Annotated in this window: 55 protein-coding genes (2 of these 55 cut by a window edge); 22 read left to right on the top strand and 33 right to left on the bottom strand. The window is 43.0% G+C overall.

Features of this window, described 5'->3' with window-relative positions:
* From G7092_RS18190 to G7092_RS18145, 10 genes are all read right to left on the bottom strand, one after another.
* Positions 1-257, bottom strand: the 5' portion of a protein-coding gene (locus tag G7092_RS18190) for a COX15/CtaA family protein (protein ID WP_166091281.1). Its footprint begins 805 nt before the window's first position; 257 of the gene's 1,062 nt are visible here — the first part of the coding sequence; it begins with the start codon at positions 255-257; the stop codon falls past the left edge of the window.
* 99 nt (positions 258-356) lie between these two features.
* The gene (locus G7092_RS18185) at positions 357-2,246 is read right to left on the bottom strand and encodes a cytochrome c oxidase subunit I (RefSeq protein WP_202985351.1); all 1,890 of its coding nucleotides are present in this window, start codon (positions 2,244-2,246) and stop codon (positions 357-359) included.
* A gap of 18 nt (positions 2,247-2,264) precedes the next feature.
* A complete protein-coding gene (locus G7092_RS18180; protein ID WP_235953889.1) occupies positions 2,265-3,395 on the bottom strand; it encodes a cytochrome c oxidase subunit II in 1,131 nt (376 codons plus the stop codon).
* 105 nt (positions 3,396-3,500) lie between these two features.
* Complete coding sequence (locus tag G7092_RS18175) at positions 3,501-4,754, bottom strand: quinol:cytochrome C oxidoreductase (RefSeq protein WP_166091279.1); 1,254 nt, start codon at positions 4,752-4,754, stop codon at positions 3,501-3,503.
* Positions 4,755-4,767: 13 nt separating this feature from the next.
* The gene (locus G7092_RS18170) at positions 4,768-5,352 is read right to left on the bottom strand and encodes a c-type cytochrome (protein WP_166091278.1); all 585 of its coding nucleotides are present in this window, start codon (positions 5,350-5,352) and stop codon (positions 4,768-4,770) included.
* The gene (locus tag G7092_RS18165; protein ID WP_166091277.1) at positions 5,336-5,872 is read right to left on the bottom strand and encodes a DUF3341 domain-containing protein; all 537 of its coding nucleotides are present in this window, start codon (positions 5,870-5,872) and stop codon (positions 5,336-5,338) included. Before G7092_RS18165 ends, G7092_RS18170 begins: the two co-directional genes overlap by 17 nt.
* A 5-nt stretch (positions 5,873-5,877) precedes the next feature.
* Entirely contained in the window at positions 5,878-7,350 is a 1,473-nt protein-coding gene (nrfD, locus tag G7092_RS18160) for an NrfD/PsrC family molybdoenzyme membrane anchor subunit (protein WP_166091276.1), read from the bottom strand.
* A 27-nt stretch (positions 7,351-7,377) separates the two neighbouring features.
* Positions 7,378-10,440: a TAT-variant-translocated molybdopterin oxidoreductase gene (locus tag G7092_RS18155; RefSeq protein WP_166091275.1), complete on the bottom strand. Its 3,063-nt coding sequence runs from the start codon at positions 10,438-10,440 to the stop codon at positions 7,378-7,380.
* A gap of 38 nt (positions 10,441-10,478) precedes the next feature.
* A complete protein-coding gene (locus G7092_RS18150) occupies positions 10,479-11,762 on the bottom strand; it encodes a c-type cytochrome (protein WP_166091274.1) in 1,284 nt (427 codons plus the stop codon).
* Positions 11,763-12,016: 254 nt separating this feature from the next.
* The gene (locus G7092_RS18145; RefSeq protein WP_166091273.1) at positions 12,017-12,997 is read right to left on the bottom strand and encodes a deoxyhypusine synthase family protein; all 981 of its coding nucleotides are present in this window, start codon (positions 12,995-12,997) and stop codon (positions 12,017-12,019) included.
* A gap of 177 nt (positions 12,998-13,174) precedes the next feature.
* Between G7092_RS18145 and G7092_RS18140 the strand changes: the two genes are divergently transcribed.
* From G7092_RS18140 to G7092_RS18130, 3 genes are all read left to right on the top strand, one after another.
* Positions 13,175-13,999, top strand: coding sequence for a porin family protein (locus tag G7092_RS18140; RefSeq protein ID WP_166091272.1), 825 nt, complete (start codon positions 13,175-13,177; stop codon positions 13,997-13,999).
* Positions 14,000-14,053: 54 nt separating this feature from the next.
* Complete coding sequence (locus tag G7092_RS18135) at positions 14,054-15,481, top strand: hypothetical protein (RefSeq protein WP_166091270.1); 1,428 nt, start codon at positions 14,054-14,056, stop codon at positions 15,479-15,481.
* Between the two features lie 300 nt (positions 15,482-15,781).
* Positions 15,782-16,915, top strand: coding sequence for a BamA/TamA family outer membrane protein (locus tag G7092_RS18130; RefSeq protein ID WP_166091269.1), 1,134 nt, complete (start codon positions 15,782-15,784; stop codon positions 16,913-16,915).
* Positions 16,916-17,026: 111 nt separating this feature from the next.
* On the opposite strand, the gene G7092_RS18125 is transcribed toward G7092_RS18130, so the two are convergent.
* Positions 17,027-17,815, bottom strand: coding sequence for an O-methyltransferase (locus tag G7092_RS18125; protein WP_166091268.1), 789 nt, complete (start codon positions 17,813-17,815; stop codon positions 17,027-17,029).
* A gap of 45 nt (positions 17,816-17,860) precedes the next feature.
* Between G7092_RS18125 and G7092_RS18120 the strand changes: the two genes are divergently transcribed.
* Both G7092_RS18120 and G7092_RS18115 read left to right on the top strand, forming a co-directional pair.
* Positions 17,861-18,718 carry a transglutaminase-like domain-containing protein gene (locus G7092_RS18120; RefSeq protein WP_202985350.1) on the top strand — a complete coding sequence of 286 codons (858 nt, stop codon included), beginning with the start codon at positions 17,861-17,863 and terminating at the stop codon, positions 18,716-18,718.
* Between the two features lie 21 nt (positions 18,719-18,739).
* The gene (locus tag G7092_RS18115) at positions 18,740-19,294 is read left to right on the top strand and encodes a GNAT family N-acetyltransferase (protein ID WP_235953907.1); all 555 of its coding nucleotides are present in this window, start codon (positions 18,740-18,742) and stop codon (positions 19,292-19,294) included.
* 60 nt (positions 19,295-19,354) lie between these two features.
* Here G7092_RS18115 and G7092_RS18110 read toward each other — a convergent pair whose 3' ends face one another.
* The 4 genes from G7092_RS18110 to G7092_RS18095 form a co-directional block, all read right to left on the bottom strand.
* On the bottom strand, positions 19,355-19,675 hold the full coding sequence (locus G7092_RS18110) for an EF-Tu C-terminal domain-related protein (RefSeq protein WP_166091265.1): 321 nt from the start codon (positions 19,673-19,675) through the stop codon (positions 19,355-19,357).
* 21 nt (positions 19,676-19,696) lie between these two features.
* Positions 19,697-20,602, bottom strand: a complete 906-nt coding sequence (locus tag G7092_RS18105) for an alpha/beta hydrolase (RefSeq protein ID WP_166091263.1) — start codon at positions 20,600-20,602, stop codon at positions 19,697-19,699.
* Positions 20,603-20,701: 99 nt separating this feature from the next.
* Positions 20,702-21,794, bottom strand: a protein-coding gene (prfB, locus tag G7092_RS18100; RefSeq protein ID WP_166091262.1) for a peptide chain release factor 2 whose coding sequence is annotated in 2 segments (ribosomal slippage) — positions 20,702-21,733 and positions 21,735-21,794 — 1,092 coding nt in all. Because the reading frame shifts where the segments join, the coding sequence is not laid out codon by codon here.
* A 563-nt stretch (positions 21,795-22,357) separates the two neighbouring features.
* Entirely contained in the window at positions 22,358-22,795 is a 438-nt protein-coding gene (locus tag G7092_RS18095; RefSeq protein WP_166091260.1) for a hypothetical protein, read from the bottom strand.
* 254 nt (positions 22,796-23,049) lie between these two features.
* On the opposite strand from G7092_RS18095, the gene pgi reads away from it, so the two are divergent.
* On the top strand, positions 23,050-24,696 hold the full coding sequence (gene pgi / locus G7092_RS18090; protein ID WP_166091258.1) for a glucose-6-phosphate isomerase: 1,647 nt from the start codon (positions 23,050-23,052) through the stop codon (positions 24,694-24,696).
* A gap of 567 nt (positions 24,697-25,263) precedes the next feature.
* Positions 25,264-25,695: an IS200/IS605 family transposase gene (gene tnpA, locus G7092_RS18085; RefSeq protein WP_166091257.1), complete on the top strand. Its 432-nt coding sequence runs from the start codon at positions 25,264-25,266 to the stop codon at positions 25,693-25,695.
* 71 nt (positions 25,696-25,766) lie between these two features.
* Here the strand turns inward: tnpA and G7092_RS18080 are convergent, their stop codons facing one another.
* The 4 genes from G7092_RS18080 to G7092_RS18065 all read right to left on the bottom strand — a co-directional run bounded on the left by G7092_RS18080 (position 25,767) and on the right by G7092_RS18065 (position 30,258).
* Positions 25,767-26,837 carry a glutaminyl-peptide cyclotransferase gene (locus G7092_RS18080; protein ID WP_166091256.1) on the bottom strand — a complete coding sequence of 357 codons (1,071 nt, stop codon included), beginning with the start codon at positions 26,835-26,837 and terminating at the stop codon, positions 25,767-25,769.
* Between the two features lie 7 nt (positions 26,838-26,844).
* Positions 26,845-27,213, bottom strand: a complete 369-nt coding sequence (locus G7092_RS18075; protein WP_166091255.1) for a YraN family protein — start codon at positions 27,211-27,213, stop codon at positions 26,845-26,847.
* 134 nt (positions 27,214-27,347) lie between these two features.
* Positions 27,348-29,282, bottom strand: coding sequence for a DNA primase (dnaG, locus tag G7092_RS18070; protein WP_166091253.1), 1,935 nt, complete (start codon positions 29,280-29,282; stop codon positions 27,348-27,350).
* 115 nt (positions 29,283-29,397) lie between these two features.
* Entirely contained in the window at positions 29,398-30,258 is an 861-nt protein-coding gene (locus tag G7092_RS18065; RefSeq protein WP_166091252.1) for a DMT family transporter, read from the bottom strand.
* 115 nt (positions 30,259-30,373) lie between these two features.
* Here G7092_RS18065 and G7092_RS18060 point away from each other — a divergent pair, with 115 nt between their 5' ends.
* From G7092_RS18060 to G7092_RS18040, 5 genes are all read left to right on the top strand, one after another.
* Complete coding sequence (locus tag G7092_RS18060) at positions 30,374-30,865, top strand: hypothetical protein (RefSeq protein ID WP_166091251.1); 492 nt, start codon at positions 30,374-30,376, stop codon at positions 30,863-30,865.
* A 65-nt stretch (positions 30,866-30,930) separates the two neighbouring features.
* Positions 30,931-32,367, top strand: coding sequence for an asparagine--tRNA ligase (gene asnS / locus G7092_RS18055; RefSeq protein ID WP_166091249.1), 1,437 nt, complete (start codon positions 30,931-30,933; stop codon positions 32,365-32,367).
* Between the two features lie 50 nt (positions 32,368-32,417).
* A complete protein-coding gene (locus G7092_RS18050; RefSeq protein WP_166091248.1) occupies positions 32,418-32,870 on the top strand; it encodes an SRPBCC family protein in 453 nt (150 codons plus the stop codon).
* Between the two features lie 111 nt (positions 32,871-32,981).
* Positions 32,982-33,518: an RBBP9/YdeN family alpha/beta hydrolase gene (locus G7092_RS18045; protein ID WP_166091247.1), complete on the top strand. Its 537-nt coding sequence runs from the start codon at positions 32,982-32,984 to the stop codon at positions 33,516-33,518.
* A 187-nt stretch (positions 33,519-33,705) separates the two neighbouring features.
* Positions 33,706-34,788, top strand: coding sequence for an Ldh family oxidoreductase (locus G7092_RS18040; protein WP_166091246.1), 1,083 nt, complete (start codon positions 33,706-33,708; stop codon positions 34,786-34,788).
* 400 nt (positions 34,789-35,188) lie between these two features.
* On the opposite strand, the gene lepB (G7092_RS18035) is transcribed toward G7092_RS18040, so the two are convergent.
* From lepB (G7092_RS18035) to G7092_RS18005, 7 genes are all read right to left on the bottom strand, one after another.
* A complete protein-coding gene (gene lepB / locus G7092_RS18035) occupies positions 35,189-36,661 on the bottom strand; it encodes a signal peptidase I (protein ID WP_317170005.1) in 1,473 nt (490 codons plus the stop codon).
* A gap of 142 nt (positions 36,662-36,803) precedes the next feature.
* Positions 36,804-37,949 (bottom strand): signal peptidase I, encoded by a 1,146-nt coding sequence (gene lepB / locus G7092_RS18030; protein WP_166091245.1) that lies wholly within the window; start codon positions 37,947-37,949, stop codon positions 36,804-36,806.
* Between the two features lie 265 nt (positions 37,950-38,214).
* Positions 38,215-39,657: a signal peptidase I gene (lepB, locus tag G7092_RS18025; protein WP_166091244.1), complete on the bottom strand. Its 1,443-nt coding sequence runs from the start codon at positions 39,655-39,657 to the stop codon at positions 38,215-38,217.
* A 15-nt stretch (positions 39,658-39,672) separates the two neighbouring features.
* On the bottom strand, positions 39,673-40,419 hold the full coding sequence (gene dapB / locus G7092_RS18020; protein ID WP_166091243.1) for a 4-hydroxy-tetrahydrodipicolinate reductase: 747 nt from the start codon (positions 40,417-40,419) through the stop codon (positions 39,673-39,675).
* A 112-nt stretch (positions 40,420-40,531) separates the two neighbouring features.
* Complete coding sequence (locus tag G7092_RS18015) at positions 40,532-41,212, bottom strand: DUF5683 domain-containing protein (RefSeq protein ID WP_166091242.1); 681 nt, start codon at positions 41,210-41,212, stop codon at positions 40,532-40,534.
* A gap of 119 nt (positions 41,213-41,331) precedes the next feature.
* Positions 41,332-42,255, bottom strand: coding sequence for a ParB/RepB/Spo0J family partition protein (locus G7092_RS18010; protein WP_166091241.1), 924 nt, complete (start codon positions 42,253-42,255; stop codon positions 41,332-41,334).
* A 3-nt stretch (positions 42,256-42,258) separates the two neighbouring features.
* A complete protein-coding gene (locus G7092_RS18005) occupies positions 42,259-43,062 on the bottom strand; it encodes a ParA family protein (protein WP_076376030.1) in 804 nt (267 codons plus the stop codon).
* A gap of 311 nt (positions 43,063-43,373) precedes the next feature.
* On the opposite strand from G7092_RS18005, the gene G7092_RS18000 reads away from it, so the two are divergent.
* Both G7092_RS18000 and G7092_RS17995 read left to right on the top strand, forming a co-directional pair.
* Complete coding sequence (locus G7092_RS18000) at positions 43,374-43,895, top strand: NADPH-dependent FMN reductase (RefSeq protein WP_166091239.1); 522 nt, start codon at positions 43,374-43,376, stop codon at positions 43,893-43,895.
* A 36-nt stretch (positions 43,896-43,931) separates the two neighbouring features.
* A complete protein-coding gene (locus tag G7092_RS17995; protein WP_166091238.1) occupies positions 43,932-44,150 on the top strand; it encodes a hypothetical protein in 219 nt (72 codons plus the stop codon).
* Positions 44,151-44,158: 8 nt separating this feature from the next.
* Here the strand turns inward: G7092_RS17995 and G7092_RS17990 are convergent, their stop codons facing one another.
* The 5 genes from G7092_RS17990 to G7092_RS17970 all read right to left on the bottom strand — a co-directional run bounded on the left by G7092_RS17990 (position 44,159) and on the right by G7092_RS17970 (position 48,000).
* Complete coding sequence (locus tag G7092_RS17990) at positions 44,159-44,845, bottom strand: VIT1/CCC1 transporter family protein (RefSeq protein ID WP_202985349.1); 687 nt, start codon at positions 44,843-44,845, stop codon at positions 44,159-44,161.
* A gap of 71 nt (positions 44,846-44,916) precedes the next feature.
* Entirely contained in the window at positions 44,917-45,528 is a 612-nt protein-coding gene (locus G7092_RS17985) for a class I SAM-dependent methyltransferase (RefSeq protein ID WP_166091237.1), read from the bottom strand.
* Between the two features lie 104 nt (positions 45,529-45,632).
* Positions 45,633-46,367, bottom strand: a complete 735-nt coding sequence (locus G7092_RS17980; protein WP_166091236.1) for a YEATS-associated helix-containing protein — start codon at positions 46,365-46,367, stop codon at positions 45,633-45,635.
* A gap of 208 nt (positions 46,368-46,575) precedes the next feature.
* On the bottom strand, positions 46,576-47,679 hold the full coding sequence (locus tag G7092_RS17975; protein WP_166091235.1) for an NADH:flavin oxidoreductase: 1,104 nt from the start codon (positions 47,677-47,679) through the stop codon (positions 46,576-46,578).
* 27 nt (positions 47,680-47,706) lie between these two features.
* On the bottom strand, positions 47,707-48,000 hold the full coding sequence (locus G7092_RS17970) for an ArsR/SmtB family transcription factor (RefSeq protein WP_166091234.1): 294 nt from the start codon (positions 47,998-48,000) through the stop codon (positions 47,707-47,709).
* Between the two features lie 253 nt (positions 48,001-48,253).
* Here G7092_RS17970 and G7092_RS17965 point away from each other — a divergent pair, with 253 nt between their 5' ends.
* From G7092_RS17965 to G7092_RS17935, 7 genes are all read left to right on the top strand, one after another.
* A complete protein-coding gene (locus G7092_RS17965; protein ID WP_202985348.1) occupies positions 48,254-49,153 on the top strand; it encodes a LysR substrate-binding domain-containing protein in 900 nt (299 codons plus the stop codon).
* Positions 49,154-49,227: 74 nt separating this feature from the next.
* Positions 49,228-50,238, top strand: a complete 1,011-nt coding sequence (locus G7092_RS17960; RefSeq protein ID WP_166091233.1) for an NAD(P)/FAD-dependent oxidoreductase — start codon at positions 49,228-49,230, stop codon at positions 50,236-50,238.
* A 2-nt stretch (positions 50,239-50,240) separates the two neighbouring features.
* Complete coding sequence (locus tag G7092_RS17955) at positions 50,241-50,549, top strand: 2Fe-2S iron-sulfur cluster-binding protein (RefSeq protein WP_076376012.1); 309 nt, start codon at positions 50,241-50,243, stop codon at positions 50,547-50,549.
* Positions 50,550-51,216: 667 nt separating this feature from the next.
* Positions 51,217-51,564: an antibiotic biosynthesis monooxygenase family protein gene (locus G7092_RS17950; protein ID WP_166091231.1), complete on the top strand. Its 348-nt coding sequence runs from the start codon at positions 51,217-51,219 to the stop codon at positions 51,562-51,564.
* Between the two features lie 511 nt (positions 51,565-52,075).
* A complete protein-coding gene (locus G7092_RS17945) occupies positions 52,076-52,768 on the top strand; it encodes a flavin reductase family protein (protein ID WP_166091230.1) in 693 nt (230 codons plus the stop codon).
* A gap of 416 nt (positions 52,769-53,184) precedes the next feature.
* Positions 53,185-53,751, top strand: coding sequence for a Crp/Fnr family transcriptional regulator (locus G7092_RS17940; RefSeq protein WP_166091229.1), 567 nt, complete (start codon positions 53,185-53,187; stop codon positions 53,749-53,751).
* Positions 53,752-53,811: 60 nt separating this feature from the next.
* A complete protein-coding gene (locus G7092_RS17935) occupies positions 53,812-54,258 on the top strand; it encodes a DoxX family protein (RefSeq protein WP_166091228.1) in 447 nt (148 codons plus the stop codon).
* On the opposite strand, the gene G7092_RS17930 is transcribed toward G7092_RS17935, so the two are convergent.
* Positions 54,259-54,846 carry a hypothetical protein gene (locus G7092_RS17930; RefSeq protein WP_166091227.1) on the bottom strand — a complete coding sequence of 196 codons (588 nt, stop codon included), beginning with the start codon at positions 54,844-54,846 and terminating at the stop codon, positions 54,259-54,261. It abuts the gene before it with no gap.
* A 386-nt stretch (positions 54,847-55,232) separates the two neighbouring features.
* Positions 55,233-57,134 (bottom strand): acetate--CoA ligase, encoded by a 1,902-nt coding sequence (gene acs, locus G7092_RS17925; RefSeq protein WP_166091226.1) that lies wholly within the window; start codon positions 57,132-57,134, stop codon positions 55,233-55,235.
* A 137-nt stretch (positions 57,135-57,271) separates the two neighbouring features.
* Here acs and G7092_RS17920 point away from each other — a divergent pair, with 137 nt between their 5' ends.
* A protein-coding gene (locus tag G7092_RS17920; RefSeq protein ID WP_166091225.1) for a hypothetical protein crosses the window boundary here: on the top strand, positions 57,272-57,671 show its 5' portion. It continues 287 nt past the right edge of the window; 400 of the gene's 687 nt are visible here — the first part of the coding sequence; it begins with the start codon at positions 57,272-57,274; its stop codon lies beyond the right edge, outside the window.

Here is a 57,671-nt window from a genome sequence, read left to right as displayed (position 1 = left end):
CCAAATACATCGAGGGTTTTGGCAAAGCGTTGATTTTTAGCCAAACGCTTATCTACATACTTCTGCTTGTAATCTTTTGGCAAGTCAGCACTGCTGGTGGGTGGTATGTACCTTCCAAAGCATTTTGGCCAATCGGGGCAACCCATTCCAGAACCTGAGCTACGCACAACTCCACCGGCCAGTATCAAAACAAAAAGGATAATTATTGTTAAGAGAGTGACTTTCTGGAACCGGATTTTTGATGCAGATATGCCCATGAATGGAGAGTAGATAACAGTGAGTGGTGAGTAGTGAGTGGTGAGTTTCCGATTAAAAACTCATAACTCAAACTCACCACTCACTACTTACCACTAAAATTATTTTACTTGTTCGTTTGCTTTCAGCGTACTGTTAAACTTGTTCAGTTCTTCTAAACCTTTAGGGTTATCTTCAAAGTCATGAGGTAAGTTTGAGCTCATGGTTTGAGAGAAAGGAACTGTTTGAGGGATATAATCTTCTTCGGCACCAGGCTTGCTGTAATCATATGGCCAACGGTACACAGTTGGTATTTCGCCAGGCCAGTTACCGTGTAAGTGTTCAACAGGAGTTGTCCATTCCAGGGTATTTGATTCCCATGGATTCTGAGTAGCTTTTTTACCAATGAATATAGAAGAGATGAAGTTATACAAGAATGCTACCTGTGCACAAGCTGCCATAATAGCCGCCCATGTAATAAAGGTATTTACAGTTAACCAGCGCTGCATGCTTACAAACTCGGTAAAGGCATAGTAACGGCGTGGCACACCATCAAGACCCATAAAGTGCATTGGGAAAAACACCAGGTAAGCACCAATAAAGGTTAACCAGAAGTGCAGATAGCCCAATTTCTCGTCCATCATTTTTCCGAACATTTTAGGGAACCAGTGGTAAACACCGGCAAGCATACCAAATATAGCTGCCGACCCCATTACCAGGTGGAAGTGAGCTACCACAAAGTAAGTATCGTGCAGGTTAATATCCAATGCAGCATTACCCAGGAATATACCTGTTAAACCACCTGAGATAAAGAATGACACCATACCGATAGCGAACAGCATAGCAGGCGTAAACCTGATATTACCGCGCCATAAAGTAGCCAGCCAGTTAAATGTTTTTACTGCAGATGGTACCGCGATGATCAGGGTAGTGATCATGAACACACCGCCCAGGAACGGATTCATACCCGTAACAAACATGTGGTGACCCCATACGATAAATGATAGTACGGTAATACCTATTAAAGAGTAAACCATCGCGTGGTAACCGAAGATCGGTTTACGTGAGTTTACAGACATTACTTCTGAAGAGATACCCATCGCCGGCATAATTACGATATACACCTCTGGGTGACCCAGGAACCAGAACAAGTGCTGGAACAAGATTGGGCTACCACCCTCGTATGGTTGTTGTACACCGTTCAGCACAATGTCTGACAGGTAGAAGCTGGTACCAAAGCTACGGTCAAATATCAATAACACAACACCTGCTACTAACACAGGGAATGCCAGGATACCTAATATAGCGGTAAGGAATAAAGCCCAGATGGTTAAAGGCATTTTCCAAAGGTCCATACCTTTTGTACGCATATTTAATACAGTACTTACGTAGTTGATACCACCCATTAAAGAGGATGCTACGAACATTACCATACTGATTAACCAAAGGGTCATACCCTCACCCGAACCCGGCATCGCTTTTGGCAATGCAGATAGGGGTGGATAGATTGTCCAACCACCGCTGGCAGGCCCCTTTTGAACTAGGAATGATGATAACATCACCACACTGGCTAAAAAGAAGAACCAGTACGATAACATGTTCATAAACGGAGATGCCATATCACGTGCACCAACCTGAAGAGGTATCAGCAAGTTGGCAAAAGTACCGCTCAAGCCGGCTGTTAACACAAAGAATACCATGATGGTACCGTGGATGGTAACCAGTGACAGATAAAAATCGGCACTTATACGACCGTTAGGTGCAAAACGACCTAACAATGTGGTTAACAATGGAAAAGTTTTATCAGGATAAGCTAACTGGATCCTGAACAAAATAGACAATATCATTGCAATAACTGCCATGGTAATCCCTGTGATCAGGAATTGCTTGGCAATCATTTTATGATCCATACTAAATACGTATTTAGACAGGAACGATTGGTTATGATGATGTTCGTGACCGTGATCGTCGTGATGTGCTACTCCGTGGTCGTGAACTGCTAATGTTGACATATCGCTTCTCTTTCTATATTAATTATTTAACGCTAACCTATTTTGTGACTCTGTTTTTGGCTGATCCGCAGCGGCAAAATGTAATTCTTTTCTTAAAGCATCGCTCAAGTAAGGTTTTTGCCTTGACAGCCAGGCCTGGTATTCAGCTTCGGTAACTACACGTACAACTTTTTGCATGTTATAGTGACCGCCACCGCATATTTTATTGCAATAAACCAGGTATTCAAATTTAGGATCGTCAAGCTGGGTGCGCATTTGCGCGGTAGTAATGGTTGGGGTAAACTTAAAGAAGGTTGGTAACCCCGGAACCGCATTAAGCTGTACCCTGAAGTGAGGCATGTAAACAGAGTGAATCACGTCTAATGCCTGGATGTTTAACCTGATTGATTTGTTTACCGGCAGGTACATGGTATCAACCTGTAAATCATCAAAGCTGCTGCGTTTTTTGAAGTTAACACCTAGTTTATTAGCCGCAGATACCATTCTGAAATCTTTAGGCCCCAATACCCCATCTTTACCAGGGTAGCGAAGCTCCCATGCAAACTGATGACCGGTAATATCAATGTTGATATCGCCTTTGGTATCGGTAGTATTCATTATTTTTTGCCAGGTAAAAAAGCCAAACACCACCAATACAGTTAAAACGATAGCCGGAGCAATTGTCCAAACTTTTTCAATGGTATTGTTGTGCGGTAAGAAGTGTGCACGGCGTTTGTCTGAATGCCTGTAGTTAAACAAGAATGTAAACAACAATATCTGGGTAATAAAAAACACAATCATGGTTAAAACTGTAGTGACGGTAAACATCTCATCAATTTTAACACCATGTTCAGATGCAGCCTCAGGCAGGGTCATGCTACCCTGTACCGTGAACGACCAGTAAGCGCCGTATAAGCCTGCTATCAGGAACACCAGGCAAATTACTGCCATTACTGTGTTCCATTTCATTCCCTTTTTGCCTTGTATTTTAAGCGTAAGATCGTATATCTTCAGAATTTTGCCTATTACAGCTACGCCAAGGCATACCAGGAAAAATAATAGCAAATAGTACGCAACACCAGTCCAATCAACCTGGGGAGCATCAGCTTGCCCACCGGTAGTTGCTGCTGCCTCTGTTTGCGCCATCAACAGGTTTGTGCCCAAAAGCATAAACGCTGTGATAAACGATAGTAATGTTTTAGAATTTATAAGTTTTCTGAATCCCATTTTAATGTCAGTTTGGTATTCTGTATTTTGTTGCAAAAATAACAATTATTATATGTGATGATGAAGGCTCTCCTGCAGGAACGGATGTTTTTTAGGAATAAGCGATTTGAATTTACTTAAAGCATTCAGCATCAAATAAGTAAACAATCCGGCAAATCCTACGGCTACACCTACTTCGATATAGAAAAATCCAACTTTATCACCAACAGTACCTGGCATAATCATAATAAAGTAATCTAACCAGTGACCTACAATCAGGATGATACAGGTTGCTTTCAATACGCTTGTGGTACGTTTTGAATCGCGAGACATGATGATCAGCAAAGGCGATAAAAAGTTGATCACGATATTTAACCAGAACCATGGCTTAAATTCAGGCTCCCATCTTTTCAGGAAGTAAACACTTTCTTCAGGAATGTTAGCGTAATAGATCAGTAAGAACTGCGCAAACCATACATAAGTCCAGAATATAGAGAAGCCGAACATTAACTGGCCCAGGTTGTGCAGGTGATCCTGTGTAACCCATTGCATATATCCAGCAGACCTTAATAATATAATGGTTAAGGTAATCACTGATAAACAGCTTACCCACATGGCCGCGAAATTGTACCAACCAAACATGGTAGAGAACCAGTGCGCCTCTAATGACATGATTACATCAAAAGAAAATACGGGTTGAGTAAATCCGAAGATTACCAGGAACGCAGCCGAAATGGTGAAGCTCTTTTTATAGTAGAATAGGCCACCCAGTTCATCTTCGGTTTCAGAGTATTTAGCCAGTAACCAGCCAAATGTCATATAAGCACCTAAAAATACAAAGATGCGGATCAGGAAGAAAGGCATATTCAAAAATCCCGATTTTCCTGCTAAAACAGGATCGTAATTTTCGCTGCCGGGTGTGGTAACACCGGCCTGGTGCCATATTTTGTATAAGTACGGGGCTACTACATCTTTACCTTCAATTTCGGTATGATGTGTTAAATTTAAACCAGCTATAATAATAACCAGTAATATAAGAGCAGCTATAGGCAATACCCTGGCAAATGCCTGAGGCACGCGCAGCAATGAAGCCGACCAGCCCGCCTGAGCTACATACTGCAAAGCGCAGAAAAATACACCAGCCGTACAAACACAGGTAAAATAATAACCCATGAGCAATAAATTGGCAAATGTACGCTCACCCTGATTAGTTAAAAAACCAAGGGCTATGGCCAGAACTCCCAGGGCTATGGCAGCTAAACTCCATGTTTTTGCCTTTCCGGTAAAAACAAATTGCTCGTCTAAACTATTATGAGTATTCATTCAGTTCTAATTCTTATAAAGTTTGTAAATGGTGAACATACATGATCACTTTCCAGCGTTCTTCAGGGGCCAGCTGTGAAGCGTATGAACCCATTGCATTTACACCGTAAGTAATGGTATGATATATTTTACCGTCTGTTAAGTCTTTCATGGCACCACCACGTGATGACTGGCCTTTTGAATATGATGGCGGCGGCGGATAACCATGTTGGGTTACCAAACCATCACCCTGACCATTAACACCATGACATGGAGAGCAAAAGTGTTCAAACAATATTTTGCCATCGGCAAAGTTTTGCTGGGTCTGAGCCAGTACACTTTTTACTTCAACGCTTGCCAGTTCGTATCCATCTTTTGTATTAGGATAATCAAACTTGGTAAAGCCTACCGGTATAGTTCCGGCTGGCGGTACCTGTGCGGTTTTGCCATCCTTAAAATTCGGGTTCTTTTGATCCGGATCGTATGCGATATGCTCATACATATTAGGGGCGTACTCCCATCCGGTACTCCTTTTATCTTTGCACGACGTTACTACAATCGAAGCAGCGATAATGATAACTATTGTTCCTAATATTCTAAATTTATTCATAGCTAACATATTTTCTGTCGTTATGCTTAACTTCACTTGCCCCTGCTTCTTTTAATATTGTGTTGATATCCTCGTGTGGTATATTTCCTTTGGCGTCAATAGCTATCACAAACTTATCGTTGGTAGCTCTCAGGTCCATTACTCTTGGCGCACGACCCGGGAAAAGGTGCGTAGCGAAAAAGAAGGTAAATGCCATACCGTATGATGCGAATAATACCGTCCACTCAAAAGTTACCGGGATAAAATCGGGGATGGCAAAAAAGTTTTTACCACCGATGTCCATTGGCCAGTCATGTACCAGGAAGTAATAAACCAAAGTAAAAATGGTTGTACCACCCATACAGCCGAACATGAAGGCCGCGTAACCTAGTCTGGAATCCTTGATACCCAGTTTAGCGTCGATACCGTGGATAGGCATTGGCGTGTAAACATCGTAAATAGGAACACTATTTTTTTGTAGTTTGTCAATCCCGTGCATCAGATCATCGGGATCATCAAAAATGCCTAATATATATTTGGTATTACTCATCTTTATTATGCTTTTTCGTATTCAGAATGGTCAACACTATCAAACTTGATCAAATTATCCGTGTAGAATTCTACGTGAGCCGGATCAAGGTGGCCTTCGGCAATTTGTTTTTTCTTAGCCTGCTCACTCGCGCTCTTCAATAGTAATTTTACTTCGGCAATAGCTACAGAAGGCATTACCCTGATGAACAACAGGAACATGGTAAAGAATATACCGATAGATCCAACAAACACACCTACGTCAACCCAGGTTGGGTAAAACATGGCCCAGCTTGAAGGAATGTAATCGCGGTGTAAGGATACAACGATGATCACAAAACGCTCAAACCACATACCTATATTTACAATGATAGATAGTACCCATGAAATTGGGATATTGGTTCTAACTTTTTTCGACCACATCATCTGGGTCATCAATACGTTACAGCCGTACATCATACAGGCAGCCCACCAGTACGGACCGATAAACCTGTTTAAGAAGGTGTATTGCTCGTACTCGCCACCAGAATAGTAGGCGATAAAGAACTCAGTGATATACGCCACGCCTACTACCGAACCTGTTACCAGGATGATTTTGTTCATCGATTCGATGTGGAACATGGTGATGTAGTTTTCCAGACCTAATACTTTACGGGTTACCAGTAACAGTGTTTGCACCATGGCAAAACCTGAGAAGATAGCTCCCGCAACGAAGTAAGGAGGGAAAATGGTAGTGTGCCATCCCGGTTCAAGCGAGGTTGCAAAGTCCATGGATACAATGGTGTGTACCGAAAGTACCAGTGGCGTTGATAAACCTGCTAATATTAAGGATACGGTTTCAAAACGCTGCCAGGTTTTAACTGAACCTGTCCAGCCGAATGAAGCTACCGAATAAATACGGCGGCGTAAGCCTGTTGCACGGTCACGGATAGAGGCCATATCTGGCAATAAACCAGTATACCAGAACACCAATGAAACCGAAAAGTAAGTTGATATCGCGAATACGTCCCAGATCAGCGGTGAGTTAAAGTTAACCCATAATGAGCCGTACTGGTTTGGTAAAGGCAATGAATAAACAGCCATCCACGGGCGACCCATGTGAGCACCGATATAGGTGGCTGCGCAAATTACTGCGAAGATGGTCATCGCCTCAGCCGAGCGGTTAATGGAGTTACGCCAGTTTTGACGGAACAGTAACAATACGGCTGAAATCAGTGTACCGGCGTGACCGATACCTACCCACCATACGAAACCGGTGATATCCCAGGCCCATCCTACTGTTTTGTTTAGTCCCCATGATCCAATTCCGTACCAGAAGGTGTAGCTGATAGAAACAACCCAAAGTAATGCTCCGAGCGAGGCTACCGTAAAACCGATCCACCAGGCTTTCCCCGGCATATTTTCTACGGGACGTAATATATCGTCAGTGATCTGACCATAGGTAATGTCTTTACCCGTTATTAACGGTTCCCTTATTATTGATTCACTATGAGATGCCATATATTTTAATCTCTGTATATAAAAATTTTAAGCCTCTAATTCAACTGCGTTTCTAACTTTTACCTGGTAACCGATACCTGGCTGTACGTTTAATTCTTCCAGCACGTAGTAAGTTCTTTCGCTCTTCAGTGCTTTTGAAACTTCTGAATTAGGATCGTTTCTGTTACCAAAAACAATAGCGTTTGCAGAACATGTTTGCTGACAAGCCATTTTGATTTCGCCATCTTTAAGCGGACGTTTTTCAATTTTGGCTTTCAATTTACCAGCTTGTATACGTTGTACGCACATAGAGCATTTTTCCATTACACCGCGGAAACGGGTAACTACATCCGGATTTAACACCAGTTGAGTATGCTCATTGTTCAGGTAGTTATCAAAACGTGAATCGTTCCAGTAGTTAAACCAGTTAAAGCGGCGCACTTTGTATGGGCAGTTATTTGCGCAATAACGGGTACCTACACAACGGTTGTAAGCCATCTGGTTTAAACCTTCTGATGAGTGTACGGTTGCTAATACCGGGCAAACTGTTTCGCAAGGTGCGTGGTCACAGTGCTGGCAAAGCATCGGCTGATGCACAACAGTTACGTTGTCAAAAGCATCATCCTTTAATTTATCAATCTCGTATTCTTCGGTAATGCTTTCGCCTTTTTCTTCGTAGCTATAGTAACGATCGATACGGATCCAGTGCATTTCGCGACGGCGGCGTACCTCGTCTTTACCAACTACAGGAATGTTATTTTCTGCGTTACAAGCTACCACGCAGGCACCGCAACCGGTACAAGCGTTTAAGTCGATAGCCATAACCCAGTCATAAACCGGACGATCGTGGCTTGGTACATCCCATAAGCTTTCCTCGTCGTAGTTCTTATGGCCTTTTTCATTACCGCTGTGTACAGCCGGATTCTTTTTATATTCGGTAAATTTAGCTTCGCGAATAACACTACGTCCCTCGTAAGAGTGGTGCGTTTGTGTTTGCGCAAGCGGCGATTTAATACCTGTTGGTGTAAATTCGGTAACAACAGCTGTAGTCTGGAAAGTTCCGTTACGGAAGCTGTAAAAAGGGAACGCGTTTTTACCTACGTTATCTCCCACCGGACCGGCATTTGTACGACCATAACCAACTGCTATTGATATAGTGCCTTGTGCCTGACCCGGCTGTGCCAGTACTGGTAACTCAACTGTGTAACCATTAGCAGTTACTTTGATCACGTCACCTTCGCTCAGTTTCAATTTCTTGATATCGGCAACAGAAACAGCCACAAAGTTATCCCAGGTAACTTTCGAAACCGGATCTGGCAATTCCTGTAACCATGGATTGTTAGCACGTTTACCATCGCCTATTGCAGGTGATTGATAAACTTGTAATTCAAACTTGCCGTCACCAGCTGCAATTGAGCTGCTGTGGGTAAGAATGGTTTGTGCTACAGCGTTCAGATCACGGTTAAAGGTGTAAGTACCTGCAGTGTTTGGTGTAGCTTTGATCATACCGGTCTGCAGCAGGGTTTCCCAGCCTTTTTGGCCAGATAAACCGCCTTTAGCAAGCAGGCTTTCGTTCCAGGTGTTACGAACAAAGGTATAGTAATCTTTTACCGGGTTTTGTGCCCATACCAGTAAGCTGTGCTCAGCCTGACGGGTGTTATATACCGGGTTGATAGTTGGCTGTATAACTGTATAGTAACCTTCAGCTGCGTTAGCATCGCCCCATGACTCCAGGTAATGGTGATTTGGCGCTATTACATTGGATACTAAAGCTGTTTCATCATCATGATCTGCGAAAGATACTCTCAGGCGTGCTTTAGCCAGCGCGTCTTTAAATTCTTTTGCTTTGAAGTAATCGTAAGCTGGGTTAACATTCAGGAATAACACACCTGCAACTTCACCACGACCTAATTCATTCACAAACTCAACAAACTCCGCATCGTTGCCAGTGTATTGTTTTGATGGGTTGTCCAGATCGATAGTAGTACCATAGCTGCCCAATAATGAGTTGATGGCATTTACTAAAACCTGAGTAGCTACATCATTTGAACCTGCTACTACTAAAGCTTTTCCTTTAGCTGCAACCAATTCTTTAGCGGCAATAGTGATAGCGTTTTCTGCTGCTTTGCTGCTTAGTTTTTTAGAGCCCGGTAACGTAGTACCGGCAATAGCATTGTATAAGTTGATGATAGCGATGCCTTCTTCTGAAGGTTTAATCGCTAAACGGTTATCAGCATTGGTACCGGTAAGGCTCATTCCGCTTTCAAACTGGATGTGACGTGACATCTTTTTGCTTTCCAGCGATTTGTTGTTACGGTTTGATACGTATTGACGGGTAAACTCTTCGCCAGAGATCCAGGTTCCCAGGAAATCTGCACCGAAGCTTACAATAACATCAGCCTTATCAAAGTTATAATGTGGAATTACGGCTTTACCGAAGCTGTTTTGGTTAGCTTGTATAATACCGGTATAAGATACGGCATCATAAGTAACATGTTTAGCGGTTGGGTATTGCTTGATAAAGTCGGCAATGACAGCTAAAGTAGAAGGGCTATTGATGCTTGATGTAACCAAACGGATATTTTTACCAGCAGCTTTAATAGCGGCCAATTCTTTAATCACAAAAGCATCAATCTCAGACCAGCCGGCTTCAGAGCCATTTAGTCTTGGATCTTTTAAACGGTTTACGTCATACAGATCCAGAACTGATGCCTGGGCCTGCGCGCTTAAGCCGCCTTTTGAAAAAATATCATTTGGGTTACCTTCTACTTTAATAGGGCGACCTTCACGTGTTTTAACCAAAATGGCCTGTCCTTCGTAACTTGAAGAGTAGTAGTTAGCTACACCAGGTGTAACCTCTTCAGGTTTTATAAGGTAAGGAATTGATTTATGCACAGGTACACGCTGACAAGCTGCCAGGGTAACCGCGCCTACACCAAACCCAAGCGCCTTTAAAAAGTCGCGACGTGGGGTTTTAGCAGATAAACCATTTCCGCTGAGTATTTCCTCAATTGGAATAGGCTCGGCAAATTCGTTTTTATTTTTCTCAACAAATTCTGGTGTTCTGTTTAGTTCTTCTAAACCTTTCCAGTATTTTTTATTGCTGTCCATTTAAGTTATATAAACTGTAATGCTAAAATTCTTATTTATTAATAGTGGCACTTGCCGCACTCGATACCGCCTAACACTGCGGCTGTAACTTTCTCGCCCTTCTTGATCTTATCGTGAGCAGCAAGTATGCTATCGTAGTAAGCGTTTCCTTTACCGTTAACTTCGGTACGTTTGTGGCACTGGATACACCATTTCATAGTTAATGGTGAATACTGATAAACCTCTTTCATAGTCTGAACCGGACCGTGACAGGTTTGGCATTTGATGCCGCCAACTTTTACGTGCTGAGAGTGGTTAAAGTAAGCCAGATCCGGCAGGTTGTGAACACGTATCCATTGGATAGGTTTAGCTGCAGTGCTGTCATACTTTTGAGTTTTTGGATCATAACCCAAAGCATCGTATATTTTATGTATCTCCGGCGACTCGGTTTTAACAACCTTGTGGCAGTTCATACAAACGTTTAGTGAAGGAATAGAAGCGTTCTTTGATTTATAAGCGCCTGAGTGGCAATACTGACAATCAATTTTCATGGTACCAGCGTGTAACTCATGTGAGTATTTGATAGGCTGTACCGGCTGGTAACCTGTGTGTACGTTAGTATTCCATAAGGTAACCCATCCCCAGCTGCCCATAGCAAGCGTACCGCAAAGGATAATAAAGAATACCAGCTTCTTATTTTTCAGGATCCTTTTGATCAGATCTTTTTTCTTAGCCTCGGCTACTTCTTCGGCAGTTGGCTCAGCTTCTTCATCAATTACAACACCTTTACCTTTTAATAATAGGCGCTCTAAAGTAGCTACAACCCTGTTTAATACCAATATTACAATAAATGCAATAATGATAACAGCTACCAAGCCCCAGATAACCATACTGCTTGGACCGGTTTCAGCAGCGGCAGTTTTACCATCACCGGCACCTGGCTTAGGAGCAGACTGCATGGTTTTCCATTCAGTACGCACGTAGTCTATAACGTTAGTTACATCAGCGTCAGAAAGCTCGGTAAATACCGTCATACCTGCCTGGTTAAACTTGTTATAGATAGCTAAAGCCTTAGGATTTTTGGCAGTGATCAAAGCCTGATTGTTCTGGATCCATTTAATCAGATACTTGTCGTCCGTTTCTTCAGTAAGCTGCGGACCCAACGCCGGGCCAATTAATTGCTGATCGATCTTATGACAGGCAGTACATTTGGATTTAAAGATGGCTTCGCCTTTAGCCGCGTCGGCCTGAGCATAAGCATTTGAAAAACCCCAAAAAGCAAACCCGGCAATTAGAAGAACCGACCTTGAGAATTGTTTAAAAATCAATGAGAAATTTCTCATAAAGTGTATTTATGCTAAATAATTTTATATTAATGTTTGAAACCGCTGTAAAAGATGTACGCTCCATCTCATTATTTCAGGCACAAAAGTAAAATTTATTACAGTATCGCTGACACATAAATGACAGTAACCTATAATTTATAATCGTTCTAAATAATTACAAAAAGCCATTTAAACAACGTAGGGAGGCTTTTTGGCCAACAATGCAGTTTTTTAAATGCCAAACCACATTGCCGGCTTATTTGAAATTTAAATTATTGTTTTAATATCCAGGCAAATATCAATGGTGCAACAATGGTTGCATCGCTTTCAACAATAAACTTGGGGGTATGTATATCCAGTTTGCCCCAGGTTATTTTTTCGTTTGGCACGGCGCCCGAGTAAGAGCCATACGAGGTAGTTGAATCTGATATCTGGCAGAAGTAGCTCCAGAACGGAACATCATGCATCTCCATATCCTGGTAAAGCATAGGCACTACACATATCGGGAAGTCGCCGGCAATACCACCACCTATCTGGAAAAATCCTATTCCTTTGCCCGATGAGTTTTTGGTATACCAGTCGGCAAGCCAGGCCATGTACTCAATACCGCTCTTCATGGTTGATGCTTTGATCTCGCCTTTGATTACATAGGAGGCGAAAATGTTACCCATAGTACTGTCTTCCCATCCAGGAACAACAATTGGCAGGTTTTTTTCGGCAGCGGCCAGCATCCAGGAGTTTTTAGGATCAATTTCATAGTATTGCTCCAATTCGCCGCTTAATAATATTTTGTACATGTACTCATGCGGAAAATATCGCTCACCGCTATTATCTGCATCTTTCCATATTTTGTGGATATGTTTTTGCAAACGACGGAATGCTTCTTCCTCCGGGATACAAGTATCGGTAACACGGTTATAATGGTTTTCGAGCAGATCCCACTCTTCCTGCGGACTCAAATCGCGGTAGTTTGGCACCCTTTTGTAATGTGAGTGCGCTACCAGGTTCATGATATCCTCTTCCAGGTTGGCACCGGTGCAGGAAATAATGGCGATTTTATCCTGACGGATCATTTCGGCCAGCGAAATACCCAGCTCGGCGGTACTCATGGCACCGGCAAGGGTAACCATCATTTTGCCGCCTTCGGCAAGGTGTGTTTCATATCCCTTTGCTGCATCCATTAATGCTGCCGCGTTAAAATGCAGATAGTTTTTTTCAATAAACTGCGAAATAGGTCCTCTTGTGATGCTCATAGTATATCAATAAAATTCGGCACAAAAGTAGACATTTTTATAATGTGCAGATTATTAGATGTGCATATTTCAGAGTTTGAATCTGTCGAATCAAAATAATTCGATTCAATTTATCAACAATTCAAATTATGTATTACCTTCGCCCAATTTTTAAAATCAACCTTATTACACGTTTTAATGCACTCCTTCGTAAAGTACCGCACTATACCCATTCGGTATATCAATACTACTGCTGTTTATTTTTTAACTATTATAGCTTTATCTTTTTTAACCCATGTTTCAGCAGCGCAAAATCGCAATGAAAAAAAAGATGTCTATAAATATAAAATCATCGATACCCTTAAAACCAGGTATGAGATTGGTGTATCAGGCGGCTTTAATTTAAACAGATTTACCAAAGAACAACCACAAACAGGCTTCAATACGGGCTATAATGCTGGTGTCTCTTTAAATTATCACCTATATAAACAACTAAGCCTGCAATTGGAGGCCAATTACCTGCAACAGGGAGGCCAAATGATTACCTTTAAAGATGACACCAGACTTGGTTTGCCTGAAAGCTTCTCTACTAAAAATGTAAAAAACAGTTCTTATACATTAAATAGTATTGAGGTTCCGCTTTTGGTTAATTATACCATTAATATCAAACCATCCTGGAAACCATCATTTTATATTGGCGCTAGTTACGCGTACACTTTTAATGTGACCGAAAACTATCAAAAAACAGGAAATTTACTTCCGGGAGAAGACATTATAGCCACTGTTAGTAATAAACAGACCGTCTCCAACATATTTAATAATACCCGATACAATCTTATTACGGGTACTAATGTAAAACTACCATTAACGTCAAGGTTTAAATTACTGCTTGACTTTAGATATTTAACAGGATTAACCACAGCCAGAGCAAACTATTCATATATGGAAAAAATAGGCTTTGGCAGTAACATCCGGACTAATTCTTTTGTATCAAGAATTGGTATAGTAATGCCTCTCAAGTAGAATACCCTATCTACAGGTTCGCTTAAAACTTAAATCGATAAAATAAAACCCACAATGAATTCAAAACTTACTTTACTTTTTATAGTATTTGTTACGCTTTTTGCAGGATGCTCTAAAAACAGCTTTAATGAAAGTGATGCTATTGCTGCACAAAAAGACTTACTCCAGTTACAATATCAGCATGAGCTTGATTTGGAAACACTTAAACAGAAAGGCGCTACGGCTTTGCAAGATCTGATTAACACGGCAATGCTTAATCAGCTTAAATTAAATGACAGCCTGGCTCAGCAGAAGGCTATAGCCGCAAATACCAAAGACTACAGTGTTACCGTAGTTGATGTTGTATCAAATAGCCCGATAGCTGATGCAGATGTTGCAGTATCATCAAACGGGAAAGTAATTACTACAAAAACCAATGCACAAGGTATAGCAACGTTTAGCGCAGTAAACCTTTACCCTACATCTGCTTTTCTGATATCAAAAACCGGCTATGCCGCATCACAGATATTACAGCAGAATATAACATCTGGACCTGTAAAACTTTGGAATACAACAGATCTTACAAACGAGATTACAGGAAGTCTGTATATTGAAACAGATTTAACCAACCTTACTCCAGAAAAAGTAGGCGCTAACGTTTTGGTTACGGCTTCGGCAAGTATACCTGCTAGCCCATCTGGCACTTACACGGTTTACTTTCCAACTTTTACTGATGCAACAGGTACTTACGATATAAAGCTACCTGCTGCGCCAAACGGCTATAGCCTGTCTTTCCAACAAATTACAGCCGATCAGAAACTTTACGTGAATGCTACCGAGGATGACCAGATTCGCACATTTCCGGCTAGTTTGCCAAGACAAACAACTGTAAAAACCTATTTTAATGTTAACCAGTTTAATGCACCGGTTCCTAATGTTAATATTTATTATTACTTCAAAGTAGCAGCAGATACAAGAGGTAAAGTATTATACATTCCTGGCAATAATGGATATTACCCGTATAACCAGGTACTTGTATCAGCTATCGGCAGCAAATATCAGGTAGAGCAACTTGCTGTAAATAACAATTACTATAATGGCGCCAGTGTAGATTGGAATGCATATACCTATACACCAAACACTAAAATTGATGTCCAAATGGTTGATGTAGTCGGAAATATTATAGAGTCGGCTCCAAAACTATCAGCCTCTGCCGACGCAAATGGTAAGTTAGTTGGCTTTTACTCTTCACAAGGTCAATATAGTTATGTAAATCTAAAAACAGATAATGGTGTATTAGTACCCAATGCTAAAGGAGTTATACTAAAGGCATTGCCATATGATACCTATTCAAACCTATATTCTTTAAACTTTTCCGCCAACTTAAATACAGTAAGTAATTTCACAACATCCTCTACTTTCCTGAGTTTGAATAAGGGGGATAAAAAAGTAATCAACTTTTATTACGGCACAGGCGATAGCCGGGTAAAACAAGTATTTTAACCGCAGTAATTAAATATAAAAAAGAGCCCCTAGTTTGTTAATTAGGGGCTCTTTTTTTAATATATGGATTACCATAATACATCTAAATTTATTAAAAAGTGTCTTACACGGTTAAGGTCTCCTTTCTATTTTTGCAGGAAAAGTTTCTCCAAAGCAAAAGTCCTGTTATTGCCTTTAATCAGCATTCTAAATTTAGATACTGCTGCCCTACCGATGCAGAAAGTGGATTTGGCTCAAGCTATCCGGATAAAACATGAACTATTCTTTCGCTTTTTGCTATCTTCGTACCATCTACGTTACATGAAGAAATTTCTCACTCTCATCATACTGGTGCTTGGTTGCCAGTCAGCATTCTCTCAAACACATCTCCTGCCCAAGTTTATCAGGAAAATGTATTTTGATAAAGACACCACTAAAAAAAGCAGCTTTGTTATTTTACCGGTATTAAGTTCCGCTCCCGAAACCGGGGTTGAAGCTGGCGGCGCTGGCCTATATTCTTTTTATACCGATACCGCAAGCAAGAATACCCGGGTATCCAACATTTTTGCATATGCTACCCTAACTACCAAGGGACAAAACAGGCTCAGTCTGAGCACCAGTTACTGGACCCCACAAAACAAATATCATTTTACTGGAGGCATCGGTTATATCAATTTTCCGTTTGATTTTTATGGCATTGGCAATAACACCCTCAAAGCCAATACCGACCGTATTGGCCAGAAAAGACTTAAACTAAGTTTTGCCGCAGAAAGAAAGGTAGCAGACAACTTTTATGTAGGTTTAGTTGCCGGTGGCGATCATTACAGTTTTAGCGACGGACAGCCCAACAGTATTTTTTATACGGATCCGCGCGTACAGTTCAGAAAAGGTGGTACCAGTATTTATGTAGGGCCAAGCCTTATTTTTGACAGCCGTAACAATAACACCTATACTACCCATGGTGCAATTATTACTACTTCGCTGCAATTAACCAAAGGTTTATCCGATTTTGATTATAAAGGAGGCTTTTTCAATATTGAGTATAGCCAGTTCTTCTCGCTAAGTAAAAAACTGGTATTAGGTATTGATATACAGGACCAGAGTCTGATAGGCGGTCAATCACCATTTTTTATGATGCCGACTCTGGGTAATGACGAAATTATGCGAGGCTATTACAACGGCCGTTACCGCGACCGCAATCTTACTGTTGGCCAAACTGAGCTGCGCTACCGCCTCACTGAGCGGATTGGGGTAGTAGGCTTTGTAGGAACAGGTGAGGTATTTAACAAAGATTTTAGCTTTAGCGAGCTAAAACCAAATTACGGAGGCGGTCTCCGTTACTTCTTCGATATAGAAAAGGGCCTGAGCATACGTGCAGATTATGGTATAGGCCAAAAAGTTGCCGGCGAAGCCCGCCAAAGTGGCTTTTATGTGGGCCTGGGGCAGTCGTTTTAGTTTTTGAGCAAAGATTTTTGGAGTAAAGAACAAGGACCAGATCATAAGAATTAGATACGGAGGACAGGAAAGAAAAATCCTTGTTCCTTGTTCCAAAAATCCTTACTCCAATCAATATCTAATCTTAAAATGCTCCTTCTCGGCTCTGCCTGATTTGAAAAATACCAGGCCTATCCAAAACAAATCGACTGTTACGGTAACTTGGGGATGTGCTTTGATCTGCTCCCAGGCTTCTTTCATGCCCTCGCTCCAGTAAATATCATCAAATATCAGCAAGGTGCCTTCATGCACTTTTGGCAGGCACCATTCAAAATACTTCAAAGTGGCATCTTTTTGATGGTTACCATCTACAAACACAAAGTCAAGCTGGTCGAGCTTGCGGATAACACCTGGCAGGTTGTCGTCAAAATTACCTGTGATCAGTTCAATCTCCCTAAAACCAGCCTGTGCAAATGTTTCCTGGGCAATCCCAGCTGTTTGCGGGCAACCTTCCATGGTATAAATATGGGCATTAGGCGCGCCCTCTTGCAGGTAAAGTGTGGTGACACCCAGACAGGTACCCAACTCAATGATATTGCGTGGTTTAAAACGGGCAGCCAACCGGTAAAGCAACTGGGCCAGCTTGGGTTGCTTTAAAGCATTCGCGGCAATGTCGCCTACCCGCTTTTGGCGGTTATTATTCAAATGTGAGCCGGCTCCAAGATCGGTCACAGTAATCACACGATTGTCAACAAGTAATTTTTCGCGGATATTTTCGATCTCGTGGTATGTTTTTTGGGCGGAGTGATCGTAAATAACTGAATCAACCAGCTGATAAACAAACGGAGAGTGTAAGCCGTGCCTGTTTTTTGCCCGGATGCGGTGCCACAGGTAATCCTTAACAAACCTAAAATTTAACATCGCTGTAAAAATAAATAAAGGTTTAGTATTTTAGCATTACGGCGTATGATTAATCCAACTGAAGTAAATTCCCTGATTCGCTTACTTGACGATCCTGATAGTGAGATATTTGAACATGTGCATGATAAGTTGTTGGCATATGGTACGGAAGCCATCGCTTTTCTGGAAAGCGCATTTGAACAAGCTTTTGACGCCGTACAGCAAGAGCGGATAGCCAACCTGGTTCATGAAATTCAGTTCATCACCCTAAAAAACGATCTGAAACTCTGGCACCAGAGCGGAGCGTTTGATCTATTGCAAGGCATTCTTATCATTAACCGTTATCAATACCCCGATTTGGATGAACAAAAGATCATTAACCAGATAGAAGGCATTAAACGCGATATCTGGATACAGATGATGCATGAGGCCAGCCCCAAAGAGCAGATCAAACTGATTAACCATGTATTTTATAATATATATGGGTTCAGCGGCAACACCTCCAATCACCTTGATCCGCAGAATAGTTATCTGAGCCAGGTACTGGAGAGTAAAAAAGGCAACCAGATATCGCTGGCTATCATTTATTCGATAGTGGCACAAAAACTGGATATACCCGTATATGGAGTAAACCTACCGCAGCATTTTATTTTAGCTTATCTGGACGAAAGCCAGCAAAGCGAGTTTGAAAGCGGTATACTGTTTTATATCAATGCCTTTAATAAAGGCTTCATATTTGGCCGCCGCGATGTGGATATGTTCCTGAAGCAGCTGAATTTGAAAGCAGATAAGCAATTTTATGAACCCTGCTCCAATACCGATATCATTCGCCGTGTAATCCGCAACCTGATCAGCGCCTATGAGAATCTGGGCTCGACTGAAAAAGTTGATGAAATGAATGAATTGTTGGCGATAATAGAATAACCGCTATCCCCTACCCCATTGATGCATACACCACTGGATGATATCATTACGCCGCGATTAATACTTCGCCTCATGAGCAATGAGGCCATCGAAGCCTGTTTGGCTGGTAATTTAAGAAATGCCGGACGCATGTTAGGGGCTTCTATCCCCGAAGAACTGCTTGAGCATACTAGCGGCTTTGAGCATGGCATGCGGGAATTAAACACCGATCCGGATTACTTTCCATGGTCGGCACGCGCGGTGATATTACCAGAGGAGCAGGTGATGATCGGAATGATACGCTTTCATAGTCGCCCGGATCCGGAATACCTGCATGCTTACGTGCGGGATGCCGTTGAATTGGGCTATTGGATATTTAAGGGTTACCAAAGGCTCCGTTACGCTACCGAAGCCATAACAGCCCTGATGACATGGGCGCATACAGAATTTGGTGTTAACAAATTTATTGCTTCGGTATCGCCAAAAAACAGTCCCTCACTCCAATTGGTCAACAACATGGGCTTTACCAAAGTTGGCGAGGCTATGGATGATGTAGATGGGTTGGAGTATGTTTTTTTGTATGTGGCAGAAAGTTAAGATTTACGCAGTTTTGAAAACTTCGTAAATCTGTCTGGCATAGTAACTAACTGTAATAAGCTACCTTTCCAAATCCTTATTTAAAATATTTGTTATAGTTCCCGTTCCTATAATCCTTGCCCCCTCTCTAAACTCAAACTGAAGACCTGAATATAATTTCCCGGCAAAAAAAGGTACAGCTATAATTGTAATTTCTGCAATAACCTTTTCACCCGGATATACCATGTCTCTCCCTATAAATATTTGCCGACCAGATGTTTGCATTTCTGCAAACCCAAACTTAAGTTGAGGTCTGTAGCCAGAACGAGCAGGTGTCGCTCTTCCACCTTCTTCTGTCGTGAGATATTTTAGTTCAGCAATAAAATCGGCAGAACAACTCATAGACTTTAGGTGATTCTACCTCTATTTCAAAAACCCATTCTCATCCAACCAGTTCGTGGCCCAATCAAACCATTTACCTTTGTTTTTCGAATTGTTTAAGCCAAAACCGTGACCACCTTCCTGAAACAGGTGCATTTCGGCCTTTACGCCATTTTTTAGCAGGGCATCATAAAATAGCAGGCTATTTTGTACGGGTACCGTTTTATCATCCTCAGCATGTACCAAAAACGTTGGTGGAGTATTGGCAGTAATTTGTTTCTCGTTGGAATAAAGGTCAACCTGTGCCGCGGATGGTGTTTTACCGATCAGGTTTTCGCGCGAGCCTACATGGGCCTGCTCTCCAAAAGTGATCACCGGGTAAATCAGCATCATAAAATCCGGGCGAACGCTGATACCGTTATTTTCAATGACCGGTTTATCAAAATGAGTGCCGGCTGTGGAAGCCAGGTGACCACCCGCCGAAAAACCAATGATACCTATCCGGTTTGGATCGATGCCCCATTCAGCAGCCCGCTTACGTACCGTCATAATAGCAGTTTGCGCATCCTGTAACGGACCTATGGATTTATTCTGCATAATCTCATCGCTGGGCAAGCGGTATTTTAAAACAAAGGCGGTGACACCAATTTTATTAAACTCCTCAGCAATAGCCTTACCTTCATGTGCCGAAGCCAAACCAGAATAACCACCACCAGGAATGACGATGATGGCTGCTCCATTAGCCTTATCTTTCGGTAAAAAATAAGGAGTAAGCGTTGGCTGACTAACGTGATCTATCCAAAATCGCTGGTCAGTTTTTTCAATATAGGCAGCAGGTGTAGGTTTTGAATTGGGTACGCCTTTGGTATATAACAGAATTGGGTACTCCTGGCTATACGCCGCTGCTGTTGTTATCATCAAAATAAAGGCTGATAAAAAAATTTTCATAAAAAGGCTTGTAAATGGGTTAGCAAGTTACAATTTCTGTTTAAAACAAAAAACGGCGCTACATGATGCAGCGCCGTTTTTTATAGCTGATTAAACTGGTTAGCTTTTAGGCCCGCCAAATTCCATCAGGTAAGCTTTTAAAAACTCGTTCAGTTCACCGTCTAATACTGCCGCAGCGTTAGAGGTTTCATGATCGGTACGCAGGTCTTTCACCAGTTTGTATGGGTGCAGCACATAGTTGCGGATTTGTGAACCCCACTCAATTTTCTTTTTATTGCCTTCAATAGCATTGGTGATCTCCATACGTTTGCGCATCTCAATTTCATACAATTGCGATTTGAGCAAGCGGATGGCATTATCCTTATTTTGTAATTGCGAGCGCGACTCCTGGTTTTTGATTATAATGCCCGATGGCTTATGGTATAAACGTACGGCGGTTTCCACCTTGTTCACGTTCTGTCCACCAGCGCCACCAGAGCGGAAGGTTTCAAACTCGATATCGGCCGGGTTAATATCGATCTCAATAGTATCATCCACCAATGGATAAACATATACTGATGCAAACGACGTATGGCGCTTGGCATTCGCATCAAAAGGCGATACCCGCACCAAACGATGCACACCATTTTCACCCTTTAAATAACCATAGGCAAAATCGCCTTCCAATTGCAGGGTAACGGTTTTAACACCGGCCACATCTCCCGGCTGGTAATCCTGCTCGGTAACTTTATAGCCGTTTTTTTCGCCCCACATAATGTACATCCGCATGAGCATGCCTGCCCAATCGCAGCTTTCGGTACCACCGGCGCCTGCTGTAATTTGTAATACGGCATTAAACTGATCTTCTTCGGCCGAAAGCATGTTTTTGAACTCCAGCTCTTCTACAACTTTAATGGCGGTATTATACTGCTCCTGCATTTCTGCTTCGGTAGCATCACCACCCTGGTAAAATTCAAAAAGCACGCCGGTATCATCAATTACAGCTGATACTTTCTGAAACTCATCCGTCCATACTTTTTTGGTTTTGATGGACGCCAGTACTTTTTCGGCTTCTTTTGGGTGATCCCAAAAATGGGGACCAACAGTTATTTCCTGTTCTATTTTTAATTGGTCAAGCTTCTTGTCGATGTCAAAGATGCCTCCTCAGGGAAACTAATCTATCCCTTAAATCCTGAATCTGTTCTTTAGTCATGCGGCAAATATAGATAATTTGCTCATCGGCATAAATAAAAAAAGCAGACTCACCCCGACATCGCTGCGCCCGTTACCCCTACACTGCGCAAGGAGGTAAAAAAGATTTGTCATGCTGAACGGAGTGAAGCATCTATTATTGAACTTTTCAATTGTAGAATAGATCCTTCGTTCCTCAGGATGACAAAAAACAAGATAAAATGCCCTCTTTGCGGCAAAGCCGGAGAGAGGGTGGTTCAGCGAAGCATAGACGGGGTGAGTCGATTATGCGAATGCCATAGCTTTAAAAACCCTTCTAATCTTAGACTATTACGCTCTACAGGAGCATCATTTTGTCAAAAAGTGGGTTTACATGGTTTACACTTTTCAAGGCTTGAATTCATATAAATAACTCATAATCAATATAATAAATAAATTTACCGCCAAAAAGTGTAAACCATAATTTTGTCCATGTTACCATTGCATAACTTACAGCAGGCATCGGTTAAAGTAAATTCCCAGGCGTTTGCCCCCAACAAAAAAGGCCCGCGAAATCGCGGGCCTTATCAGGGGTTATATTTTTTATTAAGCTACCATCAGTTTATTAACCAATAGGCTCAGGTCGGCTTTGTTACCGTTTAATTTGGTCAACATGTTGGTTAAACCAAATTCTTTGATCTGTTCGCTTTTTGAGGCTTTTACCAATTCCTGCATTACCTGTGGTATCAGCGCGTTGGCTGTTGCCAGTGATTGTACCGGATCGATATGATAAAAAGTATTTAAACGGTTGGCAAAGCGGTTTACAATGCTTGATACTAATGAATGATTGTAAATACCCGACGACTGAAAATACTTGATAAGCTCTTTCAACTTACCATTTTCCATCTGGCCTTTTAAAACCTCAATGATGGAACTTGATGCTTCAATCATCACTGCTTCGCGGTGCTTTGCAGGTATTACTGGGTTGTTAACAACAGCCGTCCCGGCGTTATTTTTTACAAGCAAAAAAAGTTTTTCAAACATGACCTTTTTTATTTTTACTTTTAAATTTACAAATTGATGATAAATCAACCATTTGATTATCAACAAGACAAATATATCAAATAACTATTTGAAATATCCAAACAATTGTCAAATATTTTTAAAATTTTCGTAATTTTTAGGTGTAAAACAAACACTATGTAAACAGTGTTAAAACAACACTAAGAATTGTTAGTTTTATATTTAATATCCACCTAACAATTAACTTGTTACTTTTGTTAAAAAACACTTCAATTATGCTGCCAAACATCGATTTTACCACCACCCAGAGTTATAAATATTTAACAGACCATTACATCGACATCGTATCGAAAAGTCTGAAAGAGCTGTTTGATACTGATAAAGAGCGATTTAAGAAATTCCACATCCAGTTTGAAGACATTTTGTTTGATTATTCCAAAAACCGCATTGATGAGCAAACTATCGCTTTATTGATACAGTTAGCCAAGGAATGTTCACTAAATAAGGCAATTGAGGCCATGTTTTCTGGCGAAAGGATCAACGTTACCGAAGACCGCCCGGTACTGCACATCGCCCTGCGTAACCGCAGCAACAAACCTATTTATGTTGATGGCAAAGATGTGATGCCCGATGTAAATAAAGTGTTGGACCATATGAAAGATTTCAGCCACGCCATTATATCAGGCGACTGGAAAGGTTATACCGGCAAACCGATCACCGATGTGGTGAACATTGGTATAGGCGGATCTGACCTGGGTCCGGTAATGGTTACCGAAGCATTAAAAGCTTACAAAAACCACCTGACCCTGCACTTTGTGTCTAACGTTGATGGCACACACATCGCCGAGACATTAAAAGTGGTTGACCCGGAGACTACTTTATTCCTTATAGCATCTAAAACATTCACCACGCAGGAAACTATGGCGAATGCCCATAGCGCACGCGACTGGTTCCTGGCTGCCGGAGCTAAAGAGGCTGATGTAGCCAAACATTTCGCCGCCCTGTCAACCAATGCTGCCGCTGTTAGTAAATTCGGCATCGACACCAAAAACATGTTTGAGTTTTGGGATTGGGTTGGTGGTCGCTACTCTTTATGGAGCGCTATTGGTCTTTCTATCTCTTTAAGCATTGGTTTTGATAATTTTGTAAAACTGCTGGAAGGCGCCCATGCTACCGACGAACATTTCCGTACTACCGAGTTTGAACAAAACATCCCAGTGATACAGGCTTTAGTAGGTATCTGGTACAATAACTTCTTTGAATCTGAAACCAACGTGATATTGCCATATGATCAGTACATGCACCGTTTCGCCGCCTATTTTCAACAGGGCGATATGGAAAGCAATGGTAAACATGTGGATCGTAACGGTAAAGAGGTTGATTACTCAACCGGCCCTATCATCTGGGGCGAGCCAGGCACCAACGGCCAGCACGCTTTTTACCAGCTGATACACCAGGGCACCAAACTGATTCCTGCCGACTTTATAGCGCCCGCACAATCACACAATCCGCTTGGCGAGCATCATAACATGTTACTATCAAACTTCTTTGCGCAAACCGAAGCTTTAATGAATGGCAAGACAGAGGAAGTAGTAATTGACGAGTTAAAAGCAGCCGGTAAAACAGAAGCAGAAATAGCGGAAATAGCGCCTTTCAAAGTGTTTGAAGGTAACCGCCCAACCAACTCGTTCCTGCTTAAAAAAATCACTCCGCATAGCCTGGGTTCGTTAATTGCAATGTATGAGCACAAAATATTTGTACAGGGCATTATCTGGAACATCTACAGCTTTGACCAATGGGGTGTTGAACTGGGCAAACAACTGGCCGGCAAGATCCTTCCAGAGTTAAAAGATAACAGCGAAATCAGCAGCCATGATTCATCAACCAACGGTTTGATCAATCAGTATAAAGCCTGGAGGTAAGCCCCCCGGCCCCCTGAAGGGGGAGCTTTTGATTAGCATATTCATTTTAAAATAAAAGGGCCCACAATTGTGGGCCCTTTTGGTATTTTTACATCTATTGATTATATGAGGCTAAAGCCAAACTTGTATTCTTGATATCCGTTGGCTGAAGCCAACGGCAATGAATTTGATTTGCACTTGTTTAAAAGCTTATTAATTTAGGATGGTGTTGGCTTTTTGTTATAACTCTACGGCTGAAGCCAACGGCAATGAATTTGATTTACACTTATTCAAAAGCTTATTAATTTAGGGTAGCGCAGACTTCTTGTTATAATTCTATGACTGAGGCCCACAGCAATGAATTTGATTTGCATTTGTTTAAAAGCTTATTAATTTAGGGGAACACGGGCTTTTCATTATAATTTCATAGCCGAAGCCAATGACTATAAATTTGATTCGAAATTTATTTTCCGATCCAATAAATCTGCATAAATTAAAAATCATTAATTTACATAAGGAAATTCATTGCCGTCCCATTTATGGGACGGACTATTCAAACACAAAAGTGGCTTTAGCCGAACTTATATCATGTCATTCGTAAAAATCTGGATTCACTTAGTTTTTGCCACAAAAAATCGTGAACCATGGCTTAAAAAAGAATTCAGATATGATCTATTTAAACACATTGCCGAAAACTGTTTAGAGAAAGAAATTTTTCTACAAGCAATTAATGGCTATGCAGACCATTTACATTGCCTTATCTCTTTAGGAAAAGATCAAAATATTGCAAAGATAAGTCAGCTGATAAAAGGCGAATCATCATTTTGGATCAACAAAAACAATCTTGTCTCTGAAAAATTTAGCTGGCAGGACGATTATTTTGCCGTTTCAGTAAGTGAATCACAAGTAGACATTGTTATTAACTATATAAAGAATCAAGAAAATCATCATTTAAAAAAATCATTTCAAGAAGAGGTTGATGAATTTATGATTAAATATGGATGGCAAGCAAATAAATAACCAAAAGAGCCTGCAATTGCAGGCTCTTTTCTTTTTAAAATATGCTAATCAAAAGCTTTTCTTTTAGAGGGCTATTGTTTCACAACCTTTATCTGGTATAAATGAGGCCATTTTTTGCCGGTTACAAACAGGCGTTGAGTAGTGGCATCATAAGCTATACCGTTGAGTACGTTGTTACCCCAATCCCTGTCCTGCGGACGGCTGGCCATGGGGTAAAGATTTTTCATGTCTATTTTTTGCAGTACTGCGCCTGTTTTTGGATCAATCACCAATATATCATCCGTTTGATATACGTTTGCATATAGCTTACCATTAATATATTCCAATTCGTTAACAGAATCTACCTTGGCTTTATCATCATAAACATCAATGTAGCCTTTTTGCTGATAGGTATCTTTATCCAGGAACCAGATGCGGTTGGTACTATCGTCCATATATAATTTTTTGCCGTCGAAACACATACCCCAGCCTTCTACACCCACATTATTGGTAAATGTGCTTAACAGTTTCAGTGAATTTTTATCATACACAAAACCAACCTTTTCCCTATAGGTAAGCTGGATAACCTTATCGCCCACTACAGATAATCCTTCTCCAAAATATTGCGCTCCGAGTTTGGTCTCCTTTAATATTTTTCCGGTTTCCAGATCAACTTTCCTGATAGTAGAATGGCCTGGTTCGCCGGTACTTTCGTACAGAACGCCATCAGCATATTGCAAACCCTCGGTGTAGGCACTAGTATCATGCGGAAACACTTTCTCAACTTTATAGGTCAGCAATTCAGGCGCTTTAGCTGCCAGTAAAATAATATTGGTAGTTACTTCCTGATCTTTACCACCGGCATACACTTTAGCTGTTATAACTTTAATACCCAGCGGGATAGTATCTGTTTTGATACTGATTCCGGCCGAATCTTTAGCAACGCCTAATCTTAAGGCATCCAGCATATATACGATGGAATCTGGTTTACTATCGGCAGGTAAGCTCACTTTGATCTTTACGTCGTCACCAGCTTTGTAGGATGTACCGGCTTCCGGGCTGATGGTATAATCAGTGGCATTATCTTTGGATTTATTATTGCAGCTACAGCCAAAGGCCAATAAGGCACAGGCGGTAAAAAGTATTTTTATTTTATTATTCATAAGCAAATTAAGTGGCCGAAGGCCAAAACGCATCTTCAATATGGTTTAGTATATAATTTTTATCCCTGTCAAACAAAATAGCGATGATATCAAACCGCACTTCACCCTGGTGGTTCATGAGGTAAATATATTCATCTGCCGCATCAGCCAGTAACTTTTGTTTACGGGCATCCACAAAATCCTCGGGTTCACCAAAACCGTTGCCGGTACGGGTTTTTACTTCGGTAAATATAATAACCTTGTCTTTATATGCAATCAGATCTATCTCGGCTTTTCCATGGGTCCAGTTCTCATCGAGTATTTCGTAGCCGGCATTTTCCAGATGGGTTTTGGCTAAAGCTTCGCCGGCGCGGCCAAGGTCGAGGTGTTTGGCCATTTATTTAGAGTTAAGAGTCAAGAACCAAGAATTAAGACAGTAATAAAACAAGGCAATAACAAGGGCGCAACTAAGTGGATTTGCTTTACGCTCTTCTTGATTCCTGATTCTAATATCTTGACTCCTGTTTTGCATTATTTGATAATTACCGAGCCTAAAAAATCGGAGATCATTTTTTCGACCTTTTTCATGCGGATATACTGGTTCAGCAATATTTCCTGGTCGGCCTCGGTTTCGGCCTTTTGCAGTTCATTGCGCAGGGCCTCGAGCATTTTACCCACTTTGTGCTTCTTGAGATGAAAAATGGCACCCAAAATGGCAGCTTTCATGTTATCCTGCTCATCGTGTATCATGATCCTGTGCATCTCGTACCAATTTTCGCTCAGCGTATACTTGGAAGCCAGCATGTTAACCGTGAGGTCAACAATACCTTTATCCTGGTGATGAATAAAATAGGCATCATCGGGCAGTACGCCATTCTCCACTTCCTGCCGGTACAGATCTGTAAACATTTTACAAACCGGATGTTCAAAGGTAACGTCGCCCAGTTCGGCTATCATAAAGGGACCGATATAAGTATTGGCGATGCCATCCCAGTCAATCATTCTGTTGCCATACAGGAGCAATAGCCTGATGATTTCCTTTTCCTGCGCGCTCTCATCTTTGGCTTCCTGAATTTCAGGCTCGTCAAAAAAGTTAGGTTCGTCCGGAGGTTGCTGCGGAGAGTACCGGGTATTTTGTTGCTGCTGACCATCCTTTTTGGCTTTGGCCTGCCGCATTTTATTCAGTTCGGACAGTAGCGAGCGTTCATCTATCTGTAAAAGATAGCTGCATTCCTTGATAAAAACCGAGGCCTTGATGGAGTCGGGTATCTTGGCGATGCTTTCTACAATTTCGCGGATGATCTCGGCTTTTTTTATAGGATCGTTACCGGCATCTTTTAAAAGCAGGTTGGCTTTATACAGGATAAAGTCCTTTTTATTTTCCTCAATATGCTTTTTGAAGGCATTGGTACCTACCAGGCGTACATAGGAGTCGGGGTCATGCCCGTCGGGAAACGAAACCACTTTCACGTTAAGCCCTGCTTCCAATATCATATCCAGCCCGCGCAGGGATGCTTTGATACCGGCTGCATCGCCGTCATACAAAATGGTGATGTTCTGCGTAAAACGGCTTATCAGCCTGATCTGCTCGGTAGTTAGTGAGGTACCAGACGATGCCACCACGTTTTCGATACCGGCCTGGTGAACAGACAGTACGTCGGCATAACCTTCAACCAGGTAACAGTTATCTTCATCGCGGATAGCTTTTTTGGCAAAGTATAACCCGTAAAGTACGTTTGATTTATGGTAGATCTCACTCTCGGGCGAGTTCACATACTTGGGTACATTCTTATCTTTCTTCAGTGTACGCCCACCAAAGGCTATTACACGACCGGTAAAGCTATGTATCGGAAACATTACCCGGCCACGGTACCTGTCGTACAGCGTACCGTTATCTCGCTTAACCGACAGTCCGCTTTCTTCCAAAAACTGCTGCTGATAGCCTTGATTGATAGCCGTTCCCGTAAAAGCTTCCCATTGATCGGGCGAATAACCGAGTTCGAATTTTTTAATGGTTTCGGTACTGAAGCCCCGCTCCTTAAAATAACTCAGACCAATATTTTTACCCTCTTCGGTATCCAGTAAACTTTCATGAAAAAATTTGGCGGCAAAGGCCGTTACGATCATGAGGCTTTCGCGGCGCTGGTCTTCCTCTTTGTTTTCGGGATGATCAATGGTTTCTTCAACCTCGATGCCGTACTTTTTGGCCAGCCATTTTAAAGCTTCGGGATAGCTGAATTTCTCCAGCTCCATTAAAAAAGTAACCGCCGAACCACCTTTACCCGTCGAGAAATCTTTGAAAATACCTTTTGCGGGCGATACCGTGAACGATGGGGTACGCTCATTAGCAAAAGGCGATAGGCCCACATAGTTGGCACCACGTTTTTTTAATTGTACAAACTCCCCTATCACCTCCACAATGTCGGTGGCTTCCATAATACGGTCGATAGTGGATTTTATGATCATGAGCTAAAATGCAAAGGTAGGTCATCGAGGTTTTAGTATCAAGTAGCTAGTATCAAGTATCAAGATTTTAAAAATTTATTTTCAATTGTAAAGCTGTCTTGATACTTGATACTAGCTACTTGATACTAACCAAACGCGGCTTTAAAAAAGTAACGGCTATGCCTACAAGCACAATTACACTGCCTATTATTTCTTTCAGCTGCAAACTTTCATGCAGTAAAATCACGGCTATAATCCCTGCAATTACCGTTTGCCCCAAAAGCGCTATGGCTACTTTTGTACTTTCCAAAAATCGCAGCGAATAGTTTATCGTTATCCAGCCGGTTAACTGGCAAAGCAGGCTCATTCCCAAAAAACAAAGCCAGCTATTTAAGGGGAAATTAACCAGGTTATTGCCCTGCCAGCAACTGATGATCAGCAGAAAAATACTCGCCGCCAGCATATTATAAAACATAAACGACAGCGTGCCTATCCGCTGTAAAATATTATTGGTTATTACAATATAAACGGAATAAAACATACTGGCCAGTAGCGCCAGCACGATACCAATATTAAACTGCAGATTCAATATATTTTGATAACCCACTAAAATGACCATCCCTACTATGGCTATACCTGTACCCGCCCAAAACAGCATTCCCGATTTTTTGCGAAGGATAAAAAAACTGATGAGCCCCACCCAAACGGGGGCCAGGTTAGCCAGCAAGGTTGATACAGTGGCGCTAATATGCCCCAATGAAATATTCCACACAGCAATGTCTGAAGCAAAGATAAGTCCGCCAAGAAAAGCAGTTAACAGATCTTTAGTTTCAATTTTAAGGTTTACCTTCCAGAAACACCAGGGAGCCAATACCAGCCAGGCCAAAAACACCCGGTAAAAAGCTGCTGTAATGGGCGGAGCCCCGCAAAGCTTTACAAATATGGGCGAAAAGGCTATACATAAAATACCGATAGCAAGACTTACTTTGGGATTCATAGGGGTAATGGATGAGGGACAAATTTAAAGAAATAGGCTGCAATAAAATATTAAAGTTGGTGCTGTAGCAAAAGCATTTAATTAGTCGTAATATTAAAAAAACCAAACCTGCATTATGAAAACACCTGCATTTATACTATTGTTATTCTTAGCCTTAGCAACTACATCGTGCCAAAAACACCGCAATTGCTGCGTATTGCCTGTTGTAACCAACCAGATATCGGCAACAAAGGATGGGACCAGCTGGCGTGCACCCTCACAAATAGATGTTATAAAACCCGGTGTTACCGATACGCTTATTTTACGTGGGCACATTGGTGAAGAAAATATAGCGTTTACCCTGAAACGAAACAGCGCAGACAACTACACCCTGGTTGATGCAACTTACTTTACCACAGTTGGTCAGGACGCGGTTGTTAGCACTTTTGTTTTGGATAAATCAAAGGATAATACTTTCACCGTAACAACATCAGCCGATGAAAAAAATTTCCAGGGTAGCTTTTCATTGTATTTTAAACAAACTTATGGCAATACGTTATCCCCCGCTTACCCGGCTGCCCTCAGTTTTAAAGATGGTATTTATAAGGCTACCCAGTCATCAAAATAGCATTCAAGTGCACTATCTGGTTACATAATTAATTGTATTTTTGCGACTCTAAAAAATATATTTATATGAGTCAGCGAGTAAAGATTAAAGCATTGCTGCAAAGTCAGCAAACCGACATTGATGTAACTGTAAAAGGATGGGTGCGTGCATTCCGTTCCAATCGTTTCATTGCTTTAAATGATGGCTCAACCAATAATAACATCCAAGTTGTAGTTGATTTCGAAAATACTGATCCTGCATTATTAAAACGCATTACCGTGGGTGCTGCATTAAGCATTACCGGTAAGTTAATTGCTTCGCAAGGCAAAGGTCAAACAGTTGAAGTTATAGCTACGGACATTGAAATACTAGGCGACAGCGATCCTGAAAAATACCCTATCCAGCCTAAAAAACATAGCCTGGAATTTTTGCGAGAGAACGCCCACCTGCGTTTCCGTACCAGTACTTTTGGGGCGATATTCCGGTTACGTAACAGTTTGGCTTTTGCGGTACACCAGTTTTTCCAGGAGCGTGGTTTCGTTTACCTGCATACCCCGGTGATCACCGCATCTGACGCGGAAGGTGCAGGCGAAACTTTCCACGTAACCAACTTCGATCTGGATAACATCCCGAAAACAGATACCGGCGAGATCGATTTTAAACAGGACTTTTTTGGCCGCCCTACCAACCTCACCGTATCCGGACAACTGGAAGGTGAGCTTGGCGCTATGGCCCTGAGCGATGTATATACTTTTGGCCCAACTTTCCGTGCCGAAAACTCCAACACCACCCGTCACCTGGCCGAGTTTTGGATGATTGAACCTGAAGTTGCCTTTAACAGTCTGGCTGATAATATGGACCTGGCCGAGGACATGCTGAAATACGTGATCCAATACGCCCTGGATAAAAATGCCGATGATATCGAGTTTTTAACGCAGCGCCTGGCCGAGGAAGAAAAACAAAAACCACAGAACGAGCGTTCAGAAATGACCCTGCTCGAAAAACTGCAATTTTGTTTAACTCATGATTTTGAACGCCTTACTTATACAGAGGCTATCGAAATTTTGAAGGAATCGACCCCGAACAAAAAGAAAAAGTTCCAATACCCGATCGAAGGCTGGGGAACCGACCTGCAAAGCGAACACGAGCGTTACCTGGTTGAAAAGCATTTCAAAAAACCAGTGATCCTGACCGATTATCCAAAAGAGATCAAGGCGTTTTACATGCGTCAGAACGACGACGGCAAAACCGTTGGCGCTATGGATATCCTGTTCCCGGGCATTGGCGAAATCATAGGCGGATCGGCGCGTGAAGAGCGTTTGGATAAGCTGGAACAACGCATGGACGAAATGGGCATCCCCAAAGATGAACTTTGGTGGTACTTGGATACACGTCGTTTTGGCTCCTGCCCGCACGCTGGTTTCGGACTGGGCTTTGAACGCCTGGTGCTGTTTGTAACCGGCATGGGTAACATCCGCGATGTGATCCCTTTCCCAAGGTTCCCGAAAAATGCGGAGTTTTAAATCTCACCTTAACCCTCTCCTTTTAGGAGGGGGTTTTGTATTTTTAGCCCATGCCCATAATTGAATTAGCCACCCATATCAATGCCCCAATCGAAAAATGTTTCGATCTGGCCCGGAACATCGATGTACATGTGGCTTCAACCCGGCATACCGGCGAAACCGCCATCGCAGGCCGTACCAGTGGCTTAATTGAATTGGGCGAATGGGTTACCTGGCGGGCCAAACATTTTGGCATTTGGCAAACGCTAACCTCCAAAATCACCGAGCTCCAGTACCCAAACTTTTTTACCGATGAAATGGTTCAGGGAGCTTTCAAAAATTTCAGGCATGAGCATTACTTTTTTGCGATAAAAGAGGAAACGCTCATGAAAGACATCTTTCGGTACGAGTCACCGTATGGTACTGTGTTCGACCTTATTTTTCTGCAAAACTATATGTACCGGCTTTTAGAAAAACGCAACCTGGTGATCAAAGAAATAGCTGAAGCCCCGGCCCTCGGTTAAATCGAGAATATCGAATTTCGAGTACTAAACATCGAAGTATTTCGAAATTCATCATTCAACATCCGGTGTTCGATATTATTTTTCACAATTATCAAATGCATACATTACACAATGACTTTTAACTCAACTATTCTTATCCACCCGGGACTGGGAAACTCCGGTCCGGCGCACTGGCAATCGCTTTGGGAAAAGCAATTTAACTTTGGCCGTATCGAAGAGCAGGACTGGGATACCCCGGTTTGCAGCGACTGGATAACTACCCTCAACAACTATGTACAGCAACATGATCCTCAAAATGTAATTCTGGTTGGTCATAGTCTGGCCTGTACCACTATAGCCTATTGGGCAAAGGAGTACAATATCAATATCAAAGGAGCTTTACTGGTAGCCCCAAGCGATACCGAAGCCGATACCTATCCCCCGGGCACTACTGGTTTTACGCCTGTACCATTGATCAAACTACCGTTCAGGAGCATCACTGTAGCCAGCAGCAACGACTATTATGTAAGCAGCGAACGCGCCCGTTTATTTGCCAATAGCTGGGGTAGTGAGTTGGTAGAGATAGGCGACGCCGGTCATATTAATTTAGCATCGGGCTTTGGTGAATGGCCGCAGGGATTGGAGTTGCTGAAGCGATTGGATAATTGATATATTTATCACGTTCAAGAACCATCCGTCATTGCGAGGTACGAAGCAAGTATCTCCAACTTGTCATCCTGAGGAACGAAGGATCTAATCGCCTAATAGATTCTTCGCTACGCTCAGAATGACAAGCTTTTTAGGTGCTTCGTACCTCGCAACGACACATTTTTACTGTTAGAAATCAACATACATCATGCTTATCAGCCCATCTACCCTCCGCACCTTTACCGAAAATATTTTCAAAGCTATAGGCTGCAGTACAGAACATGCTACACTTGCCGCTGATGTTTTGCTGCGTTCCGATCTGCGGGGGATAGACTCGCATGGCGTGGCCCGCCTGAGCGGCTATGTGCGCCTCTGGGAGAAAAACCGAATCAATGCTACACCCAACATTAGGATAGTACACGAAACACCCACCACGGCCACCGTTGACGGCGATGCGGGCCTGGGGCTCGTAGTAGCTCCCTTTGCCATGCAGATAGCCATCAAAAAAGCCGAATTATATGGTTCGGGCTGGGTATCGGTACGTAACTCCAATCACTTTGGTATTGCCGGTTACCATGCCCTGATGGCGGTTGAAAAAGATATGATCGGTTTTGCCATGACCAATGCTAGTCCGCTGGTGGCGCCAACCTTTTCGAGCGAGCGCCTGCTAGGTACCAACCCCATGTGCTATGCCTTCCCGGCGGGGCACTACCCACCCGTAGTGGTTGATCTGGCAACCTCGGCCGCGGCCAATGGCAAGCTCGAGATTGCCCAACGATTAGGCAAGCAAGTGCCTGAGGGCTGGATTCAGGACCAACACGGCCAGTATACTACCGATCCGCATGCCCTTAAAACCGGCGGTGCGCTGTTACCCTTGGGCGGCGACCGCGACCATGGCAGTCATAAAGGCTTTGGGCTGAGTGCTACGGTGGATATTTTGTCGGCGGTACTGTCTGGTGCCAATTATGGGCCCTGGGTGCCTCCTTTTGTGGCTTTTCTGGATCCGCCGGCCAACCCGGTTGGGCAAGGTATTGGTCATTTTGTGGGTGCTATGCGGGTGGATGGTTTTCGCCCGGTAGATGAGTTTAAGAGCCACCTGGATAACTGGATAGCCCGGTTCAAGACTTCTGCTACTGTCGACCCTACCCAGAAGGTCATCATCCCCGGTGAGCCCGAACTGGAGGCCGAACATCGTAGAGGCACCCATGGCATACCCCTGGTTGATGCCGTGGTGACCGACCTGCATATTTTGGCCGAACGTTTTGGTGTAGAACCATTGCAGGGATTATAGTCCATGGCTTCAGCTTTCAGCTGAATATAAGCCGGAGGCAACCACGAAAAATACAGTGTTAATTTCGGGATAGCGAATTCATAAACAGCGCAGGCCTATACATTGTACAAACCCCTCCCTGCCCCTCCCGTTGGGAGGGAATCGCACTTATCCCAACTTTCTTTTTATTTCCCTACAGAGTCACATAACAGATGCTTCACTGCGTTCAGCATGACAAATGTTTTTTTCACACCCTCTTTCCGGCGAAGCCGAAGAGAGGGTCGTCCAGCGCAGCGCAGACGGGGTGAGTCTTCGCACCTCGCAATGACGCTCGTTTAATAATAGAAACAAAAAAAGCCCACCCGGTAAACCAGGCAGGCTATGTAATTTCTTATTCCCCTTTCGGGGGGGGGGTAGGGGCTTAATGAATAATGTTAAACAACCTGCTCCACCTGATCTTGCTCAGGAAGCTGGCATTATCATCGATACTCATCCAGATGAACAGCGCCTTACCCACGATATGGTCTTCGGGTACAAATCCCCAGAAACGTGAATCCTCGGAATTGTGGCGATTATCACCCATCATAAAGTAATAGTTCAGTTTAAAAGTGTAGGTATCCGTCTTTTTCCCGTTGATCAGGATATCCTTACCTACAACCTGCACCTTGTTACCCTCATAAATTTCAATAGCGCGGCCATAAACCGGAAAGGTTAAGCTATCCAATTTTACTGTCCAGCCTTTTTTGGGCACAATGATGGGGCCGTAATTATCTACGTTCCATTTAAAGTTCGGGAAGTTGGGTGTAATCTTATAATTCGGGAATTTTACCGGGTAAACATCACCATTTAACTGATCCGGAACCCCGGCAGGAGATATATTAGGTGTAACTGATTTAATGTTAGAGTACCCCCTTAATGCATTAGCTGATGCTACGGTGGTATTGGTAGTAAAAGTATTGTTGATTCCCGGTGCAATATCCTCCAGGTGAAGCTCATTAACTAACTGCGGATTAATTTCGCTGCCATCTGATTTTACCAGGTAATTCATTTCGCCGTGGGGAGGTGTAATGGCCGGTTTGCCATTGATAACCACCTGCGCATTCACTACACTCAGTGTATCACCGGGGGTACCCTGACAGCGTTTAATATAGTTTTCACGTTTATCAACCGGGCGATATAATGGCGAATCGGCATCCATGGGATAGTTAAATACTACTACGTCGCCTTTTTTCACATCGCTCAAACCGGGTAAACGGTAATACGGCAGTTCGATACCATCCCAGTAAGCCTTGGTATTGATAAGCGGCATGGTATGATGCGCAAACGGGAAAGCTACGGGCGTCATAGGCAGGCGGGCTCCGTAGTTCACTTTACTTACAAACAGGTAATCGCCAATTAACAGCGAGCTTTCCATAGAAGCACTCGGAATCACATAAGCCTCAATAAACAACGTACGGATCAGCGTGGCGGCTATCACCGCGAAAATAATGGCATCCGCCCATTCGCGGGCAGCGGTCTTTTTCAGGGCTATTTTATATTTTTCCCTAAACTCCGGACTGGCAGATTGCCCCAGGTATTTGGTATCCTTATCAAAACCCCATTTAGGTAAAAATATAAATGGTAAAGCCACGCCCAAAATATGGTCGAGCAGGCTGAATTTACCAAACGACTTGATAAAATCAACGGTGAGACCAATCATTACCAATATGTTCAATCCGGGAACCAACACCAGTATAAACCACCAGGCGGGCCTGCCGCTTAGTTTAATCATGCCGTAAATATTGTATAAAGGCACAATGCCTTCCCAGCCTGGTCTGCCGGCTTTTTCAAACAATTTCCATAACCCTACGTAAGGCAGTATAACCAGTAGTATAATAGCAAGTATAATGTTCACTTTTTTGTATTTAAATTCTAATTATTAATAACGTCATTTCTAACAGGGTGTCATGCTGAGCTCCACCGAAGCATGGTGGGCAGGGCCTCTGCGCTCTACCCTTCGACGGAGCTCAGGGTGACACCCTCCCTTATGAGCACGCTCAATGTATCCCTCTAAACAACCTGTTCCAGCGTATTTTATTTACAAATGAGGCGGTGCTATCCACACTTAGCCAGGTAAATAAAGCCTTACCTACTACATGGTCTTCGGGTAAAAATCCCCAGTAACGCGAATCTTCGGAGTTATGGCGATTATCCCCCATCATCCAGTAGTAGTTGAGTTTAAAAGTGTAAGTATCGGCTTTTTTATCGTTTATATAAATATCATGGCCAACTACTTTTACTTTATTATGCTCATAAATTTCAATAGCCCTACCATAAACCGGAAAGGTTAAACTATCCAGCTTCACTGTCCAGCCTTTTTTAGGGATGATGATGGGGCCGAAATTATCAACATTCCAGGTATAATGCGGAAAATTTGATGTGTTTTTATAACGTGGATATTTAGCCGGATAAACAGGGTTCAAATCATCGGCAATGCCTTTAGGCGCAATATCAGCCGTAACCGATTTGATATTGGAATAGCCCCTTAATGTTTTGGCCGATTCAACCGTCGTATTGGTTTTAAATGTAGTGCTATCAATAATACCAATATCGGTTAAATGGAGTTCGTTGATCAATTGCGGATTTATCTGGCTGCCATCGGTTTTTACTACGTAGGCCATTTCGCCTTTGCCTGGGGTAGTTTCGGGCCTGCCATTGATATATACCTGTGCATTTACCAGGCTCAGGGTGTCGCCGGGAGTACCCTGGCAACGTTTAATGATATTTTCGCGTTTATCAACCGGGCGGTAATACGGCGAGTCGGCTTCTATGGGGGCGTTAAACACCACAATGTCGCCTTTTTTAATATCGCTGAAACCCGGTAAACGATAATAGGGTAACTGTATACCATCCCAGTAGGCTTTTGCATTGGTTGTATACGGGATAGTGTGGTGCATAAAAGGTATAGCCACCGGTGTTATAGGCATGCGGGCACCATAGTTAACCTTACTTACAAATAAATAATCGCCAATGAGCAGGGAGCTTTCCATCGATCCGCTGGGGATAACGTAGGCCTCAATAAAGAGGGTACGTATCAGCGTAGCCGCAATTACCGCGAAAATAATAGCATCGCCCCATTCACGCAAGGCACTCTTTTTCTTTTTAGGTTTGCTTTTATCTTTTTTCCAGAATTTCCAGTTCATAAATGAATTGATGTGCAAATTTCAAATGCGCAGACTTTTTAAAAGTATGTATTTATTTTTTTATTACCTATGACTGTTTTGTAAGCTATATGTTACTAAAAATTGATGTGCAGATATGCGGATGTGTAAATGATTCGTGGATGTGCGGATATGCAGATGATTTTATTTGCACATCTATAATTTGTACATATATTTTTTCATTTGCACATCTGCATATTTGCACATTCGCACATCTATTCTCACATCCGCACATCTATTCTCACATCTATTTTATCATCCTCATTACCCTGCTCCATCTGATCTTATGGGTTTCGGCATCCCAACTCATCCACACAAACAAGGCCTTGCCAACAATATGATCTTCGGGTACAAAGCCCCAAAAGCGTGAATCTTCGGAATTATGCCGGTTATCACCCATCATCCAGTAATAATTGAGCTTAAAGGTATAACTGTCGGCTGGCTTACCGTTGATGCTGATATGATTATCGTTTACCTGCAGCTTGTTTTGTTCATAAACTTCAATAGCACGACGATAGATGGGGAGGGTTAGGCTGTCGAGTTTTACCGTCCAGCCTTTTTTGGGGATAATAATGGGACCCAGATTATCTACATTCCACCGGAATTTTGGATTATGCGGAAATACCTCCGGATCATAAACTCCATTAAACCGGATGTTTGGCCTAACCGATTTGATGCCAGCCTGCTGTTTCAACAAAGCGGCCGACTGCGCGGTCATGTTCATCATAAAATCCTGATTGGTAAACTGCTGAATATCTGACAGGTGCAAGTCACGGGCCAGTTGCCGGTTAAAACTACTGCCATCGTTACGTACCATGTATTCCATTTCACCATGTGATGGCGTAATGGCCGCTTCATCATTTACATACACTTTTGCATTAAGCAAACTCAGGGTATCGCCGGGAGTTCCCTGGCAGCGTTTGATATAATTTTCGCGTTTATCAACCGGGCGGTAAAAGGGCGAATCGGCGTCCATGGGAAAGTTAAATACCACTACATCGCCCTTTTTTATATCACCCAAACCGGGCAGCCTGAAATACGGCAGTTTAATACCATTCCAATAGGCCTTACCCCCAATAATTGGCATGGTATGGTGTGCAAAGGGAAAAGCTACCGGTGTTATGGGCAGGCGCGCGCCATAATTTATTTTGCTCACAAACAAAAAATCGCCTACGAGCAGTGAGCTTTCCATGGATGGTGTGGGTATGGTGTAGGCTTCAATAAAAAGCGAACGAATAAGCGTAGCGGCAACTACTGCAAAAATCACCGCCTCGGCCCATTCGCGGGTGGTTGATTTCTGCAAATCCTTCCGGTGCTTTTCATGAAAACTGATAGTTGCAGATGGCCCCAGATAGCGTGTATTTTTATCAAAACCCCATTTAGGTAAACAAATAAAGGGCAACAGGATAATGGCTGCGTTTTGACTTATTTTAAATTTGCCGTATGATTTAATAAAATCAACCGCTACCCCTACACCAATAATAATATTGATGCCAGGTATCAGCAACAGCAGCAATAGCCACCAGGGCCTGCCGCTGATTTTGAGTATGATATAGACATTGTAAACCGGAATGAGGGATTCCCAACCCGGGCGACCGGCTTTTTCAAATAACTTCCATAAGCCGATAACCATTAAAATGGTTAATGGCCCGGCAGTTAAACAAAAAGCGGTGTAAGTGGCTATATCCATTTAAAAATAGCGGTGCTATTTAAAATCAAACATAGCATCAACCGAATAGAAGCCTTTTTTATTGTGCACCCATTCGGCTGCCAATACTGCGCCCAGGGCAAAACCATTGCGGTTGTGGGCGGTATGTTTAAATTCGATGGTATCTACTTCCGAGTCGTAAATAACGGTATGCGTACCCGGAACGCTGTCAATACGTAAAGATTCGATCAGCAATTGATTATTGGAAACCGCATCGTCATCACTTTTATCATCTGTAGTTAAAACATTAACCCATTCAGATTTAGTTTCCAGGTTATCCAGGATACCTTCGGCAATGGTGATAGCGGTGCCGCTGGGAGAATCGAGCTTTTGAGTATGATGAATTTCTTCTACCTGCACATCATAGTACGGATAGTTGTTCATCACTTTGGCCAGCAGGCGGTTAACATGAAAAAATATATTTACACCAACACTAAAGTTTGAGCCGTAAAGCAAAGTATTATTACTCTCTTCGCAAAGCTGCTTTACCTGGGGTATCTGATCGTACCAGCCAGTTGTGCCCACTACAATGGGTACGCCTGCGTTAAAGCAATGCTTAATGTTACCCAATACCGATGCAGGCATAGTAAATTCAATAACCACATCGGCTTTTTGTAAGTTTTCAACCGTCAGATCATCCAGTGTATCGTGATCTATGGTTAATACAATTTCATGTTTGCGGCTAATGGCGATCTTCTCGATGATCTTGCCCATTTTTCCATAACCAAGTAATGCTATTTTCATATTTTTTTTTAGTATCAGGTTTAGTATTGGTATCAAGTAATTAGTATCAAGATTTCTTAAATTCTCGAATGCAGAGTTGCAGCGGTCTTGATACTAATTACTTGATACTAGCCTAAAACGTAAAGGTAATTTTTATCGACGGAATATAAGAAGTATTCGCACTTTGTGCATACATCGGCTGGTTCATTAAGCTGGGGGTAACTTTAAACCCCAGGTTATTATCAACCGTATAGGAGTGTATGAACTTGGCATCGATATAGGCATCGATAGTTTGGATGCCCCAGGCAGCTAAAATACCCAGGATGCTCAAATCGCGGTTACGCCTGTAGCCGTCAAGCTGGCTGATGATACTGGCATCAGGTACGTTATACTGGGCATATAGCTGGTATATGGCATAATACTTCTGGCCGGGTGTAGGGGCTATACCTTGCTTACGGTAATTATAGATAGCCAGATTCTCGTTATAATTGTTCTGGTTAAATATTACTGCCGAAACCAAAAGCCCTATACCGCCATAAACGATAGGCACTTTCCACCAGCGGTGGTTATACAGTTGTCCCCATCCGGGTACCATTAAAGAGTGCATTACTGCTTTGTGCGGGCTGTGTAAACTATCCGGATGATACGCTTTTTCTTTTCTGATGGGCGGGGCGAAAGAACCTGGAGCAGTATTAGACGCTTTTTTCACCGTATCGCTTTTACCAGATTTCACGGTATCGGGCCCAAGCCCCTGCGCTTTTGCAGTTAAAGCAAATACGGTAACTAAACCAATAACAAGCAGGAATTTATACATCTTTAATTTATTATTTGGTATCAAGTAGTTAGTATCAAGTATCAAGACCGTTGCATTTTTTGCACGTTCAAAAATCTTGATACCTGATACTAACTACTTGATACTAAAAATTCTAATTTTCACCAATCCAGCATCTCCAGGATACGGCCCAGATCATCTTCTGAAAGAAAAGGTATTTCAATAACACCGCTTCCTTTGTTGCCTACCTTGAGTTTTACCCTTGTACTAAATTTTGAAGCCAGATCGTCCTGTATTTTTTGCAGCTGGTATGATACGGGTTCGGGTTGTTTCCCTTCCTTCTTTACCGGCGACTTCTGCATTTCACGAGCCAGTTCTTCAGCTTTACGAACGGATAAACCTTGCTGAATGATATGTTGATGTAAATATAATTGTTTGGCGGGATCGTCAATAGTGATCAAAGCCTTGGCATGGCCCATAGTTAAAGCCCCATCGCGGATGGATGCCTGTATGCTTGGCGGCAGCTTTAACAGGCGCAGGTAGTTGGTTACGGTGGATCGGTTTTTGCTCACGCGGTCGCCCAGTTCTTCCTGCTTCAGATTACACTCCTCTATCATGCGCTGAAAGCTGAGTGCCACTTCTATAGCATTCAGGTTTTCGCGCTGAATGTTCTCGATCAGGGCCATTTCCAGCATTTGCTGGTCGTTGGCGGTACGCACATAGGCGGGCACCTGCGTTAACCCGGCTATTTTTGAAGCGCGAAAACGGCGCTCGCCCGATATAAGCTGGTATTTATGCGCATTGATGCGCCTTACCGTAATGGGTTGTATTAGCCCTTGCAGTTTAATGGAGTCGGCCAGTTCGGCCAGGGCTTGCGGGTCAAAATCGGTACGGGGCTGAAAAGGGTTTACCTCAATTTCGGCCAGCTGTATCTCATTTACCGAGCCCAGGCTATTCACCTCCACAGCTGATGTGGAGGCTTCGGTATCTTTGTCCTTAGTTTTATTATAAGGTTGTACGTTTACAGAGTCATTCAACAGCGCACTTAATCCTTTGCCCAGGGCATTTCTTCTTTCACTACTCATTGGTTACACTGTTGCTGTCGCGGCTTCCGACTCGTTCTTGGTGAGGCCGTTCTTTTCAATAATTTCGCGGGCCAGGTTTAAATAATTGATGGCACCTTTACAGGTGGCATCGTGCATAATTACCGATACACCAAAGCTTGGCGCCTCGCTTAAACGGGTGTTACGCTGAATGATGGTATCAAAAACCATATCCTCAAAATGCGTTTTCACTTCGTCAACCACCTGGTTTGATAAACGCAGACGTACATCGTACATGGTTAATAATATACCTTCAATTTCCAGCTGCGGGTTTAGGCGCGATTGTACAATTTTGATGGTATTAAGCAATTTACCCAAACCTTCTAACGCAAAATATTCGCACTGCACAGGGATAATTACCGAATTGGCTGCGGTTAACGCGTTGATAGTGATTAAACCTAATGATGGCGAACAATCGATAATAATAAAGTCATACTCGTTTTGTATGGCTTCAAATACCTGTTTCATTTTATACTCGCGGCCACTCAGGTTAATCATCTCTATCTCGGCACCTACCAGGTCGATGTGAGCTGGTAGCAGATCAAGATTAGGGGTATCCGTTTTTTGGATAGCCTCATGCGGGTCAACCTGGTTTATGATGCACTCGTAAATACTGTTCTTGATGTTACGGGGATCAAAACCGATACCCGATGTTGAATTAGCCTGCGGATCCGCATCAACCAACAAGGTTTTAAAATCTAATACGGCCAAACTTGCGGCCAGATTTATAGATGATGTAGTTTTTCCTACGCCACCTTTCTGGTTGGCTAAAGCAATTATTTTACTCATTCTATATCCTTACAAAATTTATATTACTATGATTTATAACAACGAAAAATAGAACCGGAAATTTCTACTTTCGTAAAAGTTTTTGTCCAACGGTAAAGATACGGATTTAAAACTATTCCGAAATCCACAGGATTTGGCAATTTACAAACAAATTTCAATTAGTGAATTAGTGATTTAGCGAATTATTGATAGCCTTAATGACTGATTATTAACACCTAAGATGTTGAATTTATTATTAATTAAAAAAATATCATTTCAACAATTAAAACTAATTCACTAAATCACTAATTCAATAATTCACTAATTAATAAATGATCACTATTATATCATCAACCAACCGCCCCGGAAGCCACACGCTTAAACTTGCTACCTATTATCAGCAAAAGTTGAGTGAAAAAGGCGTTGAGGCGGGTATATTTTCATTGGCCGATCTGCCGGCAAACATCATACAAACCGATTTGTACGGTAAGCGCAGTTTGGAGTTTGGCCCTATACAGAATTTGATTAACCGCACCGATAAATTCATATTTATCATCCCCGAATACAATGGCAGTTTCCCCGGTGTTCTGAAGGTTTTTATGGACGCCTGCGATTTTCCGGGTACTTTTTATGATAAAAAAGCTGCCCTGGTTGGCTTGTCATCCGGCAAATACGGCAACATCAGGGGTATCGATCATTTTACCGGGGTTTGCCATTATATGCACCTCAATATCATGTCGTTAAAAATCCATATCTCCTCTATCAATAAAGAAATGGACAAGGAAGGCAATTTGTTAAATGCCGACACTTTAAAGTTTACCGACGAACAAATTGATAAGTTTATTAAGTTTTAGTTCGCCATTATAGTCAATCAACTATTTTCATTATCAATGAGTTTGTTTAAGCGAAAAAAAACCATCCCTGAAGATGCGGTAAAAGAGGCATTGAATAACCCAAACGGATGGGTATATGCAATTGACGAAGCTTTTAAAAATGAGGAAAATGTACCACCACAGGCTATACAAGGAGCCTGGAAGGTCAACTCAGAAGGAATAATTACGGACAGCTTTATACCTAACCCCAATTACCACCCTCCTAAAAAGGCATAAAATCTAATTTACTTAGTGATCAACTTCGCCATACCAAACGCAGCAGCGGCGGCCAAGGCTCCTATCAGTAATACTTTAAGTGCTCCTTGAATGGCAGGCTGCCCGGTTACCTTGCTTTTAAAATAGCCAAACACAAACAAGCAGATCATCGTGATACCGCAGGAGTAATATAAAGCCTGTGTTGAATCAGCAATAAAAAAATAAGGCGAGAGCGGGATAATTCCCCCAATAATGTAAGACACACCAATGGTGATGGCGCTTTGCGTAGCCCGGTTGGCTTTGGGTTCTTCCAGGCCCAGCTCGTAGCGCATCATAAAATCAACCCATTTATCTTTGTCTTTGGACATTTCTTCGGCAACCTCGTTTTGCAATTTTTCTGACAGACCGAAAGCTGCAAATACTTCCTTTACTTCTGCTTTTTCCTGTTCGGGAACTTTTTCTACTTCTTCATACTCCCGTTTCAGTTCAGAGGCATAATAATCGGCTTCAGTACGACCAGCCAAAAAACCTCCGAGGCCCATAGCGATAGAGCCTGCCACAATTTCGGCTATCCCGGCCGTGATCACAATACCCGACGAGTTTACCGCCCCGCTTAAACCCGCGGCCAGGGCAAAGGGTACCGTTAGCCCATCAGACATGCCAATAACAATATCCCTGATGGTATCTGAGCTTTGTAAATGTTGTTCGTGATGCATAAGGATAAAGGTACCTTCAATAGCTTTAATAATGGGTATAAATAGCTATTTGTTATTAGTTTCGATAAGAATTAATTCTTCTGAACACACCAGGTGGTCATACAGCGCAGGTTTTGCACATTGGTGGTTTTAATAGGTTCATAAAGCGTACCGCCTAACTCGGCAGTGTACCGGAGCAGTGTTTGCTCGTTCACCAGGAAGCGTTCGGAACCATCGGGCAGCAGGTAGCGCCGATTGCCCCTGCTTATAATCAATTCTTCGATACCTGTATCCGAAGCCAGGCGGGCAAACAGATAACCACCTGGTTTCAACACACGCCACAATGAACGTACCATACTATCAAAATGCTGCTCGTTTTTGGCAAAATGCAATACAGCGCTACAGATCACCAGGTCGAAAAAATCACCGGCCCAGGGCATATCCTCCACTCCCGATACCCGGAACTTATTGAGCGCATGTGTAGATGAAAGTTTTGCCGATAGCTGTCTTACCGCCTCCACGGCTTCCGCATTTTGGTCGATGCCGTAAACATCGAAGTCATTTTGCATAAAATATACCAGGTTTCGTCCTGCACCGCAGCCAGCATCCAGTATGGTTTGGCAATGGTCAAAACGACCTTTCAATAACTGATCAAACAAATAGATATCAATATTGCCAAAAGTTTGCTGCAGGTTGCTTTGCATGGGATGATGTTTGGAGGGGAAAGTACGAAATTTTAAATAAGAGTGAAGGTTCAACACTCCAGATGGTACCGCATTCACTAAAGTAAGATCAGCTTACAATAAAGCTATTCAGCTAAAACTCTCCAGATTTTTTGGGCACTGCTATTAAGTTTGCTTTTAACAATATGCCGACTTTCTAAACCATCCAGGATATCCATTGTTTCCTGTCCGGTTAAGCCGCTATCATTTGCAATACCTTTTAGGGTCCGGTAAATATATTTCGATTTGCCGAATGCGTCTATCACCTTTCTATCATTATCAATCAATTTATCCTCTTTTTTCCCTTTAACTAAACTTTTATTGGGACTTTGCCTTTCCTCCAACTCTTCCGGCTCCGTATTAGCATGAACTAACTCTCTTGTTTCCAAACTAACCGCTTCTACTTTCCCGGTTGCTTCTTCGGCCTTGGTTTTGGCTTCATTAGCTGTTTTGCCAATTTTTATTACTTTGTCATACAAATCCTCAATAAACCGTTTAGAGGCTATAGCAGCGATCAAACAAAACCCTGCAAAAATGAAATGATTTTTATCAACGCTTTTTGCTGAAAGTATATCCAAGAGAACACTGCTGGATATGGTATTCAAAAACAGCGGAACCAATATAGAAGCAGCCACCCCCATGGAAAGTGATTTCCAAAATAAAAAGTGATTAAACGCGGGTCCTTTTTTAATATCATCATTTTGAACTTGCGCCCCGTTGCTGCCATCATCTATCGGACGATTCAATAAAAAATAGTTTATTATACCTCCAAATAATCCCAAAACAATGATAATAATTACGACGATAAGGTACGGAGACATAAAATTCAGGTTTTAAAATCTTTTAATATGGATCAGCTATAAGCGCCAACCAAAATAACAATATTATCAGAATGATTAAAAATCAAATAGCTAATTAATAACTATAAATTTCTGTTGTAAAAATTCCCCTAAAAGTAAATAGGCACCATAAAAAAAAGAGGCTGATCAAATCCTGATTAGCCTCTTTTTACATTTATTACAATCGTAATTAAACTAATTGTTTGAATGCTTCCTTGCTAAAACCTATTAATTCATCATTACGCTGATCGCGTATTTTTTGTACCCAGTGCGGATCGGCCAGTAATGGGCGGCCAACGGCTACCAGGTCAAAATCCCCACGATCCATACGACGCAACAGTTCATCCAATGAACTTGGCTCTGAGCTTGCGCCCCCGAATGCCGCCAGGAAGTCGCCGCTTAAACCTACCGAACCTACGGTTATGGTTGACTTGCCGCTCACTTTTTTGACCCATCCCGCAAAGTTCAGATCCGATCCTTCAAATTCAGCATCCCAGAAACGGCGCTGCGAGCAATGGAAAATATCTACACCGGCATCGGCCAGCGGGTTAATCCACGCATCCAATTCCTGCGGGGTATGAGCCAGTTTATTATCATAACTGGCCGGTTTCCATTGTGATAGGCGGATGATCACGGCAAAATCCTCACCTACCTGTTTCCTTACTTCTTTGATCACTTCAATAGCAAAGCGACTGCGCTCGGGTAGTGTCTTGCCACCATAAATATCGGTACGCAGGTTGGTTTCACCCCAAAAAAACTGGTCAAGCAGGTAGCCATGTGCACCATGTATCTCCACACAATCAAAACCCAGTCTTTTGGCATCGGCTGCTGCCCGTCCAAAAGCGGCAATGGTGTCAGCAATATCGGCGTCGGTCATGGTGTTGCCTTTATTAGAACCTGGCCTGTTTAAACCGGAAGGACCTTCAAATGGCTGGGCAGGCACCCAACCCGAGTGGTGGTTATCCATTATGCCCATGTGCCATATCTGCGGTCCCATTTTGCCACCGGCACTATGCACATTGTTAATTACGTTTTGCCAGCCTGCTAAGGCCTGCTCACCATAAAAATGAGGCACCGCGCTATCATTGGACGACGCAACGCGGTCAATCACGGTACCTTCCGAAAGGATCAGTCCTACTTCGCCTTCGGCACGTTTGCGGTAATAGGCGGCTACATCGGCTGTGGGTATACCATCTGGTGAAAATGAACGCGTCATAGGAGCCATCACTATACGGTTCTTGATATTTAATGATTTCAGGCTAAATGGCCTGAACAAAGTGCTATTTGCAGTCATTTTAATTTAATTAAGTATGTTGGGTTATTATAATTCAGATTCGATCAGTTTGCTCAACATGGCAAAAGTTTCTTCATTTCGTTTGTAGTAGGTCCACTGTCCCTGGCGGGTGGCGATAACCAGGCCGGTACGCTGCATAAGCGACAAGTACTCTGATACGGTTGATTGGGTTAGCCCAGCCTTTTGTTGTATCTGCCCCACACAAACCCCTGCCTCAAAATTTGTCTGCTCCGGGAAGCTTTTTTCAGGCTCCTTCAGCCATTGCAATATCTGCAAACGGGTTTTATTGGAGAGAGCCTTAAATATCTCTAGTTGATCCATGGGACAAATATATATCGACTTTTCCCGATATGCCAATTAACAAACAAGAGATGACATTAGGCTGAATTTTCTGTAACATTTTCCATCAAAGTAAATCTTACAGGTATGGAAACATTCATCTACCTCAGCACAAGAATTATCTCGGTATGTTGTATGGCTGTTATTGCCTGCACAGCAACTCCATTGGCGGGTTTGCTTAAATGCGCAGAGACTAAGTTCTGATTTCTGCCATAAAACCACTAATTTTAACCCAATGATTTTTGATTTCAGGTTAAAAGTTTTTTACACGGTTGCTCAAAGGCTTAGTTTTACTAAGGCTGCCCATGAGTTGTACATTACCCAACCAGCTGTTACCAAACACATTAAAGAACTGGAACAACAATTGAGCACCCAGTTGTTTAAGCGCAATGGCAATAATATAGCCCTCACCGTAGCCGGCAAAATACTGGTGCAATACGCTGAAAAGATCTTCCAGACTTATACCGAACTGGAAACCGAACTGGCTCAGCTCAACAATATGGAGGCAGGCACACTTCACATCGGTGCCAGCACCACCGTGGCTCAAACCATTTTGCCCAAGATCCTGGCGTTGTTCAAAAAGACCTATCCAGATGTTACCTTCAACTTTATACAAGGCAATACCGACTATATTTCGCAACTCATCCTCGACGAGAAAATCGACATAGCCATTGTGGAAGGCGCTGCGCATTCGCCGCAGCTGGCCTACTCCCCTTTTGCCAAGGACGAGATTGTGCTGGTTACCCGGGCCAATAATAAGCTATCCAAGAAACAGGAGATAAGTCCTAAGCAATTGCTGGATATTCCACTGGTACTTCGCGAAGCCGGTTCGGGCACACTCGATGTGATTTTTAATGCCCTGGCCGATGTACAGATCAATCCCAAAGACCTCAATATTGAGATACAGCTGGAAAGCAGCATCGCCATCAAACAATATTTACTATACTCAGATACAGCCACTTTCCTGTCTATCCAATCGGTATTAAGCGAGTTGAAATACAATGAGCTGAGCATTATTGAAATTAAGGGCATGGAAATTTTCCGTACGTTTCAGTTTATTCAACTACACGGCAAAAACAGCAAACTGATTGATCTTTTTAAGCGTTTTTGCCTCGCCAACTATAACCTTAAGTAATTGCACATTACTAAATATCATTTGATTTTTGAATGACCTATAATCACATTTGAGTGCTATTAAAAAGCACTTTTATGGAACACATCAATACCGATATTTGCATTATAGGCGCAGGTCCTGTGGGTTTATTTGCTGTTTTTGAAGCGGGTTTACTCAAAATGCGCTGCCATTTAATTGACGTGCTGCCGCAGGTTGGCGGGCAGCTTTCTGAAATATATCCACATAAACCTATTTATGATATTCCCGGGTACCCGGACATCACGGCTCAGCAACTGGTAGACCGGCTCATGGAGCAGGGAGCTCCCTTCCACCCTACTTTTAGTTTGGGCGAACGGGTAGAAACCCTCACCAAAAACGATGATGGATCCTACCTGATACAAACCAACGATGGTACCACCGTACATTGCCTGGTGGTGGTAATAGCCGGTGGCCTGGGCTGCTTTGAGCCCCGCAAACCGGAGATCGATCGCCTGCTGGAATTTGAGGGCAAGGGTGTAGCCTATATGGTTAAAAATCCCGAGGTCCTGCGCGGTCGCAAGGTGGTAATTGCCGGTGGTGGTGATTCGGCGCTGGACTGGGCTATATTTCTGGCCGATGTAGCCGAACGGGTTACGCTAGTGCACCGGGGCGATACCTTCCGTGGTACGCCTGATGCTGCCGAAAAGGTTTTTGAACTGGCTAAACAAGGCAAGATAGACCTGGTGCTGAAATCAAACGTAGTGGCTTTAACCGGTGAGGGGCATCTACAGGAGATCACTTTATTGGATCGCAACAACAACGTAAGCCACATTGCTGCCGATCACCTGATACCACTGTTTGGTTTGAGCCCTAAGCTTGGACCAATTGCCAATTGGGGCTTAAATATCGATTTTTCGGCCATTGTGGTGAATACCCGTGATTACAGCACCAGCGTAGAACGGATTTATGCCATTGGCGATATCAACACCTACCCGGGTAAATTAAAGCTGATTCTTTGCGGTTTCCATGAGGCCGCCATGATGGCCCAAAGCGCCTTCAAACACGTTTACCCTGAGCAAAAACTAACTTTTAAATACACCACCGTTTACGGCGTAACCGAGTTTTAGCCATGATTAACTTAATTATTGAAGACCGTGAAGGCCACCGGGCCCCGGTAGAAATTCCCGAGGGTATCAACCTGAGTTTGATGGAGGTGCTCAAAGCATCTGAATATGAGATACTGGCTACCTGCGGTGGCATGGCACTTTGCGCCACCTGTCATGTACAGGTGGTGGAAGGCCCCGAACAATATTTTACGCCGACAGACAATGAACTCGACATGCTGGATACCCTGCCCAATGCCGGTCCGGACAGCCGCCTGGCCTGCCAGATCCATCTGAGTGAGGAAATGGATGGCATGGTGTTCCGATTACTTTAAGTTATGCGCAGATTTTTTGTACACTAAGTAAACAAGAGCGTTTTTAACAATTTTTAACACCAAAACGGCTATTTTTTTGCCGTTTTTCGATGAAAATCGTTCAAAAATATCCCGTTTTAACACTTTTTAACAAATCGGCAAAAACGGGTGTAAAATTGATACACTAAGGCATCGTATTAAAAACGGGAGATTGTTCCAGCGGCGAAGACTCACCCCGACATCGCTGCGCTTGTCACCCCTCTCTCCGCTTCGCGCATAGAGGGGTTTTTCTTTCATTTTCCTCCACCCTCTTTCCGCCAAAGGCGAAGAGAGGGTGGTCCAGCGAAGCGTAGACCGGGTGAGTCGGCTCTGCATCAAGCTGTTTTTCTCAATAAAACCTATTCTGCCTACTCATGGGCTATTACTCCTTAAAGAGGGTGAAAAAGCTTTGTCATGCTGAACGGAGGGAAGCATCTGTTCTACAGCCCTACAAATTCAAGAACAGATCCTTCGTTCCTCAGGATGACAAAATCTTCTAAAACTCCCTCTTTCCGGCGAAGCCGAAGAGAGGGGTGACAAGCGCAGCGATGTCGGGGTGAGTCGGCTCTCCCACACTTCACCCCAGCCCGAAGTATCCTTCCTCAAACTACCCTACCTTTGATCTGTTATATTACCAAAAGCAAAACAAATGGTAGCCGTAATTTTTGAAGTGATGCCCGCGGAGGGTAAAAAACAGGAATATCTGGACATAGCCGCCGATCTGAAACCGACGTTGGTCACTATCGATGGTTTTATTTCGATAGAGCGGTTCCAGAGCCTCACCGATCCGGGTAAAATATTGTCCCTCTCTTTTTGGCGCGATGAGGAAGCTGTAAAGCAATGGCGCAATGTGGAAATGCACCGGGAAGCCCAGGCTAAAGGCCGCGACTATGTATTTAAGGATTATCATTTACGGATAGCGCATTTGGTGCGCGATTATGGCATGTTCGACAGGAAGGAAGCGCCGCAGGATAGTAGGCAGGCACATCATGGGTAGGCTTAATTGAACCTATTTAACCAAGAGGTCAGACTTACGAAGTTTTAAAAACTTCGTAAGTCTTTCAATTTTTTATATAACAAGACCTGTCAATCTGAGCTCGTCGAAGACGCCTGTGCAGAGGCCTGCCCACCATGCTTCGATGGGGCTCAGCATGACACCCATCAAAAGAGCCAGGGCCTTGTGCGATTCCTTCCCTCGGGAAGGGGAGGAAAGGGTTTATGGAACCGGATAACTATCGCGCGAAGAAACCCCTCCTTCCCCATTACACCTGCCCTACGCCCCCCTCGACGGAATTAAAAATGTCAGTCTGAGCTCGTCGAAGACTCGCGCGCAGAGGCCTGCCCACCATGCTTCGACGGCGCTCAGCATGACAGCCCTGTTTTAACGTATCATCAGCATGACGCCAGGCTGACCAAACACCGCAAGTTCCGGGTTTCATGGGGGTATATGATTTGGCAATTTTGAATAAGCAAATAAGCATATTCAGCAATTATCAAAACGTATCATCATGCACAAAATAAGCGAACCCGCCATCCTGTACTTCGGCACCCCGGTAGTACTCATCAGTACCCTGAACGAGGATGGATCCTATAATTTAGCGCCCATATCATCCGTTTTCTGGCTGGGCTGGCGTTGTATCATCGGCATGGCCACCACTTCTAAAACAGTACAAAATCTGCGGCGTACCGGGCAATGTGTTTTAAACCTGCCATCGGTTAACGAGGTGCAGGCAGTCAATAACCTGGCCCTGAAAACAGGTATGAACCCCGTGCCTGAGGCCAAACAAGGCAGAGGTTATTATTATGAACCCGATAAATTTGGCATTGCGGGACTAACCCCGGTACCTTCACAAAAAGTAGCTGCTCCACGGGCCATGGAATGCCCCGTACAAATGGAAGCCCATGTGGCAGAGATACATCCCATCGGCGAAGACAACGACCAGCAACGCGGCCGTATTGTAACCATGGAACTAAAAATAGTACAGGTTTACCTGGAAGAATCCATCATCATGAACGGCGACCCTAACCGTGTTGACCCCGATAAATGGCGTCCGCTCATCATGAGCTTTCAGCAGTTTTATGGTTTGGGCGAACAGGTACATGACTCCTCGCTGGCTAGTATCCCGGAGTATAAATACCGCAGCCCTGATATTGAAGTGGCGCGTAATATGAAGAATATCATGGAGCCTGTGGAGGGTTGATATTGGCCTCAGGGTCCTCTACGAGAGACCCTGAGGGGACGAAAAAAAATGGAGTCTGTCAGTCTGAGCCTATCGAAGACTCGCGCGTAGAGGTCTGCCCACCATGCTTCGACGGAGCTCAGCATGACACTCATCCTTTGCTGGCGCACGCGTGTCGCGTGTGCCTTCCACCATTTAAGTATTCTAATACTTTAGAGTCACACGCGGCACGCGTGCGCCAGCAGAGTTTATGGAACAAGATTATCATCGCGCGTAGAAACCCCTCCCTCCCATTACACTAACCCAACGCGCCCCTCCCGTGGGGAGGGAATTAAAAATGATTTTCTTAATTAAAAATCTTTTGCTTTGAGCATAGGAATCAGCATAACACCAGGACAATGCTAAAATATAAGCCCAAGTTTCTATCTTCATCCCTTATGGAAAAAATACGGGAATACTTTGAGCGTATTGTTCCCTTGAGTGATGGGGACTGGCAACTATTTTCGTCAAAACTGATCAGGCAGGCGTTTCCGAAAAAGGCGGTGCTTTTAAAAACAGGGCAAACGGAGAATTACCTGTCGTTCATGGAAACGGGGATTGTTCGATACTATATTCCCAAAGATGAGAACGACCTTACTTTTACCTTTGCTTTTGCCGGCAGCTTTATCAGCGCTTACGACTCCTTTTTAACCCGGCAGCCATCGCACTATGAGCTCCAGGCATTAACTGATACCATCTTATGGCGAATAACTTATGATGACCTGCAGGTTATTTACAGAGATACAGCCGTTGGCCAAACCATCGGCCGCCATGCCAGCGAAGCTATTTTTCTTACCAAATCCAAACGCGAGCTATCCTTATTAAATGACAGTGCCGAACAGCGCTACCGGAACCTATTTACCGAGCAGCCCCATCTCATCCGGCAGATCCCGCTGAAATATATCGCCTCGTACATCGGTGTTACACCACAGGGATTAAGCCGGATACGCCGCCGCATTACTTAACCCGGGTTCATTGTTTGTTGCCGGATGTATATCCAACTTTGCATCAAATAAAACATCCACATGAAAGTATTGATCGTATTACTGGCTACTTTTGGCATAGGTCTTATTGTTACCAAATTAACCGGCGATTATAACGTAAATCTGTCGGCCCGGATAGCCATGGCCGTAATGATGGCCTTTACCGCTCTCGGTCATTTTAAATTTACCCAGGGCATGGCCATGATGCTACCCTCATTTATTCCCTACAAAAAACAAGTAATATATATTACAGGTGTGATAGAAATAGCAGCGGCTGTGGGTTTACTTATTCCGGCTATGTGTACGCTAACGGCATGGTGTCTTATCGTGTTTTTTATTGTCCTAACGCCAGCCAATATCCATGCCGCTATGAAACACCTTGATATGGAAAAAGCCACGTTCGATGGTCCCGGTCCGGCGTATTTATGGTTCCGGATACCTTTGCAGCTTTTATTTATAGGATGGGTTTACTGGTGCTGTTTGCTGTAGTTACTTTTTCACAAACTGCTTTAATACTTTACGCTCCATGCGGTTATCGGGCCACATCGTAATTTTATAATGATCCTGGCCTTCATCCGCCTCTGGATCTACATTGTTTAATCCGGAAGAGTACACCCTCACCCGGTATTTGCCGGGGGTGATGATGAGCTTGAGGTATGATTTATAATCCGGAAAGTTAAGCACCTGTAACAGGCCCGATTGAATGGTGATACCGGCTTCTACCACATGATCATACCGGCTAAAATCTTTTTCGGGATCGGCACTGTCCAGTATTTCCAGGTCGGCTTTTACATGACCATAGCTTTCGATACCAATACCGAGGATATCATAATCAACCCCTAATCTGTCGTGATAGGCCTCGGGTGTCCAGAAAGTATTGGAGCCGGTATTACTTTTATAAGCCGAATCGCAAAGGTAAAACTGGTTGCTTTTGGTAAAAAAATCGAGCCGGTATTTGCCGGATGGCTTTATGATAAATGCCAGGTTGGAGAGCGATAAAAGAATAAGGATGCAAGGTACCAGGAGAAAAGCCCAGTACTTTATTTTTCCCGATCTATTGCTCCTGATTCCTTGCATTTGTCTTTAATTTATACTTTTCAAAAGAGTACTTGCTCCTTGACTGCATCGACTCACCCCAACATCGCTGCGCTCGTCACCCCTCTCTCCGCTTCGCGCATAGAGGGTTTTGCATTTTATTTTTGTCATCCTGAGGAACGAAGGATCTATTCTACAAATTGAAGAGTTAAACAATAGATGCTTCACTTCGTTCAGCATGACAAATCTGTTTTTTTATCTTTCGCTCCCGCGAGATTAGCATAGCGTATCTCGTGGAGGAGCTGTAGTAAGCTTCCAGCTTACTACAGCTGAAAGCTGAGCCATGATCACCACGGGCTGAAAGCCCGCGGCAGCATTATATTTTTCAAAAGAGTCCTTGCTCCTTGTTCTAAATATCCTTGCTCCCGCTACAAAGCTCCCGCTTTGATCTCATCTACCACGGCCGGATCAAGCAGTGTGGAGGTATCCCCTAAATTAGAGGTATCGCCTTCGGCTATCTTGCGTAAAATACGGCGCATGATTTTGCCCGAGCGGGTTTTAGGCAGCCCGGTTACAAACTGTATCTTATCGGGTTTGGCAATAGCGCCGATGATGCGCGCTACGGTCATCATAATATCTTTACGGGTTAATTCATCTTCGGCATGGTGTTTAGGGCATACCACAAAAGCGTAAATACCCTGTCCTTTAATATCATGAGGATAGCCCACCACCGCCGATTCCACTACACTGCTGTGCATGTTGATGGCGTTCTCTACCTCGGCAGTACCAATACGGTGACCGGATACGTTCAGCACATCATCCACGCGACCGGTGATACGGTAATAACCATCCTCATCGCGCAGGCAGCCGTCGCCGGTAAAATACAGGTTATCGTACGTAGCAAAATAAGTGGTGCGGCAGCGCTCATGATCGCCATAAGTAGTGCGCAGCATACCGGGCCAAGGGAATTTGATACACAGGTTACCGCTTACGCCGTTGCCTTCAATCTCTTTTCCATTCTCATCCACCAATATAGGCTGAATGCCTGGTAACGGTAAAGTAGCATAGCCCGGTTTGGTTGGTGTTACGTTACAGATAGGCGATATCATTAAACCACCGGTTTCTGTTTGCCACCAGGTATCGGCAATGGGGCATTTGCCATGACCAATTTTTTCATCAAACCAATGCCAGGCTTCTTCGTTGATAGGTTCCCCTACGGAACCCAGCTTGGTGAGCGAGCTCAGGTCTTTACCTTTCAAAGGCTCCTCACCAAAGCTCATTAAGGAACGGATAGCGGTTGGTGCGGTATATAATATGTTTACTTTGTATTTATCAACTATTTCCCAGAAACGGCCTGCATCCGGATAGGTTGGCACACCCTCAAACATTAATGTTGTGGCGCCTTGCGATAGCGGACCATAAGCGATATAAGAGTGCCCGGTGATCCAGCCGATATCGGCGGTACAAAAATATACCTCACCTTTATTATACTGGAACACATTAGCAAAGGTATAACCGGCATATACCATATAGCCGCCGCAGGTATGCACCACACCTTTGGGTTTACCGGTTGAGCCCGAAGTATACAGGATGAACAGCATATCCTCGGCATCCATTATTTCAACCGGGCATTGCGGATTGCCCTGGGTTTCTACTTTTTTTACTTCATCTTCCCACCATACATCGCGACCCTTGATCATGGATACCGGCGTACGACTGCGGGTTAATACAATTACTTTTTTAACCGATTTGCATTGAACCAGGGCATCGTCAATTACATTTTTTAAAGGAATATCTTTATTACCGCGGAAACCGCCATCGGCAGTGATCACGATATTACATTCGGCATCGTTGATCCTATCAGCAATAGATTGTGCCGAAAAGCCACCAAATACTACGGAGTGGATAGCACCGATACGGGCACAGGCCAAAACAGCAATGGCCAGTTCGGGCACCATGGGCATATAGATACAAATACGGTCACCTTTTTTAGCGCCGTTGTTTTTAAGCACATTGGCAAACTGGCAAACCTTATCATGTAATTGGCGATAAGTTAAAACGCGGTGATCTTCCTGCGGATCATTGGGTTCCCATATAATAGCGGGTTTATCGCCCTGGGTTTCCAGGTGACGGTCCAAACAGTTTTCGGTAATGTTGAGTTTGGCGCCTTCGAACCATTTTACTCTGGGTTCTTTAAAGTTCCAGTCCAGCACTTTATCCCATTTTTTGTGCCAGTAAAAATTATCGGCAATGCCGGCCCAAAACTGTTCAGGCTGCTCAACACTCTGCTGATAAACCTGTTTGTATTCGTCAAATGATGTAATCTTCATAATGGTTTAATGGAGGGCGTAAATTAGCAATTTATGTGTTAAGTATAAATTAAAAACGATACTTATTAAAAAAATTTAAGAAGTACATATCATCTGTGTATGGGATACTTTTTTTACTTTTATTTAAAGCAAAAAGTATGCTACCCAAACTATCAACATTACTACTCACAAGCCTATTATTAATAGCTTTTGAGAAAACATATGCTCAAAAAACACGAGAACCCTTTAGCGGTAATATTTTATATGGCAAAGTTGCCCGGGTTATCCAAATTGAATATATGTCGAAAAAGCCTTCAGATACTATGGTCATGGACACAGCTCTTTATGACAGAAATGGGATATTGTTAGAAAGACGAACCGGCGCAAGACTGGGGAAAGAAATAGTGCACTACATATATAAATACACTACAAAATTTGATGATAACGGACATAAAGTGGAAACTGTTTTTTATAGCCAAGGCGATAAAGGAGTATTAAAATATGATCTGAGCGGAAACATGATTGAATTTGATAATTTCTTATCTAACGGTAATTTAT

This window comes from Mucilaginibacter inviolabilis, from assembly GCF_011089895.1.
Classification (GTDB): domain Bacteria; phylum Bacteroidota; class Bacteroidia; order Sphingobacteriales; family Sphingobacteriaceae; genus Mucilaginibacter; species Mucilaginibacter inviolabilis.
This window is presented reverse-complemented; position numbering and strand designations above follow the sequence as displayed.

Coding starts and splice junctions, on each gene's coding strand:
- G7092_RS18095 (WP_166091260.1), bottom strand. CDS start 22,795: ATGTTTGAAAAACTTTTTTTGCTTGTAAAAAATAACGCCGGGACGGCT.
- G7092_RS17950 (WP_166091231.1), top strand. CDS start 51,217: ATGGTAGCCGTAATTTTTGAAGTGATGCCCGCGGAGGGTAAAAAACAG.
- G7092_RS18175 (WP_166091279.1), bottom strand. CDS start 4,754: ATGAATACTCATAATAGTTTAGACGAGCAATTTGTTTTTACCGGAAAG.
- G7092_RS17940 (WP_166091229.1), top strand. CDS start 53,185: ATGGAAAAAATACGGGAATACTTTGAGCGTATTGTTCCCTTGAGTGAT.
- G7092_RS18050 (WP_166091248.1), top strand. CDS start 32,418: ATGCCCATAATTGAATTAGCCACCCATATCAATGCCCCAATCGAAAAA.
- asnS (WP_166091249.1), top strand. CDS start 30,931: ATGAGTCAGCGAGTAAAGATTAAAGCATTGCTGCAAAGTCAGCAAACC.
- G7092_RS18080 (WP_166091256.1), bottom strand. CDS start 26,837: ATGAATAATAAAATAAAAATACTTTTTACCGCCTGTGCCTTATTGGCC.
- G7092_RS17960 (WP_166091233.1), top strand. CDS start 49,228: ATGGAACACATCAATACCGATATTTGCATTATAGGCGCAGGTCCTGTG.
- G7092_RS18165 (WP_166091277.1), bottom strand. CDS start 5,872: ATGAGTAATACCAAATATATATTAGGCATTTTTGATGATCCCGATGAT.
- G7092_RS18130 (WP_166091269.1), top strand. CDS start 15,782: ATGAAGAAATTTCTCACTCTCATCATACTGGTGCTTGGTTGCCAGTCA.
- acs (WP_166091226.1), bottom strand. CDS start 57,134: ATGAAGATTACATCATTTGACGAATACAAACAGGTTTATCAGCAGAGT.
- G7092_RS17935 (WP_166091228.1), top strand. CDS start 53,812: ATGAAAGTATTGATCGTATTACTGGCTACTTTTGGCATAGGTCTTATT.
- G7092_RS18040 (WP_166091246.1), top strand. CDS start 33,706: ATGCTTATCAGCCCATCTACCCTCCGCACCTTTACCGAAAATATTTTC.
- G7092_RS18045 (WP_166091247.1), top strand. CDS start 32,982: ATGACTTTTAACTCAACTATTCTTATCCACCCGGGACTGGGAAACTCC.
- G7092_RS18120 (WP_202985350.1), top strand. CDS start 17,861: ATGATTAATCCAACTGAAGTAAATTCCCTGATTCGCTTACTTGACGAT.
- G7092_RS18005 (WP_076376030.1), bottom strand. CDS start 43,062: ATGAGTAAAATAATTGCTTTAGCCAACCAGAAAGGTGGCGTAGGAAAA.
- G7092_RS17955 (WP_076376012.1), top strand. CDS start 50,241: ATGATTAACTTAATTATTGAAGACCGTGAAGGCCACCGGGCCCCGGTA.
- dapB (WP_166091243.1), bottom strand. CDS start 40,419: ATGAAAATAGCATTACTTGGTTATGGAAAAATGGGCAAGATCATCGAG.
- G7092_RS18180 (WP_235953889.1), bottom strand. CDS start 3,395: ATGCTTTTGGGCACAAACCTGTTGATGGCGCAAACAGAGGCAGCAGCA.
- G7092_RS18125 (WP_166091268.1), bottom strand. CDS start 17,815: ATGTTAAATTTTAGGTTTGTTAAGGATTACCTGTGGCACCGCATCCGG.
- G7092_RS17965 (WP_202985348.1), top strand. CDS start 48,254: ATGATTTTTGATTTCAGGTTAAAAGTTTTTTACACGGTTGCTCAAAGG.
- G7092_RS17975 (WP_166091235.1), bottom strand. CDS start 47,679: ATGACTGCAAATAGCACTTTGTTCAGGCCATTTAGCCTGAAATCATTA.
- lepB (WP_166091245.1), bottom strand. CDS start 37,949: ATGAACTGGAAATTCTGGAAAAAAGATAAAAGCAAACCTAAAAAGAAA.
- G7092_RS17945 (WP_166091230.1), top strand. CDS start 52,076: ATGCACAAAATAAGCGAACCCGCCATCCTGTACTTCGGCACCCCGGTA.
- G7092_RS18185 (WP_202985351.1), bottom strand. CDS start 2,246: ATGTCAACATTAGCAGTTCACGACCACGGAGTAGCACATCACGACGAT.
- G7092_RS17930 (WP_166091227.1), bottom strand. CDS start 54,846: ATGCAAGGAATCAGGAGCAATAGATCGGGAAAAATAAAGTACTGGGCT.
- G7092_RS17995 (WP_166091238.1), top strand. CDS start 43,932: ATGAGTTTGTTTAAGCGAAAAAAAACCATCCCTGAAGATGCGGTAAAA.
- G7092_RS18150 (WP_166091274.1), bottom strand. CDS start 11,762: ATGAGAAATTTCTCATTGATTTTTAAACAATTCTCAAGGTCGGTTCTT.
- G7092_RS18010 (WP_166091241.1), bottom strand. CDS start 42,255: ATGAGTAGTGAAAGAAGAAATGCCCTGGGCAAAGGATTAAGTGCGCTG.
- G7092_RS18065 (WP_166091252.1), bottom strand. CDS start 30,258: ATGAATCCCAAAGTAAGTCTTGCTATCGGTATTTTATGTATAGCCTTT.
- G7092_RS18105 (WP_166091263.1), bottom strand. CDS start 20,602: ATGAAAATTTTTTTATCAGCCTTTATTTTGATGATAACAACAGCAGCG.
- G7092_RS17980 (WP_166091236.1), bottom strand. CDS start 46,367: ATGTCTCCGTACCTTATCGTCGTAATTATTATCATTGTTTTGGGATTA.
- G7092_RS18170 (WP_166091278.1), bottom strand. CDS start 5,352: ATGTTAGCTATGAATAAATTTAGAATATTAGGAACAATAGTTATCATT.
- tnpA (WP_166091257.1), top strand. CDS start 25,264: ATGTCATTCGTAAAAATCTGGATTCACTTAGTTTTTGCCACAAAAAAT.
- G7092_RS18075 (WP_166091255.1), bottom strand. CDS start 27,213: ATGGCCAAACACCTCGACCTTGGCCGCGCCGGCGAAGCTTTAGCCAAA.
- nrfD (WP_166091276.1), bottom strand. CDS start 7,350: ATGGCATCTCATAGTGAATCAATAATAAGGGAACCGTTAATAACGGGT.
- G7092_RS17970 (WP_166091234.1), bottom strand. CDS start 48,000: ATGGATCAACTAGAGATATTTAAGGCTCTCTCCAATAAAACCCGTTTG.
- G7092_RS18135 (WP_166091270.1), top strand. CDS start 14,054: ATGAATTCAAAACTTACTTTACTTTTTATAGTATTTGTTACGCTTTTT.
- G7092_RS18140 (WP_166091272.1), top strand. CDS start 13,175: ATGCACTCCTTCGTAAAGTACCGCACTATACCCATTCGGTATATCAAT.
- G7092_RS18145 (WP_166091273.1), bottom strand. CDS start 12,997: ATGAGCATCACAAGAGGACCTATTTCGCAGTTTATTGAAAAAAACTAT.
- G7092_RS18155 (WP_166091275.1), bottom strand. CDS start 10,440: ATGGACAGCAATAAAAAATACTGGAAAGGTTTAGAAGAACTAAACAGA.
- G7092_RS18110 (WP_166091265.1), bottom strand. CDS start 19,675: ATGAGTTGTTCTGCCGATTTTATTGCTGAACTAAAATATCTCACGACA.
- dnaG (WP_166091253.1), bottom strand. CDS start 29,282: ATGATCATAAAATCCACTATCGACCGTATTATGGAAGCCACCGACATT.
- G7092_RS18060 (WP_166091251.1), top strand. CDS start 30,374: ATGAAAACACCTGCATTTATACTATTGTTATTCTTAGCCTTAGCAACT.
- G7092_RS17985 (WP_166091237.1), bottom strand. CDS start 45,528: ATGCAAAGCAACCTGCAGCAAACTTTTGGCAATATTGATATCTATTTG.
- G7092_RS17990 (WP_202985349.1), bottom strand. CDS start 44,845: ATGCATCACGAACAACATTTACAAAGCTCAGATACCATCAGGGATATT.
- lepB (WP_166091244.1), bottom strand. CDS start 39,657: ATGGATATAGCCACTTACACCGCTTTTTGTTTAACTGCCGGGCCATTA.
- pgi (WP_166091258.1), top strand. CDS start 23,050: ATGCTGCCAAACATCGATTTTACCACCACCCAGAGTTATAAATATTTA.
- G7092_RS18115 (WP_235953907.1), top strand. CDS start 18,740: ATGCATACACCACTGGATGATATCATTACGCCGCGATTAATACTTCGC.
- G7092_RS18015 (WP_166091242.1), bottom strand. CDS start 41,212: ATGTATAAATTCCTGCTTGTTATTGGTTTAGTTACCGTATTTGCTTTA.
- G7092_RS18000 (WP_166091239.1), top strand. CDS start 43,374: ATGATCACTATTATATCATCAACCAACCGCCCCGGAAGCCACACGCTT.